A 54,175-nucleotide genomic window follows, 5' to 3' on the forward strand; every position below is an offset into this window, starting at 1 on the left:
TTTTCCTGAAGCAGGGCCCCACCGCCGCCCTTGATCAGGTTCAGGTCGCCGTCGAATTCATCGGCCCCGTCAATGGTCAGGTCCAGCCATTTCGCCTCATCCAGGGTGATAACCTCGATCCCGACCTCGCGGGCCAGCTCGGCGGTCCTGGTCGAGGTTGGGACGCCCCGAATTTTCAGCCCCTCGTCACGGACCATTTCCCCAAGGCAGCGCACCAGCCACGCGGCGGTACTGCCGGTGCCCAGTCCCACACGCATTCCGTCCTCGACGAAATCGGCAGCGCGTTTGGCAGCAACAAATTTGGCCTTATCGATGGGTGACAATTCCCCGGTCATGGCAGCTCTCCGTGAATGTTTCGGAACTTATAGGGAAAATCAGCTCTGACTGCGAGGGGTGAATCGTTTCAAATTTAGCCCCGGCGCGTTGTGGGACGTCAAATAAATTTGGCCTTCACGGGGAGTGCGCTGAAAATTGGAACCGAGCGTGTTCTGCACATCTTTGAAAGTGCACCTTGCAGGCCGGAAACAGGTCAGAAGCCGTCAAATCCTGAACCTGCGACCCCCTTTGGGTTTCCCCGACCTGGCCTTCTCCATGGCTCGGTGCGGATGGGAAGGGTCCGGACCATCACGCCGCCAGGCGCCGCGATGGTCCGATGGGTCCTAGAGTTCGAACCAGTCGGCCTCCACCGGCGTGGCGCCGATGATATCGATGGTGAAATCGGCGGCGCCGTCGCCATCGACATCGCCCTGAATCCGCTGCGTACCGCCGAGGTCGACGGCATGCAGTTCTCCGGCAGTACCGGTGAAACCGGCATAGCCGACAAACGTGAACGCATCGTCCTCTGCCGTCGTCACGTCGGAATCCATGCGACTCAACACGACAAGATCAAGGTCGGCGCGCGTGAAGTCGGTGATGGTGTCCACGCTAACGGAGTCTGCAACCTTGAAAACGAACTTGTCTGCGCCAAGCCCACCCGTCAGAAGGTCGTCGCCACGCCCGCCCTTCAGCAAGTCGTTGCCCGCACCTCCGTCCAGCGTGTCGGCGCCAAAACCGCCGAACAGCCGGTCGTTGCCGTCGTCTCCGTACAACGCGTCGGTCCCGCCGCCGCCGGACAACTTGTCGTTGCCGTCGCCGCCGAATAGCAGATCGTGACCGTGCCCGCGGAGCAGGGTATCGTCGCCAAGACCGCCATACATCTCGTCGTTGCCCGCCCCTCCTTCGAGCCAGTCATTGCCGAGATTGCCTCGCAGGACATCATCGCCGTCGCCGCCATCGATAATGTCGTCGCCTTGGTGGCCGATCACCAGATCATCGCCCCCCCAAGCGGCGATGTAGTCGGCAAAGGAGCTGCCTTCGATCACGTCGTCGGTGGCTGCCGGCTCATCAACCACAGTGGTGCCGATGTATTCGTGCAGCACGTAGATTGCCTCGCGGGCGTCCTCCACCGCCTGAGCCCAGTCATTGATGCCGGAGGCGGATCCTTCGGCCATCTCGAAACTCAGACCGTCTGCGGAGAGTTTCATGTACTCATCCACCCAGTCCACGCCGCTCCCGACATCATTCAGCCCGTCGCCGTTTCGGTCCTCGCCCCAGATCACGTCCAGCAAGTTGCGCTGCACGGCTTCGAGGTCGGACGCGTCTCCGTCCATGTCCTGGTACCACTGCACCCAGGTGTCGCCGTAGGTCGCTACGCGGTCGTAATCGAAGGTCTCGGTGGCCCCATCGGTGAAGCCGAAATAATCGATATTGAGCGTATCGCCCGAACCGGTAACCTCGTTAACGCCCATCAGCGTGTGCGAAGTTATGACGGCGTCGAGGCTGATAGGCTGGAACTTGGAAAAGACACCAGCGAGCAGCCCGGTCGGATCCCAGCCCGACGCGAGCAGATCGGTTATGGGCTGGGGCAGCACGGCAGCGGCGTTGGCCTGGGCTTCGGTCCAACTCGTGGCACCGCCGGCGGTCATGACCAGATTGTACAGCGCCAGGTTCTCGCGCGGGGAATCGATCAGCACGCCGTCGACCATGATGCGCCCCGAGGCATCGGCTTCGATCACGGTTCCGGCCGCGATCTTGGCGAGCGCCTCTTCGAGCGCAGACTCAACCACCGCGTCCGGGGACCGTATGATGTTTGCCCGCTCGAGCTCGACCTCCTGAACGTAGGGCAGCAGCGCAGGAGGGACTTCGTAATCGCCTTCTGCCCCCTCTACGAGGTAGATGGGAAAGGTTTCCCCGGTCGCCGGGTCATAGCCGATCGGGATAATCTGACCATTGGCATCCAGCACCGGTTCGCCGTTGCCTCCGCCATCGGTCGGGTCGAAATCCCGCACCAAAACCCACAAATCTCCATAGAGTTCACCAGCTCCACTGCCACCTGATCCTGATCCAGCCACCTTCTTCTCCCTTCAGTTGTAAGATACTTGCGGAACTACGCGGCACTCGTCTTCTGACCGGAGTTCAGAGTAGCGGAGCGGATTGACGGCGCATTGATCCGTATCAATAACGGAATATGTGTCGGCTGGACCTTCGCCTGCCCGAAGCGGGGCTGTTTTGATCTGCAGAATCGTCGTTTTCGGCGCGTCGCACCGGGCACGCGATGCTAAACTTGCCACTATGACCGCGCTCTACACCATTCATTATGCCCCGGACAACGCCTCGCTGATCGTGCGGCTGACGCTGGAGGAGATGCGCCTGCCCTATCGCACCGTTCTGGTCGATCGCGCGCAGCAGGCACAGAAATCCGCCCCGTTTCTTGCGCTTAATCCCAACGGGCTGATTCCGGTTCTGGAAACCGCCGACGGCGCGCTGTTTGAAACCGGCGCCATCCTGCTGTGGCTGGCCGACAGGCATGGTGCCATGGCCCCGCCTTCCGACGCGCCTGCGCGGGGCGATTTTCTGAAATGGCTGTTCTTCCTGTCCAACACCCTGCACCCGGAATTGCGGATGACCTTTTATCCGCACCAGTACGCAGGCTCAAAGACAGACGCACAACAAGCACTTAAACAGACGGTGCGCGGGCGCCTGTGCAATCACCTGCGCACCCTTGATGATCTGGCCGCGGGCGTCCCCGACTGGCTGCGTGCTGATGCACCATCGGTCCTGTGCTATTATCTGGCGTGCCTGATACGCTGGATGGCGCTCTATCCGACGGATGAGGATCTGGGGTGGTTCGATCTTGCAGGCTATCCACATCTGCACCATCTGATGTGCGACCTCGAAACCCGCCCCGCCGTCGCCCATGCCCGGCGCGCCGAAGGACTGGGCCCAGCCCCGTTCAGCGCGCCGATCCACGCCAGCCCACCCGAAGGAACCGCAACCTGATGTTTCTCTCCGTATTCGACATGTTCAAGGTAGGCGTCGGCCCGTCATCGTCGCACACGATGGGCCCCATGGTGGCCGCCGCACGGTTTCTGGACCAGATGCGCAAGGCCCCGTTCGAATTTTCCGGGGTGCGTGCCTCGCTTCATGGCTCATTGGCCTTTACGGGCGTCGGACATGCCACCGACCGCGCCACGATTCTAGGTTTGGCCGGGTTCCATCCCGAAACCTATGACGCCACCACCGCCGATGCTGCGCTGGCCGAAATCCGTGCCACACATATTGTCCAGCCCGAAGGCCTGGGCGATCTGCACCTTGATCCCGAGACCGATCTTGTCTTTGACTATGACCGTACCCTGCCCGGTCACGCCAACGGCATGATCCTGATGGCCACCGACGCGCAGGGCGACGTGATCCTCCAACAGGTCTTTTATTCCATCGGCGGTGGTTTCGTGATGACCGAAGAGGAACTGACCGCCGGTAAGGACACCGACGAAGGCCCGCCCGTTCCCTTTCCCTTCAAGTCGGCCGCCGAAATGCTGGACATGGCGAAGACATCCGGCAAATCCGTCGCCGCGATGAAGCGCGCCAACGAAGTATCGCGCAACGGCGCGGCCAATCTGGCCACCGGCACCGCCCGTATCTGGGAGGTGATGAACGCCTGTATCGACCGGGGCCTCAGCACCGATGGCATTCTGCCGGGCGGGTTGAACCTAAAACGCCGCGCCAAGTCGATTCACGACGCGCTTCAGGCTGAACGGGGGCTGAACCTGAATGCGCCGCACACGATCAATGACTGGATGTGCGCCTATGCCATGGCCGTGAACGAAGAGAACGCCGCCGGCGGTCAGGTCGTCACCGCGCCGACCAATGGCGCCTCGGGCGTGGTGCCCGCGACACTGCGCTACTACCTCGATCACGTGCCTGGCGCCTCGCCCGATCACGTCGAGGATTTCCTGCTGACCGCGGCGGCCATTGGCGGATTGGTGAAATACAACGCGTCGATTTCCGGCGCTGAAGCTGGCTGCCAGGCCGAGGTCGGCAGCGCCAGTGCGATGGCAGCCGCCGGGCTGTGCGCGGTTCTGGGCGGGACCCCCGAACAGGTGGAAAACGCAGCCGAAATCGCGCTGGAGCATCACCTTGGCATGACTTGCGACCCCGTAAAGGGTCTGGTGCAGGTGCCGTGCATCGAACGCAATGGCCTGGGTGCGATCAAGGCGGTCAGCGCCGCCTCATTGGCGTTGCGCGGGGATGGCACGCATCTGGTTCCGCTTGACGCCTGCATCGAAACCATGCGCCAGACCGGCGAAGACATGAGCGAGAAGTACAAGGAAACCTCACTGGGCGGGCTGGCCGTCAACGTTCCAAATTGCTGACCGTAAAAACCTGTTCAAAAGAAATGACGGTATTTCCCCAACGTCCAATGCAACCTTTGCTTGCATCGTGTCATTTCCTTTCATAGCCTGCGCGTCATGTCACATGATCGGCCCGTTCTGGGCATCCTGCTTATGCTTTGTTTCTGCATCATTGCCCCGATGGGGGATGCAGTGGCCAAGCTCCTGGGCGAATCCTTTTCCCTCGGTCAGATGGTTCTGATCCGATTTGCGATCCAGGCCATTCTTCTGGTGCCGCTGGTTTTTCTGACCCGGCGCCTGTGGCGGATGAACGCGCGGGTTTTCAAACTGGCCATCCTGCGCACGCTGCTGCATATCGTCGGCATTGCCGCGATGTTCACCGCGCTGCAATACCTGCCGCTGGCGGATGCGGTCGCCATCGCTTTCGTGATGCCGTTCATCATGCTTTTGCTGGGCAAGGTGGTTCTGGGGGAAGAGGTCGGCGTGCGCCGCCTGATGGCCTGTGTGGTCGGATTCATCGGCACCCTGCTGGTGGTTCAGCCCAGCTTTGCCGAGGTCGGGCTGCCCGCGCTGTTGCCCCTGGTGGTGGCGGTGACGTTCTCGTTCTTCATCCTGACCACGCGCCAGATCGCGAAGGAGACCGACCCGATCGGTTTGCAGGCTGTCAGCGGCATTCTGGCCACTATTGTCCTGCTGCCTCTGGTTCTGCTGGGCAACGTGCTGGACGTGCCAGTTTCAAACATCATCCGCCCCAACGGGTACGAATGGTCCCTTCTGATCGGCATCGGGTTCCTGGGCACCGGCGCACATCTGCTGATGACCTGGGCCTTGCGCTTCGCGCCCTCGGCCACGCTGGCCCCGATGCAATATCTGGAAATTCCCATTGCGACGTTGATTGGCTGGCTGATCTTCCGCGATCTGCCCAACACCACGGCAGCGATCGGGATCTGCATCACCATGTCAGCGGGGCTGTACATCATCCTGCGGGAAGGCGCGATTGCACGTGCCCGGTCGCGGCGGGACATGCAGATCGCTCGCAACGCGGCCCGCCGGGCCGAGCTGGACGATACGCAATTTCACCCGGACATTGTCACGCCGCGCCAGCCCGCTCAGGCATGAGCGTGCTGATCACCGACCCAAAGGCCGACCGCGGCACCAGCGCCAATAACCCGGGTCCATCCATTTCTAGCTGAATGGGCCCCCGCGCGCGGTTTGACGTTCCGACGCGACCGTTGGGTGACAGGTGCAGGTCGTCGATGGGCCACTCCAACCCTTTTGACCGTCCGCGAACTGGCGACATCGGAAACAATGACACGACATCCCCATCGCTGAGATTGAGCGAAAGACGCGCGGGAACGTGAAAGATCGCCTCATGCGGTCCCAGCATCACACAGGGGCGATCCTGTAACCGGACCAGAGCGTTGAAGGCCGCAAGCTGATGGTCCACCCGCGCGCCCAGGAACCCCACCGCCACAACCAGCGGCGCCGCGATATGGCGCAGCGCCTTGTCGAAATCGGTGCTGTCCTGTTCGTCGATCAGAAACAATCGCTCTTGCGGGATGCGCGCCCTGTCTCCGATGCTGAGCGAGTCGAAATCGCCGATCACCGCATCCGGCATGAGACCTGCGTCCAACACCGGCCCGGCCCCAGAATCAGCCGCCACAAGAGTCGGCGCATGCTGCAATGCGAGTGCAAGATCTTCGGATCCGACGATTCCGCCCCCAACCAGGGTTACAGGCGAATTTGAGCTAAGAATTATGTCCATGTTGCCCAAATTAATGGCATTTTTGGATATACACCACAATCTCGCCACAAAATGATACGTTCATTTGCACAGATTCGGGCCGAATTTGACGCTCTGAGCATGGTAAATATTGTGGATAACTATTCAGAGGACGAGCATCCAATGGTACAGAACAACAAGATTTTGACAGTCTCCTACGGGACGTTCTCGTGCACGTTGGAAGGGTTTGACGATTCTTTCGGCACCATGAAGGCGATTGCGGAATACTTCCGGGATCTCGCCGCAGACGACCGTTATTTTGGCGCGGAACCACCCCAACCCGATGCGGATATGCTGGCTCGTATCGCCCAGCGCGAAATCTCGCGTCAGGTCGAAGCACGCCAGGACACCGGCGGTGGCTTTGTACTGCGCGCCGCGGACGCCGCTGCCCCTGCCGCTTTGGCCACGGTCGCAACGGCAAGTGCAGCCGCAGCAACTGCAGCCCCCGCCGCCGAGGCGGTCGAGACACAGACCGAAGCCCGCGCGGAAGAGCCCGAAGCGGCCGACAGCCACGCCCTGATCAGCGATGTCGTCGACAAGACCCGTGTCAATACCGACGAGGCTGCCGATCAGCCCGCAGCACAGGACGACATTCCCGTCGCCGAACCGGTTGCCGAAGTTGGCACACCCGGCGACAGCATCGCCGCGAAACTGCAGCGCATCCGCGCCGTGGTATCGCGCAACGAAGCCCAGAAGGGTGCCGAATTCACCGAAGACGAACACGCCGACGCATTTGTCGCCGCTGCCGTCAGCGATCTGAACGATGCGCTGGACGCGGACGACCAGATGGCGATGGACGAAGCGCCCGAGACCGACATAGCAGCCGACCGCGAAATGGATGCGGCCTTTGACCGTTATGACGATGATGATGACAATTTCGAGGATGTCGTTGCCCAGGACGACCTGACCGAGGATCAAGACCTGGACGATGCCGACTTCGATGATGACGCCCACGACCTCGCCGGTCAGGTCGCTGAAATCGAAGAAGAGATCGAAGAAGACACCGAAGAAGACACTGAAGTCGCCGCCCAACCCGCAGACGTGCTGGCCGACGATGACTATGACGAAGATTATGAGGACGTTAATGGCCTCGCCGATCAGGAAGCCCCGGCCGAGTTCCAAGACGTCATCGAAGAAGCTCCGCAGGCCCTGGCCGACGAAGACTATGACGACGACGGTGATGACGCAGACCTGGGCAGTGCCCTGGCCGCCGTTGCCGAAGCGATGCACAGCGACGACGCCATCGAAGAAGACACCGTCGACGCGGAACCGGCCAGCAAAGCCCCTGGCATGGACCTGTCGCAATTCATGATCCGTGACGAGGACGATCTGGACGCCGCCGTCGAAGTCGAACAGGAAGTCGGCATTCTGACCAGACTGGACGACCAGGACCTGGACGACGACGACATTGATGTCTCCGACCTGTCCGGGGACGAACCCGAAGAAGCGCGCCTGCTGAAGATCAAGCGCGATGATTTCGACGTGGCCTTTGACGATGGCGCCGATGACGACCTGACCTCCGAGGACGAGGCCACGCTGATGCGTGAACTGGCCGGCATGGAAAACGATATTGCCGATGACTACTCGGACGAGGAAGTCGACGCAGCCGTCAGCGCCGTTGAGATGAGCGATGACGACGATTACGAAGACGAAATCGCCGACCACGCGCATGCCACCCTGCCTCCGGTCGCGGACGAGGCCGATGAAGACCTGTCGCGCCTGATGGCCGCAGCCGAGGCTAAGATGGACGCGCCCGAAAACTCGACCAGCCGCGAAACCTACAGCCATCTGCGCGCTGCCGTGGCCGCAGCCGAAGCGGAACGCGATGCTGGTGGTGACGTCGGTGACCACGCCGAGGATGACGCCTATCGCGAAGACCTGGCAAGCGTTGTGCGCCCGCGTCGCCCCGTGGCCAACGCCGCGGCACGCCCGCAGCGCCCGATGGCTGACACGCGTCCCGCGCCCCTGAAACTGGTCGCTGAACAGCGCGTCGATGCCGAAGCCGCGAAAGCATCCCATGGCCCGATCCGTCCGCGCCGTGTGTCCGCTGCCAAGATTGAAACCACCGAAGCCGATCTCGACGATGCCGGCGAAGGTGGCTTCAAGGCATTTGCCGCCGACATGGGCGCGACCGACCTGCCCGACCTTCTTGAGGCCGCTGCCGCCTATATGTCCTTTGTCGAAGGCCGCGATCAGTTTTCGCGCCCGCAGCTGATGAACAAGGTGCGTCAGGTCGAAACAAGCGATTTCAACCGCGAGGACGGTCTGCGCTCCTTCGGGCAGCTTCTGCGCGAAGGCAAGATCGAGAAAACCGGCGGTGGCCGCTTTACCGCATCGGGTGACATCGGGTTCCGTCCCGACGAACGCGCCGCAGGCTGAGCCCGCTCAAATAACACGAAAACGGCGGTCCCCCCGGGGCCGCCGCTTTTGATTCAGGCACTGGTTCATGCCGGTTCATCCGAACTCAGCAACGCGCGCAGGGCCAGCGTTTTGGTGGCCTGCACATATTGCTCCTGCGACCATCCGCAATCCTGCGTCAGATGTTCCCAGTTTCGCACCGACAACAGCATCCACAAGACATCGGTGGCTTCCCGCTCCGCAAAGGCCGGGGTCAACTGTTCGTCCCGTATCAGCGCCGCCACGGCAGCGGCACATCCTTCGCGCACCGCCTGCATCCGGTCATTCCATGCGGTTGCGGCTGCTTCGTCGGTGTCTTTCATCGCCAACAGGGCCCGCGCAACCCCGTGAATATGGGGAATATAGTTGGCCCAGGCCTCCACGAAGGCCTGCAACCGCCCGACCCCGGTGGTCGCGGCGCGGCTGACATCCATGCAGGCATCGATGTTCATGATCTCGTCCACATGCCGCGTGGCCGCGACCAGCAAATCGGCCCGCGTCGGGAAATGCAAATAGACGGCCTGCCGCGACACCCCCGCCCTTTTGGCGATGTCAGACATCCGCACCCCGGATCCGGGGGCGTTTTCCAAAAGGTCGAGCGCAGCGGTCAGAATGCGATGGCGGGTATCGGGTAAATCACTTGACATGACGTAAAGTACCCCTTACTTGACACCATGTCAATTTACACGGTGTCAAGTTGGAGGAATAAGACATGACCAAGCGAATTTTTGTCTGGGTGGCCCACCCAAAGGAAACCAGCCTGTGCAAGGCAATTGCCGATTCCTATCAATCCGGCGCCGTCCGCGCAGGGGCCGAGGTGCGCCGGATGGACCTTGCATCAATGCGTTTTGATATGGAGCCCGAGGGATATGACAAAACCGTCCCGTTGGAGCCTGATCTGATCGCATGGCAGGACAACATTCAGTGGGCCGACCACCTGATGGTGATTCACCCCTACTGGTGGGCCGCCATGCCGGCCAAGGCCAAGGCCGTGATTGACCGTGCACTCGCCCCGGGGTTCGGCTTCAAATATCACGCCAGGGGAATCGGCTGGGACAAATTGCTTACCGGTCGCACCGCCGATGCCTTTATCACCTCCGACACACCACCTTGGCTCGACACTTTGATCTATCGCCGCCCTGCCCGCCGGGTGATGCGCAATCAGGTGTTGGGGTTCTGCGGGATCAAGACACGAAAACAGATCCAGTTCGGACCGGTCAAGGTTTCCTCGCCCGCAAAAATTCAATCCTGGCTGACAAAGGCCGAAAAACTTGGCGCCAGCGCGGCTGCCTGACCCCTTACAAGAAAGGAAACTGACATGTCCCCCGATATCCTGATACCCCTGATTGCCGGTGCCGCCATTCTGAATGCCATCGTTGCCGGCGTATTCCTGACCTTTTCCGATTTCGTCATGAAGTCGCTGTCAGAGGCCCCGCCTGCTACGGGCATAGAAACCATGCAACTGATCAACAGGCGCGTCTACAGATCGGTCTTTCTGGTGCTGTTGCTGGGCATGGCCCCGGTTTCAGTCGCCATTGCCCTGCTCGGCCTGCCGACCTTGCCGCAAGCGGCAAGCCGCTGGCTGATTCTGGGAGCGACGCTGTATGTTATCGGCGTTCTGGCCGTCACGATGGTCTGCAACGTCCCGATGAACAAACGGCTGGATCGCATGATCAACGGATCACCAGATACCGACCGGTATTGGGCCACCTACCTGTTTCGCTGGACCCTGTGGAACCACCTGCGCACGGCAGCCTCGGGCGCCGCCGCCGCGTGTTTCGTGACGGGTGCCGTATTGGCCTGACCCGTTCATACCCCCCGGCGCAAATGCCGGGGGAATATTGCGAGATACGGATATTAATTACTTGTCATCGCTCTTGGACGCATCGGGATCGGCCTGACCAACGCCGCGAAAGATGAACTTGAACGGCAAGGCCCAGATCACGCCCAAGGCCACATAGACCAACAGTTCAACCAATATCGACGGGCGGTCGATCATGTTCACGACCGTCACCGCCGCGATGATATAGAGCGGCAGCCCGATCAAAAGGATGACCAAGGCCCATCTGCGGCGCGCTTTGTAAGACAGCGCCATCAGTCCGCGAACGGGTCAGTGACAAGAATGGTGTCTTCGCGTTCGGGCGAGGTCGACAGCAGAGCCACCGGGCATTCGATCAGTTCCTCGATGCGGCGCACATATTTGATGGCCGCCGCAGGAAGGTCCGCCCAGCTGCGTGCGCCCTCGGTCGACCCGCTCCAGCCTTCGATCTCTTCATAGACGGGGACGCAGCGGGCCTGCTCATCTGCAGCCGTGGGCAGGTAATCCAGCGTCTGGCCGTCCAATGTGTACCCGACACAGATTTTCAGTGTCTCGAACCCGTCCAGAACATCCAGCTTTGTCAATGAGATACCGGTGACGCCCGATGTCGCGCAGGTTTGACGGACAAGGGCGGCGTCGAACCAGCCGCAGCGGCGTTTTCGCCCGGTCACGGTGCCGAATTCATGGCCCCGCTCGCCCAGCCGCTGACCGTCCGCATCGTCCAGTTCGGTCGGGAACGGGCCTTCACCCACGCGGGTGGTATAGGCTTTTACGATGCCCAGAACGTAATCGATGGAGGTCGGCCCCAGCCCGACGCCAGTGGCTGCCTGACCGGCAATCACGTTTGAGGACGTCACAAACGGATAGGTGCCGAAATCAATGTCCAAAAGCGCGCCCTGCGCCCCTTCGAACAGGATCCGCTTGCCCGATTTTCTCTTTTCGTTCAGCACCTTCCAGACAGGTGCCGCATAGGGCAGGATATCTTGGGCGATCGCCTTGAGATCGGCAACCAGCTTGTCGCGATCAACGGGTTCGATCCCCAGCCCCCTGCGCAGCGGATCGTGATGCTGAAGCGCGCGGTCCACGCGGGCCTCGAGCGTCGCATCGTCTGCAAGATCGGCCACGCGCACAGACCGGCGGCCAACCTTGTCCTCATAGGCCGGGCCGATACCACGGCCCGTGGTGCCGATCTTGGTCCCTTTCGAAGCCGCCTCTTCCCGTGCGCGATCCAACTCACCATGGATCGGCAGGATCAGCGGCGTGTTTTCCGCGATCATCAGGGTTTCGGGTGAAATATCGACGCCCTGTTCGCGGATCTTGGCGATCTCGGCCACTAGGTGCCAGGGATCCAGCACAACGCCGTTGCCGATGACCGACAGTTTGCCGCCGCGGACAACACCGGACGGCAGCGCGTTCAGTTTGTAGACCTCACCATCGATGACCAGAGTGTGGCCCGCGTTGTGCCCGCCCTGAAAACGCGCGATGACATCGGCGCGTTCGCTGAGCCAGTCCACGATCTTGCCCTTACCTTCGTCACCCCACTGGGCGCCGACAACGACGACGTTGGCCATATCCGGTCCTTTACTGCGTTCTTATCAAACCCGCGCCCGTATACCGATGCGCGTGCAACAGTGAAACCGCAATTTCGACGCAGCGCCGCGAAAGGCTGGACAGTTTTGCCACCTTAGGCAAATCTGCCCGCAAAAATACAGGCGGACCTGACCATGGGCATCTTATTTCGTTGGCTTTTTGCGTTTCTGCTTCTGGCGCTGACCTATAACCCCACCGAATTCAATTTCCTCCGCTGGGCCAGGGTCAATTTCGAAAACTCGATGTCGGTGACCGTCCTGTTGGGGCTGCTTTTGCTGATCGGCTATATCATCTACCTGCGCGCCACGTTGCGTTCGATCGGCGGTTTCGGGATGTTCCTGGTGCTGGCCGTCGTCGCGGCCTTGCTGTGGGTGCTCTATGATTTCGGCATACTGACGCTGGACAACCGCGACATGAATGTCTGGCTGGGGCTGATTGCATTGTCTTTTGTTCTGGGCATCGGGCTGAGCTGGAGCCACGTGCGGCGCAAACTGTCGGGTCAGGCCGACATGGACGACGTCGACGAATAGACCCGCGGCTCAGGTTTTCAACTTTACCGGCTCGCCGTGCGGCGTGGTCAGATAAGCACGCTCCCACGCCGCGCGCATCTGCGCCGCCTCGTCCATACCTGCGCACCCCTCTTCAGCCAGCAGGTTTTCCAGCGTTTCAAGCCATGCGTTGAAATAATCATCCCCCCCGTCCAGATCGCGGTTCAGCCCGTGTTTGGCAAGCGTCGCGCCAAAGCGCGCGGCCCAGTCGGGCCAGGTGAACCGCCCGGATTCGTTCAGATGCACGGTCAGGGCAAAGACCTGGGCATGCCAGGGTTCGGCGAATACGGGGTCTGGTCGCGCTTCAGTCATGCCGGCGCAAGGTAGGATTGCCAAAGGTCGAGGATGACCTCGTCATCGGGGTGTTCGGGATGCGCCCACAGCTCGGATGCGGCAAAGGCCACCGCGTAAAGCGGTTCGGGCGCTTCGCCCAGACCATGGGCGTTGCTATCGGGCAGAACATGCGTTCCGTGATAGCGCAGGATGCGCCCCTTGGCACCGGTAGCATAGGACGGCAATCGCGTATGCCCGCCATCGACCAGCCGGTTTTCGGCCGGGCGGCACGTTTGCACCGTTTGACCGACGCAGAACACTGGCGCGACATTACTTTCGCGATCCGCCGGACCGCCGCGCGCCAGGACGGATTGGACCTGTGCCGCCTTCAAGGCGGCCTCCGACAGGGGCCCCGGATCAACCGAGTCGGGGTTTCGAAGCTCGTCCAGTGTGACCTGATCGGCAGTGACCAGCAGGTCGGCCAGCGCCGAGATCCATTTCTCGTAGTAGGAAAACCGGGAATAATCCTTGGGCGACAGGCATTCGCGCGCATGACGGGAGGTGTCGATGTTCCATTTTCCCAATCCGCCTGCCGCCAGGGTCACGGCCAGCGCGCGGGCATGCCAAGGTTCGGGAAACACCGGCGCGCCCTCACCTTCGGGCTGCACCGGGCCATCGCCGAACCGCCCGCCCATGTCATGCACGCGTGTCATGCGGGCACCCGGGCGAGGCCGGTTCCGATCATGCTGTCGCGGGTGACCAGATCGGTCAGCGCCGCAGCATCCATCCCATTGGTCCCGTCGGGGCGGCGCGGGATCACCAGATATCGCACCTCGGCGGTCGAATCCCAGACGCGCACGGCGGTGCTGTCGGGCAGCGTGACGCCGAAGTCGGCCAGAACCTTGCGCGGCTCCCGAACGACGCGGGCGCGGTAGGCATCGGATTTGTACCAGCCCGGCGGTATCCCCAAAAGCGACCATGGGTAACAGCTGCACAGGGTGCAGACGACCATGTTGTGAACCGAGTCGGTGTTTTCCACCGCCACGATATGTTCGCCCTGACGCCCGTAATATCCCAGGTCCTGCATCAGCGCCGTCGCGTCCTCCATCAACGCGGTGCGAAACCCCGCGTCGGTCCAGGCGCGGGCAACCACGTCCGCCCCGTTGCGCGGGCCGATCCGGTTTTCATAGGTGTCGATGATTTCATCCAGCGCGGCCGGATCGACCAGCCCCTTGCGGGTCAGAATCGTCTCAAGCGCCTTGACCCTGAGGGCAGGCTCGGGCGGCAACAGCGCATGGGGGTGATCGTCGTCGTGATGGTCATGTGGCATGGGCCAAGATTGCCCAGTGTCACACATGATTGTCCAGTCTCAACATCCTCCCTTGCCCCGGTCGGCATTCTTTCATACATACCCAGCGTTACACGCCACAGCCGCAGGTCTTCATGGAAAACGTCGTACTCATCATCCACCTGATCCTTTCTTTTGGACTGATCGGTATCGTTCTGCTTCAACGCTCCGAGGGCGGTGGGCTTGGTATGGGCGGTGGCGGAGGCGGCGCGATGAGCGGACGCTCGGCCGCGACCGCACTCAGCAAGCTGACATGGCTGTTGGCCGTGGCCTTTATCTGTACATCGCTGACGCTGACCGTTCTGGCCGCGCAAAAGGCGGCGGGCACTTCGGTGATCGACCGTCTGGGCGTTCCTGCCCCAGCCGCCGAAGAAAGCGCACCGGTGCCGATTCCGTCGGGCGACAGCCTGCTGCCGCCAGCCGAAGGCGACGACGCTCCGCTGGTTCCGAAAGCGGACTGACGGGACGACAATCCACAATACCTTGACCAAAGGGAATATTCCGCAACATCATGTTGCGGCTCCCTTGCCCTTGCTGCGCGAATCCTTTATTGATGGACTCCCGTGATGCTTCGGTTTTTTGCGAACCGTTGGGCAAAATAATTTCGACTTTTCACGGGGGCAGGCGACACCTATGGCGCGTTTCATTTTCATCACTGGCGGGGTTGTCTCCTCTCTCGGCAAAGGGCTGGCTTCGGCGGCTTTGGGCGCGCTGTTGCAGGCCCGTGGCTATTCCGTGCGGCTGCGCAAGCTGGACCCCTATCTGAACGTCGATCCCGGTACGATGAGCCCGTTTGAACATGGCGAAGTCTTCGTCACCGATGACGGGGCCGAAACCGATCTGGACCTTGGCCATTACGAACGGTTCACCGGCGTCGCGGCGCGCAAGACGGATTCGGTGAGTTCCGGGCGCATCTATTCCACCGTGTTGGAAAAGGAACGGCGTGGCGATTATCTGGGCAAAACCATTCAGGTGATCCCGCACGTCACCAACGAGATCAAGGATTTCATCAGCATCGGCGAGGATGAGGTCGATTTCATGCTGTGCGAAATCGGCGGCACCGTTGGCGATATCGAAGGCCTGCCGTTTTTCGAAGCCATTCGTCAGTTCAGCCAGGACAAGCCGCGCGGCCAGTGCATTTTCATGCATCTGACACTGCTGCCCTTTATCAAGGCCAGCGGCGAACTGAAAACCAAACCGACCCAGCACAGCGTCAAGGAATTGCGCAGCATCGGCATCGCGCCCGATATTCTGGTCTGCCGCTCCGAGGGGCCGATCCCCGACAAGGAACGCGAAAAGCTGGCCCTGTTCTGCAACGTGCGTCCGGATGCGGTGATCGCCGCGCAGGATCTGAAATCAATCTACGAAGCGCCGCTGGCCTATCACCGCGAAGGGATGGATCAGGCGGTTCTGGACGCATTTCAGATCGCCCCGGCGCCCAAACCCAATCTGGACCGCTGGGAAGACGTGGCCGACCGCATCTATAACCCCGAAGGCGAGATCAAGGTCGCCATCGTCGGCAAATATATTCAGCTCGAAGACGCCTATAAATCCATTGCCGAGGCGTTGACCCACGGCGGCATGGCCAACCGGGTCAAGGTCAAGGTCGAATGGGTCGATGCCGAGATTTTCGATACCGAGGATCCCGCGCCCTATCTCGAAGGGTTTCAGGCCATCCTGGTGCCGGGCGGGTTTGGCGAACGCGGAACCGAGGGCAAGATCAAGGCCGCGCAATTTGCCCGCGAACATAACGTGCCCTACCTCGGCATCTGTCTGGGCATGCAAATGGCCGTGATCGAAGCGGCCCGCAACGTGGCCGGCCTGAAAACCGCCGGGTCCGAAGAATTCGATCACGAGGCCGGCAAAAAACGGTTCGAGCCGGTGGTCTATCATCTCAAGGAATGGGTGCAGGGCAGTCACAAGGTCGAACGCAAGGTTGGCGACGACAAGGGCGGCACCATGCGGTTGGGCGCCTATAACGCATCGCTCAAGCCGGGGTCGCGGGTGGCTGAGATCTATGGCACGACCGAGATCGAAGAACGCCATCGCCATCGCTATGAGGTCGACATCAAGTATCGCGAAAAGCTTGAGGAAGTCGGGCTGACATTTTCCGGAATGTCCCCGGACGGGCGTCTGCCGGAAATCGTGGAATGGACGGATCATCCGTGGTTTATCGGGGTCCAGTTCCACCCCGAATTGAAATCCAAACCCTTTGATCCGCATCCCCTGTTCAAGGATTTTGTCCGCGCCGCCACGGAAACTTCGCGTCTGGTATGAGGATCGCCGCGGCAGTCCTTATGTCTCTGACCCTTGCCAGCGCGGCCGCCGCACAGGTTCAACAGGTTGATTACGATACGCTCGCCCAATCCTTGGGCGGGCGTATTTCGTTTGAGGACGTGCCCAGCCGAACCGAACCGGGCCTGAACCTTGACGGGCTCTATCGCATGGACGGGGCAACCGTGGGCGAGCGGCTTGCCGGTCAGGTGGTTGGTGCGCGCGACACCCATGATGATATCGCAATTGCCGACCTTGGGCGCCCACCCCGTGCCCTGCCGGGCGCGGCGGGGCGAAACCTGTCTGTCGCCTATCACCGTGGCTTTGGGTCGAACGCGCTGTTCCCACTGGGTCCAACAGGGTTTCCCGATATTTCAGCGCGGGGCGAAGGCGCGGTTTCCGTGGTCTTTGACACCGCTCAGGATGCTATTGCTCTGCGCATTCACGCCGATTACCCCGACCCGCTGGGCGTGCGGCCCCGCCCCGGTGCCGCGCGGATCACCTTTTATGCCCTCGACGGGTCCGTCTTGGACAGCCGGGACTTACCGCTGGGGCATGGAATCACCGATTTCGGGTTTCTGGCGAACGCACAAGGCCCGCGCATTTCCGCCCTGTCGATCACGAACACGGACCCGGGTGGGATTGCCATTGACGACATTCTGTTTCAGCGTAGGGCTCTCACAGGCTGAAAGGGATTTCCGATGGCAAAAGGATATTGGGTGGCGCATGTCGATGTCGACGATCTGGACACCTATAAGGAATACATCAAGGCGAACGCGGGCCCTTTCGCCGAATACGGGGCCCGATTCCTTGTGCGCGGCGGTCAAAAGCAGATCGCCGAGGGTCAATCCCGCGACCGGATCGTTGTTTTGGAGTTCGATAGCTATGAAACCGCGCTCGCCTGTTACAACAGCCCCGGCTATCAGGAAGCCAAGGCAATTCGCGATCCGGTTTCGACCGGGGACCTTGTGATTGTCGAAGGCTATGACGGGTAGAACAGGCTTGGCGAACCGCAATATCTGGGATATTCTGCCTAAATGTTGAGCAAGCTTTTCCAGGCGTTCCGCCCGAGCACACCACCGCCGCTGCCTGACCCCGATGCCGAACTGGCGCTGGGGGCATTGCTGGTGCGTGTGGCCAAGTCGGACCGCGACTATCAGCTGGAAGAGATCAGCCTGATCGATCGCATTCTGGCGCGGATGTACCAGCACAATGCGATCGAGGCCGCCAAGGTCCGCGCGACCTGCGAAAAACTGCACGCCGCCGCGCCGGACACCGACACGTTCGGCAAGCTGATCCGCGAAACCACCGGTCTGGAAGAACGCCTAGCCGCGCTTGACGCCCTGTGGGAGGTCGTTCTGGCCGACGGTGAACAGAAAAAGGGCGAATTGCGCATCGTCGAAGACGCGCGCAAGGCCATGGGCCTGTCCTTTGCCGACAGCGAGGCCGCGCGCGACCGGGCGTTGAACAAGCAATAAACCGGTTGGCGTCACCGCCGACACTTCTTATATCCCGATCATGTTTGGTGATTTCCTTCGGCGGTTGACCGCCCCCGCCCCCGCGCCCCTGAGCGATGACGACGCGCGCCTGGCGCTGACCGCACTGATGGTGCGCGTTGCCCGGTCCGACCATGACTATGCCGCGTCCGAAGTTGCCCTGATCGACCAGATCACCGCCGGGCGGTATGGCCTGACGCCGGATCAGGCGCAGGATTTGCGCAGCCGGGCCGAAACGCTGGAGAGCGAGGCCCCCGATACCGTGCGCTTTACCCGCGCGATCAAGGATGCCGTGCCCTACGAGGATCGCCGCGCCGTGGTCGAAAGCCTGTGGCAGGTGGTTCTGGCCGACGGGGAACGCGCCCACGAAGAAGATGCTTTGCTGCGGCTGGTGGCCAGCCTGTTGGGCGTCACCGATCGCGACAGTGCCCTGGCCCGCCAAAAGGCCGCGCGCGCGTGATTGCGGCCCTGGGCATGTATGACATGCCCGCGATCCAAGGCGCGAACGACAGGTTCTGGCAGGCAATTCAGGCGCGTCTGGGGTATGGCCCCGCACGTTTGACCCGCGCCGGCGATTTCTGGGAGATCTGGACATCGCGCGATCTGATTCTCGCCCAGACCTGTGGCCTGCCCTACCGCAGCCGCCTGCATGACCAGGTCACGCTGGTGGGCACTCCGGATTACGCCCTGCCCGGGTGTCCGCCCGGCTATTACAATTCGGTCCTCGTGGTTCGCAACGAGGCCGATGGCGATACCCCGGGTGCATTTGCGGGCGGAACGCTGGCTTATAACGAAAAGATGTCACAGTCGGGCTGGGCCGCGCCCACAGCCCACCTTTCGGCCCTCGGCATCGGGTTTGAACACCACCTGGAATCCGGTGCACATGCAGAGTCGGCCCGTGCTGTGGCGCAGGGCCGCGCGGACATGGCCGGCATCGACGCGTTGACCTGGCGATTGCTGTGCGCGCATGACCCGGTCGCGGGGCGGCTGCGGGTGATCGATGTGACCGCGCCAACCCCGGGACTGCCCCTGATCACCGCCGTTCAAAACGACCCTGCCCCGATCGCCGGTGCCGTGCGCGCCGCCATCGGCGATCTGGATCGCGCGGATCGTGACGCGCTGTACCTGAACGGACTGATCGACATTCCCGCGGCGGACTATCTGGCCCTGTCCAAGACGCCAACCGCTTAGGCAAATCAACTTGACCTACCGTCAATTTGGCGGTTTGGGTGCCGGAATTTCCTTTTTGGACGTTGCATTGGGCAATAATTTCATTCCTACTGCCGATCTGAAGCTGCTCAACAATACCGGACGCATCGTGCAAGATACGCCACCCGTTATCGAAATCAGAAACCTGCACAAAAGCTATGGACAGCTTGAGGTGCTGAAAGGCGTCGACATTACCGCGCGCCGTGGCGATGTGGTGTCGCTGATCGGATCGTCCGGGTCGGGCAAGTCCACCTTGCTGCGCTGTGCCAACCTGCTGGAAGACAGCCAGCAGGGCGACATCATTTTCAAGGGTGAACCGGTGTTGTGGAAAGGCACGGGCCACGCCCGCCGCCCGGCGGACCCCAAACAGGTTCTGCGCATCCGCACCAACCTCTCGATGGTGTTTCAGCAGTTCAACCTGTGGGCCCACATGACCATTCTGCAAAACGTGATGGAGGCGCCTCTGACCGTTTTGCGCCGCCCCCGCGACGAGGTCGAAAAAACCGCCCGTATGCATCTGGACAAGGTCGGGATAGGCGACAAATGCGATGTCTATCCCGCGCAGCTTTCCGGTGGCCAGCAACAGCGCGCCGCCATTGCGCGTGCCCTGTGCATGGAGCCCGAGGCGCTGTTGTTCGATGAACCGACTAGTGCGCTTGATCCCGAACTGGAACAGGAAGTCGTCAGGGTGATCAAGGATCTGGCCAACGAGGGACGCACGATGCTGATCGTGACCCATGACATGAAACTGGCCCATGATGTGAGCGACCATGTCGTGTTCCTGCATCAGGGCCTGATCGAAGAAGAAGGTCCGCCCCACACCCTGTTTGGCGCACCAAAATCAGAACGACTGCGCGGGTTCCTGTCTGCGACCCACGCGGCATAACAAAAAACCAAGGGAGTATACCTGATGAAAAAACTGATACTTGGCACGATGGCGCTGGCGCTCTCGGCAGGGGTTGCATTGGCCGCCGGTCACAGCAAAACAATCCGCATGGGCACCGAAGGTGCCTATCCTCCGTACAACTTCATCAACGACAAGGGCGAAGTTGACGGGTTCGAGCGCGAAGTCGGTGATGAGCTGTGCAAACGTGCCGAACTGACCTGTGAATGGGTCAAGAACGATTGGGATTCGATCATCCCCAACCTTGTATCCGGCAACTATGACACCATCATTGCCGGTATGAGCATCACCGCCGAACGCGATGAAGTGATCGACTTTACCCAGGATTATTTCCCGCCCACCGCCTCGGCCTATGTGGCCGCATCTGCGGATGTCGATGTGACGTCGGGAATCGTAGCCGCGCAGACGGCCACCATTCAGGCCGGCCACGTGGCCGAATCCGGCGCGACACTGGTTGAATTCGCAACCCCCGAAGAAACCATCGCCGCCGTACGCAACGGTGAGGCGGATGCCGTCTTGGCCGACCGCGATTACCTCGTCCCGCTGGTCGAGGAATCCAACGGCGAGTTGGTCTTTGTCGGTGACCCCGTCCCGCTGGGTGGTGGCGTTGGCATGGGCCTGCGCGAAAGCGATGGCGAGTTGCGCGACACGTTCGACGCTGCCATCACCTCGATGAAGGAAGATGGTACGCTGAACGAACTGCTGAAAAAGTGGTTCGGCGAAGAAACCACGACCTACTGAGTCATGTCGGAAGGCCCGCGCCTGCGTGGGCCTTTCCTGACCGACAAGCCCCCTGAATGTTTTCCTACTGCGCTGACCCCGAAACGCTTGGTTCTCTGTCATGGTTGTCCTGTTACCTGACAACCGGCGTCCATATGTCGTTTTACGTGGCCTTCCTGAAGGTTCTGTTGCTGTTGGCGATCACGGCACCGGTTGCGCTGGGCTTTGGGTTTCTGGGGGCCATGGCGGCGCGGTCGCTTGTTGCGCCGGTGCGCTGGATCGGCAAATCCTATATCGCGCTGGTGCGCGGCGTGCCGGACATCGCGTTTTTCCTGTTTTTCGTCATTGCGCTGGACCAGATGTTCGAATGGGTCCGCCACAAGGTGCTGTGCCCCGACTGGGACCAGCCCATTCGCCAGGGCAGCGATTTCATCGTTTGTCAGGCGGCCAAACTTCCGCAAGGCAGCGCTCCGCAGTGGATGCACGAGGCCTATGGGTTCTCGATTGCCGTGATTACCTTTGCCATCGTGTTCGGGGCCTTTGCCGCGAATGTCCTTTTTGGAGGCATGCGCGCCGTGCCCCGCGCCCAGCTGGAAACGGCCGAGGCCTATGGCATGTCCCCGCGCCAGACCTTCTGGCGTATCCTTGTGCCGCAGATGTGGGTCTATGCCCTGCCCGGCCTGTCGAACCTGTGGATGGTTCTGATCAAGGCGACGCCGCTTTTGTTTCTGCTCGGGATCGAAGACATCGTATATTGGGCACGCGAACTGGGCGGAACCAAGACACCGCGTTTCACCGATTATCCGCATGGTGACTGGCGGATGTGGTATTTCCTGTTCCTGCTTGTGTTCTACCTTGCCTTTACCCGGGTTTCCGAAATTGCCCTGGAACGACTGATGAAACGCCTCACCCACGGTCAGGCGACCGCCGGTGGCGAAGCACAGCGCAGGGCAGCCACAACATGAGTTGTCTTCAGACCCTTCAGGATTATGGGCTGCGTAGTCTCGGGATTGGCGAACGTTTACTTCCGCGCGAGGATTTTACCCTGTGCGACCAAGTCGTGCTGATCGGCTCGGGCATGATCTGGAACATCTATTTCGGGATCTTCGCCCTGATCTCCGGGTTCTTTCTGGCCACGGCCCTTGCGGTGGCCAAAGGTTCAGCCAACAGATGGGCCCGCAAGCCCGCGGAATGGTTCATCTTTGTCTTCCGCGGCTCGCCGTTGTTCATCCAGTTCTTTTTCGCCTATTTCTTCTTCCTCAGCCTGAAAAGCCAACACGCCTTTTTCGGCCCGTTCACCGCCGCCTGGCTTGGCGCACTGATCGTTCTGTTTCTGAATACGGCAGCCTATACAGGGGAAATCTATTATGGCGCGCTGCGGTCTATCCCCAAGGGTGATATCGAGGCGGCGGATGCCTATGGCATGACAGGCTGGCCCCGGTTTCGCCGGATCATCTGGCCGACAATGCTGCGGCTTGCCTGGCCGGCCTATACGAACGAGGCGATCTTTCTGTTTCACGCCACGACGCTTGTGTTTTTCTCGGGGTTTCCGGCCTGGCAGCAACGGGGCGACGCGCTGTATTATGCCAGCTATTTTGCCGACAAGACGTTCAACCCTTTTGTGCCCTATCCCATTCTGGCGGGGTATTTCATCCTGTTCACACTGGTGATCGTGGGGGTGTTCGGCCTGATCAACAAACGGCTGAACCGCCACCTGCCGCAGGACAAGCGCACGCGGCTGCGCGTGCGCCCCGTCTTGTTGCGCTGATCAGACCGACGGCGCCTGTGATTGCTGCGCCAGTCGTTCGAACGGGTCCTGAGCGAACTTTTCATCCGGGTCGACGTCTTCTTCGAACGTGGGAAGGTACAAACCTTGTGTCCAGCTTTCGGGCAGTTTGGCCACCAACCGCTCAAGACGCCGGGAAAAGTCGTGCGCCCAGACGCGCGTTGCCTCGGCTTTTTCGGGATTGTTTTCCTTGAGCGTTGCATACCGGTTCAACACGATCTCGGTAATGCGATCCGGCCCAAGGCTGAGATAGATAATCGCCAGCGTCATGATCGTGAACAACAACACCGTCGGCACAACCCAGACCGGCAGAAAAAAGATCACGGCAAACGCGATCAAAAACAGGTAAATCCGATCGGGTCTCTTCCTGCTGATGCTGGCGGCGTCGGCGGCTTGGGGGACTGCGTCATCATCTACCTTGGCGGGTTTACGAAACAAACCGCTCAGGCGCCTTTTGATTGCGGCAAACAAGGATGATCGGGGCGCCCCCGTCGCGCGGTTGAAAAACAGCATCTTGCGTTTGGAACCCGAGGCATTGCCTTCCGAAGCTTCGACAGTCTGGCGCACCAGAGCGAGCGTTTCCGCACTCAGTTGATCGCCGGTGTCCATGGCCACATCCTGCGCGTTCAGACCAAATGCCAAATCGGCGGTATTCGATGTCTTCATGTCTTGTCCTTTGCCAAGTCAGCTTCCTGCTCAAGCTGCCTCACTGCACGCTCTCACGGCGCTGAGTGTGTATTTGGCGACACCCCAGGGGGGGGGCGTCGTGCCGGGTACGACAACAATCGACCATAGTGTTAGAAAATAAGGATTTTTCGGGGCCGCAATGTGGCCAGAATTTGCAGACCGCTCGAGTTTTTGAACAAACTGGCTGTGTTCTCGGCAGTTGTTTCGCCATTCTAATGAATTTGATCAAATTCGCATGACAGTCCTGTGCACTTTGGATACACCTTTGGCAATGCACAAATCGCCACATGAAACAGGTGCTTTATGGAGCTTAGCTCATTCTCGACATTCCGTGTTGCCGCCTGTGATCTGAACGGCCAGATGCGGGGAAAACGCGTGCCCGGGTCCTATGCCGGAAAACTGGATCAAGGCACGGTACGCATGCCGCTTTCGGTTCTGAATGTGGACCTGTGGGGCAACGATATCGAGGGCAGCCCGCTGGTTTTCGACAGTGGCGATGCCGATGGGATCATGTTGCCGACGTCGCGGGGCGCGGTCCCGATGCCTTGGCTTGAAAGTGCCTCGGCGCTGGTGCCGATGACGATGTATACCGAACGCGGAGAGCCGTTCGTCGGTGACCCGCGCCATGCGCTGCAAGAGGTAGTCGATCGCTACACCGCGCGCAACTGGCAGGTGGTGGCCGCCACGGAAATGGAATTCACCCTGATCGACGACAGCGGCGCCCTGCCCCACGCGCCGACCAATCCGGTGACCGGTCGGCCCCTGAATGGCAACGCGGTTTTGTCGGTGCGCCAGCTGGATGCGTTCGATCGCTATTTCACCGCGCTTTACGAGGCCTGCGGGCAGATGGGCATCCCGGCCGACACCGTGATTTCCGAATCCGGGCTGGGCCAGTTCGAGGTGAACCTGATCCATCAGGATGCGATGCGCGCGGCCGATGATGCGTGGTTGTTCAAGGCCTTGGTGCGCGGCCTGGCCCGTCAGCACGGGTTCGCGGCGACCTTCATGGCCAAACCCTATCCCGATGACGCGGGCAACGGGATGCATGTGCATTTCTCGGTTCTGGACAAGGACGGCAACAATATCTTCAACGACGGCGGGCCAAAGGGCACAGATCTGTTGCGCCAAGCGGTGGCCGGATGTCTGGCTGCCATGCCGGCCAGCACGCTGATCTTTGCGCCGCATGGCAATTCCTATGATCGCCTGGTGCCTGGCGCGCATGCGCCTACCAATGCGGTCTGGGCCTATGAAAACCGCACGGCGGCGATCCGCATTCCCAGCGGCGGCCCCGAGGCGCGGCGCATCGAACACCGGGTCGCTGGCGGAGACATCAACCCCTACTTGGTATTGTCCGCCATTCTGGGGGCAGCCCTGATCGGGATCGAGGACAAGATGACCCCTCCCGATCCAATCACCGGAAACGCCTATGACATCACCGGCGTCCCGCAACTGACGCAGAGCTGGTCGGACGCCATCGACCTGATCGAGAGCGATACGCTGATCGCCCGGATCCTGCCGCCGAAACTGATCCGCTATTTGGTGATGACCAAACGGCAGGAACTTGCCGTGTTTTCCGATCTTCCCGCCGACAGCCACTGGATCAGTTACCTCGAGTCCGTGTGACCCCTCTTGCCCCGGTCAGATCGCTGGGATACCGTCGATTTGATCAAATCCCTCGTGTGACTTATGAAAATCGGCATCCTGCAAACCGGCCACGCACCCCAGGACCTGATGGGTGAGTCGGGCGACTATGACCAGATGTTTCGAACCTTGCTGTCAGGTCATGGGTTCGACTTTGAAACCTTCAGCGTTGTCGACATGGGTTTTCCGGCCGGACCGGAGGTTGCCGATGCCTGGCTGATTACCGGATCGCGCCATGGCGCCTATGAAGATCACCCCTGGATCCCGAAACTCGAAGCGTTGATCCGCGACATCCACGCGCTGCGCAAGCCGATGATCGGCGTCTGCTTTGGCCATCAGATCATCGCTCAGGCGCTTGGTGGGACCGTCGAGAAATTTGCCGGTGGCTGGGCGGTCGGGCGGACGGAATATGATATGGGTGGTCAGACACTGGCGCTGAACGCGTGGCATCAGGATCAGGTCACGCGCCGCCCCGAAGGTGCGCGGGTTCTGGCTAGCAACGCCTTTTGCGAAAATGCCATTCTGGCCTATGACGATACGATCTGGACGGTTCAGCCACACCCGGAATTCAACGCCGGTTTCGTGCATGGTCTGATCCAGACACGCGGGCGTGGCCTGGTGCCTGATGACATTTTGGAAGATGCCGAACAGCGGCTCGGGGGGCCGGTGTCCAGTGCTGATATCGCCGCCCGGATGGCCGCGTTTTTCAAGGAAAAGAGACCGTAATGAAAAACTGGACCGACAGTTTGCCCGCACCGGCCCGTGCGTATCTGGACGGCAAGCGTCTGGACGAGGTCGAATGCATCGTCTCGGACCTGCCCGGCATTGCGCGGGGCAAGGCCGTTCCGGCCAGCAAGTTCATGCGCCAGACGTCTTTCCACCTGCCTGACAGCATCTTTTACCAGACCATCACAGGTGACTGGGGCGAAGCGGCCGGTGAAGAAGGGTTCATCGAACGCGACATGATCCTGAAACCGGACATGACCACCGCCACCGCCGCCCCCTGGACGGCGGACTGGACGTTGCAGGTGATCCACGATGCATTCGACCGTGACGGCGTTCCCATCCCGTTCAGCCCGCGCAATGTGCTGAAACGGGTTGTGCAGCTTTATCACAAGAAAGGCTGGAAACCGATTGTCGCGCCGGAAATGGAATTCTTTCTGGTGGCGCGCAACATCGACCCGGCCAAGGCCATCGAACCGATGATGGGCCGGTCCGGCCGTCCCGCCGCCGCGCGCCAGGCCTATTCCATGACCGCAGTCGATGAATTCGGCCCGGTGATCGACGATATCTATGACTTTGCCGAGGCGCAGGGGTTCGAGATCGACGGCATCACACAGGAAGGCGGCGCTGGGCAGTTGGAAATCAACCTGCGCCATGGCGATCCCGTGAAACTGGCCGACGAGGTGTTCTATTTCAAACGCCTGATCCGCGAAGCCGCATTGCGCCACGATTGTTTTGCCACCTTCATGGCCAAACCGATCGAGGACGAACCCGGCAGCGCGATGCATATTCACCACTCGATCGTGGATACCGAAACTGGGCAGAACCTGTTTTCGGGGCCGCAAGGTGGCGAAACCGATGCGTTTTTCCACTTTATCGCCGGATTGCAGAACCACCTGCCCTCGGCCATCGCGGTACTTGCGCCTTATGTGAACAGTTACCGCCGCTATGTGAAGGATCACGCGGCCCCCATCAACCTCAGCTGGGGGCGGGACAACCGCACCACGGGCATTCGCGTGCCCCTGTCCGGCCCCGAGGCGCGTCGGGTTGAAAACCGTCTGGCCGGCATGGACTGTAACCCGTACCTGGGCATCGCGGCCAGCCTGGCCTGTGGGTATCTGGGGCTAACCGAAGAGCAGCGCCCCGACCGGCAGACCAAGGGGGATGCCTATGACAGTGCCGAGAGCATCCCGCGCGTTCTCGGACAGGCCTTGGACCTGTTTGACGAGGCAACCGACCTGCACGGCATCCTGGGCCCGGAATTCGCGCGGGTCTATGGCATCGTGAAGCGCGCGGAATACGAAGAATTCCTGCAGGTGATCTCTCCATGGGAGCGTGAGCATCTTTTGCTGAACGTCTGATGCGCATGCCGCGGTCAACCGGCGGATCGGAGGAGCCATGAACCTGCTGTTTTCCAACGACAAACGTGGTGAATACCCGCCCAGCTGGTATGCCGCCACGGCCGAACCCCTGCCACCCTTTCCCGAACTGCGGGGCGAGGTTCAGGCCGATGTTTGCGTCATCGGTGCCGGGTACACCGGCCTTTCGGCCGCGTTGCATCTGGCCGAGGCCGGGATGGACGTTGTTCTGGTTGATGCCCATCGCGTCGGGTTTGGCGCGTCGGGGCGCAACGGCGGGCAACTGGGCAGCGGTCAGCGGATGGAGCAGGACGCGCTTGAGGCGCTGATGGGCGAACCCGAAGCGGCAAAGCTGTGGGACATGGCCGAGGACGCCAAGGCGCTGGTCAAGGATCTGATCGCGCGGCACGACATTCCCTGTGACCTGAAACCGGGCGTTGCACATACCGGGTTTACCAAGGGCGAAGTGCGCGATCTGCATCGATATGCCGACCACCTGCACAGCAAGTATGGGTATGACCAGATCGAGGTTCTCGACCAGGCGGCCTGCCGGGCGCTGTGCCCCTCCCCCGCCTACAAAGGCGGCACGCTTGATATGGGGGCGGGCCATCTGCATCCGCTGGCCTATGCGCTTGGCCTGGCGCGCGCGGCCACAGCGGCAGGCGTGCGGATTTTCGAACGTACCCATGCGCACCACATCGAAGAGCGACAGCCTGCCCTCGTGCGCACCGACAAGGGCCGGATCAGGGCCGCGCATGTGGTTCTGGCCTGCAACGGGTATCAGGGCGGGCTGAGCCGCAAGGTAGCGGCGCGGGTTATGCCAATCAACAATTTCATCATCGCCACCAAACCGCTGGGGGATCAGGCCGCAGATGTTCTGACCCGCGACGTGGCCGTGGCCGACACCAAATTCGTGGTCAACTATTTCCGGCTGAGTGCGGACAAACGGCTGCTGTTCGGGGGCGGGGAAAGCTATGGCTATCGCTTTCCGCGCGACATCGCGGCGACCGTCTGCAAACCGATGGTCCAAATTTTCCCGCAACTGCGGGACGTGCAGATTGACTATGCTTGGGGCGGCACGCTCGCCATCACGATGAAACGGATGCCATTTCTGGCCCGGCTGGCCCCCAATATCCTGTCGGCCTCGGGCTATTCGGGCCATGGCGTGGGCACCGCGACACATGCGGGCAAGCTGATGGCGCTTGCACTTCAGGGCCAGTCTGACGGGTTCGACACACTCGCGCGCGTCCCCGCCCCGCCGTTCCCCGGCGGTCCGGCGCTGCGCAGCCCGCTGCTGGCAACCGCGATGACCTGGTACGCCCTGCGCGACCGATTGGGCATCTGAAAAGCGCAAACACCACGGTCAAACGACACCGCACGTCGGCGTATTCCGGCCGCCCGTCATAAAAACTTCGCGAAAAAATTCTAGTGCCACGTGCGCAATTGTTTTATATTTCTGAAAGAGTAGATTAAGGAAAACAAAATATGGCATCCGCACCAGACGTTCACGCCGCTGAACCGATCCCACAGGCCGCACGCGCTGCGATTGATGACTTGCTCCAATCCGGCGATCTCTTTCGCTACACCGCCCCGGAAGACGCGCCAGTTGCATTGCTTGAAACGGAATTCGCACAGATGCTGGGCTGCAAATACGCGTTGGCGGTATCGTCCTGTTCGGCGGCCCTGTTCCTGTCGCTCAAGGCGCTGGGATTGCCGCGTGACGCGCGGGTCCTGATCCCCGGGTTCACATTTGCCGCTGTGCCATCGTCTATCGTGCATGCCGATTGTGTGCCGGTCTTGTGCGAGGTTGGCGATAATTACCGCATCGACATGGCGGATTTCGAGGCCAAGCTGGACGACACCATTTCAGCGGTCATCATCAGCCATATGCGCGGCCACACGTCGGACATGGATGCGATCATGGCGCTGTGCAATGCGCGCGATATTCCGGTGATCGAGGATGCAGCCCATTCGCTGGGCACCACTTGGCATGGACAGAACATCGGCACGATCGGCAAGATCGGCTGTTTCTCGTTCCAGTCCTACAAGATGATCAACGCCGGCGAAGGCGGGATCATGATCACCGACGATGCCGACCTGATCGCCCGCGCCGTGATCATGTCGGGGGCGTATGAACACAACTGGAAGAAACACAAAGGGCCGCACGGCGAAAACTCCTCCGATCTGCAGGATGCCTTTGCCCGCTGGCAGAACCAGTTGCCGCTCTACAATCTGCGGATGGGAAACCTGTCTGCGGCGGTGATCCGTCCGCAACTGCCCGAACTGGCGCGCCGGGTGCGCGACGGGCGCAGCGGACATGACTATGTGGCCAGCCTTTTGAACGCGTCGCCCAATTTCCACGTGCCCGACAAACTGGGCCCGGAAGAGCGCGCGCCGGATTCCATCCAGTTCAACGTCGTCGGGCTGAGCGATGACCAGATTGGCGCCTTTTCCGACGCGGCCGCGACCAATGGGGTAAAGGTTCAGATTTTCGGGCGCAGTGAGGATAACGCGCGCGCCTTTTGGAATTGGCAGTTCCTGGGTGATGTACCCGACCTGCCCCAGACGCGTAACATGCTGATGCGGGCCTGCGACGTGCGCCTGCCCGTGCATCTGAGCCGCGCCGATCTGGATGCCGTTGTTGGGATTCTGCTGGACGCGATGGCCCAGGCGACACAGCCGGCACGCGCCTACGGCACCTGAGCCGCGCGCTTTGCGTCACGTGACAAAAAGAAAGGGCGGGTCCGACCCGCCCTTTTCTATTTCAGCTTGGACAGCTTGCTTTGCAAATCCGCCAACTGTTTCTTTATTTCTTCCAGGTCTTCCGAGGGCTCTTCCTTGGTTTCCTCTTTTTCCTCCGCATTGGTCCCCGTCCAACCGCCGGACAGGCCTCCGGTCATCGCCTTGAGAAAGGCTTCCTGCTGGGCCTGGATCGCTTCGAACCCGGGAATCTTGGCCATCGGGTTCATCGCGTTCATCTGTTCCATCATCTTTGACTGGTTGTTGCGCAGCATTTCGAACGAGGATTGCAGGAACTGTGGCATCATGCCCCCGCCCGGGATCATATAGCTGCGCACCAAATCGTTCAGCACGTTCACAGGAAGAACGTTCTCTCCCCGGCTTTCGTGTTCGGCAATGATTTGCAGCAGATACTGGCGGGTCAGATCGTCGCCCGATTTCAGATCGACAATCTGCACCTCGCGCCCTGCGCGGATGAACCCTGCGATATCTTCCAGGGTCACGTAATCACTGGTTTCCGTGTTATACAGACGACGGCTTGCATACCGTTTAATCAGCAAAGGTTTTTCCTGACCGGCCATGATGTACCTCCCCGTCATGATGCATTGCAGCAAACACTATGCCGACGCAGAAGAAAAGGAAAGTTTCGGGCGATGCGCGCAGTACGGGGACGAATTTCCGCGTTTCACATGGCAAAGGTGGAATATATTTGTGCAGGGGCAGAAAACAGCGGCGAGACCGGAGTTTTCGTCAAGGCCTGCATCGGCCTGCAGGCGGCAGACTGCACTGCGGGTGTCACACCATAAGGTAAAACGTCTGTGGCCAGAATGTCCGGATCGGTGAACTGCTCACACGACAGCATCACGCAAAAAGAAAGGGCAGGTCCAAGGACCTGCCCCCGCGATTGCATCGTTTGGGAGGATTGATGCAGATCTGCGTTCTTTGACTTACTTGGCAGCTGCTTTTTTCGCGGCTGCGGTCACGTCGTTGGTCGCTTTCTTGACGGCGGCGGTTGCATCTTCGGTGATGTCTTTGCCAGCTGCCATCATCAGCTCAACTGTGTCCATCTGGACTTTCTTCGCGATTTCGGCGAAAGCGGCCATGTTTTCGGCTGCGACTTCGGCCGATGCCGATGCGAAATCGGTCATTGCCTTGGCATAGTCAGCCGGGTCTGTTTTTGCTTTCGACATCTCGCCCAGTTTGGACAGGGTGTCTTTGGTCCACTTGCTCGAAATCTCGGCCGATTTCTCAGCAGCTTCCAGAGCAACGCCCGACAGCTTTTCGTTCATGGTTGCGGTTGTCTTAAATGCATCTTCCATGGCCGCAGTGTCCACGGGAAACGCACCCATCATGTCTTTCATGACAGCGGTGAAATCTTGCGTCTTTGCCATAGTCCTAAATCCTTTTGTGCTGCACGGGACCGTCCCGTGTCTTCTTCAGCTAAGGACAATATGCATGCTGCAGTGCGGCATTGCAAGTATTTTTTCTGCACTGCAGCAAAACGATTTTTTACTCAATGGAATCAATCGTTTGATTTCACGCGAACGTAGGTGCCGGGGGCAGGCGCAAGCGACGGATGGTTCGAATCGCCCGGTTTTCGCGCCGGAACCTGCTTGCCTGACCGCTTTTTCAGCCAAGCGCCCCACCGGGGCCACCAGGACCCTTCGTGGAACTCGGCTTCGGCCTGCCATGTGTCGGGATCCAGTGTCAGGTCGGGATTGGTATAATGGCCATACTTGTTCTTGCTGGGCGGGTTCACGATACCGGCGATGTGGCCCGACTGGGTCATGATAAAGGTCTTGTTCTTCGACCCCATCTGCTGAACGCCACGGTAACAATCCTTCCAGGCGGCGATATGGTCAGTCTCGCAGGCGATCGAACAGAGCGGCACGTCAACCTCGGACAGGTGAAGCTTATGCCCCATCAGGTCGAACCCGTCCTCGGCAAATTCGTTGCGCTGGCACAGCCCGCGCAGATATTGCACGGCCATCTTGCCCGGCAGGTTCGACCCATCCCCGTTCCAATAGAGCAGATCGAAGGCGGGCGGTGTTTCGCCCATCATGTAGCTGCGGATCGCGGGCGAATAGACCAGATCATTGGAGCGCAGATAGCTGAACGTGCGTGCCATGATATAGGACCGCAGATAGCCCTTGTTGGCGACCTCTGCCTCGATCCCGTCGATGAAATCATTCGTCAGGAACGGGGTGAATTCGCCCTGCTCCGAGAAGTCGGTCAGTGCTGTAAAGAAGGTTGCGGATTTGACGGACTTGTCGCCGCGCTGTTTCAGCAGGGACAATACCAACGACAACGTGGTGCCGGCGATACAGTACCCGATGGCGTTCAATTGCTCGACACCGCAGATATCCTTGATCTCGCGGAAGGCGGCCAGATACCCATCTTCGATGTAATCTTCCATTCCGACATCGGCATAGGCCGCGTCCGGGTTGATCCAGCTGACCACAAACAGGGTATAGCCCTGATCGGTAATCCATTTGATCAGGCTGTTCTGTTCCTTGAGATCCAGAATGTAGAATTTGTTGATCCAGGGCGGAAAGATCACCAACGGGATTTCGTGCACGGTTTTGGTGGTCGGTTTGTACTGGATCAACTCCATCATCCGGTTGCGGTACACGACCTCGCCCGGGGTAGTGGCAATGTTGACGCCCAGTTCAAAAGCCGTCTCATCCGCCAGCCGCACGACAAGCTCACCGTCATTCGCCTCAAGATCGGCAACGAGGTTTTCCAACCCTTTCACCAAGGACTGGCCGTCGGTTTCCAGCGCCTTTTCCAATGCATCCGGATTGGTGCCCAGGAAATTGGTCGGGGCCAGCATGTCGATGATCTGCTGCGAGAAATACCCCAGGCGCTTGCGCTCTACCTCATCCAGGTCGGTGACCGACTCCACCGCATCGCGAATGGCGGCGGCATTGATAAGGTATTGCTGTTTGACAAAGCTGAAATAGGGGTGGGTTTCCCAGAGCGGATTGCTGAACCGCTTGTCCGACGGGCTGGGCAGGTCCGGCGCCTTGAATTTGCCGCTGGTCAGCGCCTGCTGGGCCTCGGCGTAATGGGTTACGGTCTTGCCCCAATATTCGACCTGCTGGGCCAAAAGCCGCGCGGGGTTCTGCATGACGGTGGTCCAGTAGGCAGATGCAGCCGCAGAAAATAACTGGTGATTCGGGGCATCCAGCGACGGGTGATGCGTGACTTTGTGGGAAATCGCGTCCGCCAGACGTTTGGACAATGCCTCCACTTTACCCAGATTTTCGGCCAGCCGCTCGTAATGATCGCTCGATTTTGTCGCGTCTTTGTTGTCAACAGTTGTCATTTAAATATTTCCCACCTAGTCTTGCTGCTGTGCAGAATAACGTCGCCGCTTTCGGGAGGCAAAGCGACGAATAGTCCGACACGTCGGTTAAAAAATCAAGGAGCCCGATATGCGTTACATGATGACATACGACCTGATGGAAACGGTGAGGAACACCAATCAGTGGATGGGGGCATCTGCAAAGGCGATGGCATCATACCCGATTTTCAGCTTGGTTCCGAACCCGGCCATCAGTTGGATGGCGGCCTGGGGCGAAGTTACGGAACGCACGTTTGAGCGGATGATCGTGAAACCCGACTGGGGCATCCGAAGCGTCACCTGCGAAGACGGTCGCGATCACCTGGTCGAAACGCAGACCATCGTGGAACGTCCGTTCGGCGACCTGATCCATTTCGAAGTGGCGGGCCGCGAACCCCGCAAGCGCAAAGTACTTCTTGTTGCGCCGATGTCGGGACACTATGCGACGCTGCTGCGCTCGACCGTCCTCAGCCTGCTCACGGACTGCGAAGTTTATATTACAGACTGGCACAATGCGCGTGACATCCCCGTCAGCGCCGGCAAGTTCGATGTCGAGGATTACACGCTTTACCTGGTCGATTTCATGCGCGAACTGGGTCCTGACACCCATGTGATCGCCATCTGCCAGCCCGCACCGCTGACCCTGGCCGCAACGGCCTATCTGGCCGAACAGGACCCCGACGCACAGCCGCGGTCGCTCACCCTGATTGGTGGGCCTGTCGATCCGGATGCGACACCGACCGATGTGACCGATTTCGGCGCGCGGGTCACCATGGGCCAGCTTGAGGAAACCATGATCCAACGGGTCGGGTTCAAATATCCGGGCGTTGGCCGTATGGTTTACCCGGGCCTGTTGCAGTTGGCCTCGTTCATGTCTATGAACGGCGAACGTCACGGCAAGGCATTCACCGATCAGATCGGTCGCGCCGCCCGCGGCGAAGCGTCCGACCACGACGCCCACAACCGGTTCTACGACGAATACCTCGCCGTCATGGACATGACCGCGGAATTCTACCTCAGCACAGTCGAACGCATTTTCAAGAATGGCGAAATCGCCAAGAACGAATTCGTCGTCGATGGGCACAAGGTCGACATGGGCAAGATCACCAGCGTTGCGGTCAAGACCGTCGAAGGTGCGAATGACGACATTTCGGCCCCCGGCCAGTGCATTGCCGCATTGGCCCTGTGCACCGGTCTGCCCGAGTCGAAAAAAGCCAGCCACGTCGAACCCGGCGCAGGACATTACGGTATCTTTGCCGGCAAGGCATGGCGCAACAACATCCGCCCACTGGTTCTGGATTTCATCGACGCCAACAGCGAGGCGCCGAAAAAGGCAGCGACCCAAAAGCCGGCCAAGAAACCCGCCAACAAGAACGCGGCGGCCTGAGCAGGATATGAGCATTGGCGAACTCATCGCAAGCTGAGTTCGCCTATTCCTGCGGTCAGGTTTGAGGGCACATTGCCCCCGCCACGCCAGTCTCGGGCACCCACATCGTCTGTTATTGTGCCGATTGCCGCGCGGCGGAAATTGCACTGGGCCAACCCGATCCGTCGCCGGATGGCGTTGCGATTTTCCAGACCAGCCCCGACACCATTACCCTGACCGGGGGTCAGACGCTATTGGGCCTCATGCCGCTTGGCCCCAAGGGACTGTTGCGCTGGCATGCAACCTGTTGCAACGCCCCCATGTTCAACACCCTGTCGCGCCCGACCCTGCCGTTTTGCGGCGTGATCGTGAAACGGCTGACCGCGCCGGACATCATCGGACCGGTGCGCGTGCTCAGCTTTGTCCCCTCGCCCGGCGGAGGGGCGCGCAAACATCAGGGCGCGACGCTGATGGTGTGGCGGTTCGTCACCCGGATGGGGGCGGCTCGCCTGTCCGGTCGCTGGCGGAAAACGCCGTTTTTCAATGTGGAAACCGGCGAACCGGTGGTCGCGCCCCGTGTTCTCACGAAAGAGCAGCGGGCCGCTGCCACGCGCTGAGCCTCAGCGCAGGACCATTGGTTGTGCCAGCCAACTGCGTAGGATCTCGGTCATGTGATCGGGCTGTTCAAGCGGCGGGAAATGACCTGCATCGGGTATCACGTAAAGCCCGGCGTCATGCATGAGCCCGGCCATGAACTCGTGCCGCTTGATCGGCGTGAGCGTGTCGTGTTCGCCGCACAGGACAAGCGTCGGAACCTTGGCCCGGCGCAGTGTCCCTTGTTGATCTGACCGCCGCTGCATCGCCCGGTTCTGACGCACAAAGACATCCAGCCCAAGGTCATAGCCCATTTGATGCACCTGTTCGACGGTCTGATCCCGGTTCGCAGTGGGTGCGAAATAGTCCGGTTTCATCACCTCGCCCAGCATCTCGGTCAGGCGTCCGGCCTGCGCGCGCACGATCAGCGGCTCGCGCGCGGCGGCCATGTCAGGCGTATCGGGCAAGGGGCTCGTTCCCATCAGACAGAGCCGGTCAATCCGGTCAGGAACCTGACGCAGGATTTCCATGGCCACGCTGCCCCCCATACCCATTCCGAACAGGGCAAACCGGGTGGGAAGTTTGTTCAGCAATCCACGGGCAATGGCCTCGATCCGCGATTCCTGCGTAACGGGGGCGACCATCACCGTGTGATCACGCGACAACGCATTGATCTGGGCCGAAAAGAGGCGCGCATCGCACATCATTTCCGGCAACAGAACCAGCGGTAAAGTCATTTGGGAGAGCCCCCGATTATTGCCTGTATTTATTGGGCTTCTACCGCGCGCGGCGCGTGGTGAGGCCATTTGATGCAGACAGTCCTAGGCATGGCCGATGAAGTCAACGTGCGAAACCGCAAACCGGGGCAAGTGGCATGATTTTTCTGATCCGGGATGTCCGGGCGACCCGGGTTGCGGTTCAGTCGGTGACGATATCGCGCAGCCATCTGGTCATTTTGCGAACGGCAATTTCGGTCTGATCCGGCGCCAGGGCATCGCCCGTGACCACATGGGCGTTTGAGGGTCCCATAGCGCCGTGCTCCACCTTGTGGATCGTCGCCGGGCCGCCCCACCGCTGCGCAATCAGGTCGGTGATATCCGGGCGTACGACCCGATCGTGATCGGAATACCAGAACAGGGTCGGCAATTTGATCTGCCCCACATCCAGCCCCGCCACGCGCTTGACCAGGGCGGCCATCGGCAGGACAGCCACAGAAGCATAGCGCGTGGTCCAATACCTGGCTTGCATGTCGTTGGCAGGTTCAAAGCTGCGCTCGTGCCCTGCCAGCAACGGCAGCCAATAACGCGCGCCGGGCCACGTCAACAGCGGCGCCATCGGGTTGTTGATGCCGAAATTGGGCGACACAAGGATCATGCCTGCGACATCACGCGCCATGTCCCTGTCCTTTGCCGCCCCGACGGCAAGCGTTGCGCCGGTCGAAGTTGCCATGATGACCACCTTGCCCCCCGCCCTGCGCGCAGCGGTCAGCCCCTCGGCCACATCCCGCATCCAATCGGCCACCGTGGCCTCGGCCATCGCGGAACTGCCGCGCCCGTGGCCGCGCAGCCGGGTATAGATCAGATTTGCCCCCAGCTGGGCGGCGATCCGGTCCGGCACAGGGCGGATTTCCTCGGACGTGGCCGAGAACCCATGGATGTAAAGGATGGATGTCGGCGTGCGCTGCCCCGGTTCTCCGGCCCAGATCACCCGCTTTTCGACGCCCGGAACGATATCGTCGAACCGCGCTTCGACGCGGGAGAAATAGGCATCCAGATCGTCGCCCATGGTTGCGGGGTTGAACCGCGCGGTCAAATCAGATGGCTCGTGCGGGCCAAAAACGATCACCCCGACAATCAGCACCCCAATGAGGGCCAGACCCCGCGCCGCGATCCGGGCCAGCCGTCGCATCAGGCCGGCCCTTGCAGAATGTCGATGATGGCCTCTTCGATCAGGCCCAGGCACGGGCCATCCGAGAACCGATGGTCCGCATCCTTGACCAGTGTCAGGCGCATGTCCGGGCACTCCGCATGTTCCAGCAGCCGCAACGCGGTTTGCGTGGTCACCGCCGTGTCGGCCGTTCCTTGCAGGCAGCGCACCGGAAACGGCAGCGCCAGCGTGTCACGCAGGACCAGCCGGGTGCGCCCGTCCTTGATCATGCGGCGGGTGACGACATAGGGCTCCATATAGTCGGACGGCAATTCAACATGCCCGACGGTGTCCAATGCCCGTTTCTGCGTTTGCGTGAAACTGGCCCAATAGCCGTCTTCGGTAAAATCCGGCGCGGCGGCGATGGTGACCATGCCAGCGATCCGTTCGGGCAGTGCACGCCCCAACAGCAGGGCCTGCCATCCGCCCATGGAGGAGCCCACCGGCAGGATCGGACCATCGGTCAGCCCGGTCACGGCGGCAAGCGTGTCGTCGTGCCAGTCGCCGATACAGCCCTCTTCGAACGTGCCCGAACTTTCGCCATGCCCGGAGTAGTCAAAGCGCAGGTACGCCTGCCCGCGCGCCTTGGCCCATTCCTCCAGATGGATGGCCTTGGTCCCTTGCATGTCGGATTTCAGCCCGCCCAGGAAAACGACGCACGGGCCTTTGCCCCTGGTCAGATGATAGGCGATGCGCCGGCCCTGCGCGGTGTCCAGATAGGCGGGTGTGTCCATCGGTGTCTCCCTTTTGCGCCGGATCTTGCATGGGACAGGCGCGGGTGCAAATGCAGATTGGCGATACAGCTCAGCCCTGTTCAACCTCGTGCAGGCCCAGCGCGACAATGGCCGCCCCAATAGCCATCGCCGCGAACCCGCACAAGGTTGCGGAGGCGCCAAGAAACGACAGGATGCCGCCCGCTGCCCCCGCGATCAGCAGCAGAACGCCAATCACCGTGTTGGCCACGGCCGCATAGGCCGATCGCTGCCCCTCGTCCGCCATGTCCACCAGATAGGTCGACCGCCCTTGCCGCACGCCGTGATAGGCGATCATCAAAACGAACAAGGCGCCCGGCATGGCCCACAGGGATTGCGCCAGACCGGTCACGGACATCCCAACCGCCGCCAGCATGGCCGCCGCCCCCAGCACGCCGCTTCGCATAAGGACCTTGCGGCTGGACCGGTCTGCCAGCCGGCCCCAGATATAGGAACTCACGAAGGAGGCCGCCGCCGAGGCCAGAACCAGCGTTCCCAATGTCTGCAATGCGGCCAGCCCGGCATCTGCCGCCAGCAGAACCAGATAGGGCGGCGCCAACGCCGTCGAGACCAGAAGGCCGCGCACGGTGATGAAACGCCAGAGTTGCGGATTGTCTCTCAGCAGGTCAAAGGACACCGCCGCCGCGTCGCCCTCGATGTCGGACGGTTCTTCCTTGAGTTGGGAGAACAGCAGCGCCGCCCCGATCCAAAGTGCGGCCGCCAACGCGATGGCGCCCAGAACGATGCCCTTGTTCTGAAACACCCCCGTAACCAGCAAACCAGCAAAAAGCAGAACCCCAAGCGCCGAGACCGACCCGGCAATGCCGGTGATCGCGCCGCGCCGGGATTTGGCAACCGTCTTGCCCAGAATGTCCTTGAACGAAACCGAGCAGGACGCGCGGAACAGCGCCAATGCAAACAGGGCCGCACAGATCGCGGCCCCTGCCAGCGCGCCGTTCAGCGTCAGCGCCGACAGTACGATCAGCGCCGCGCTTGCCCCCTGCCCCAGGCTCCCCACGACCCAGGCCCATTTGCGATGCGACATGCGCTGGACCCAACCGGCCAGGAATATCTGCGGCAACAGCGCGCCCGCCTCCCTTATAGGCACCAGTGCGCCCACCATAAAAGCCGGGGCGCCCAGCGCGTTCAGCAGCCAGGATAGGACCAGTTTCGGGTCAATCAGGCCATCGGCCACCTTGGTCATCGAAAGCGACACGGAATGGCGCAGGCCATTTGCAGGCTCGTGTTCGGCGGCTTTACCGTTCAGATCGCCGTTGTCGCCATCATAATCCGTCAGCGTTTCAAACGCCTTGTCGACCAATCTGTCACTCATGCCCCGAACCTTTCCGCCCATCTTGACTTGCGCCCGACCTGAGGCCACATAGGGCGAAACACATAACCCGCAACCGGGCGTTCAGTGGGCGCCAAACCGACGAGGAGGCCCAGATGGCCCAAATCTCTCTCACCTTACCCGATGGCAATGCACGTTCGTACCCCGCAGGCATCACTGCGGCCGAAGTTGCGGCGGATATTTCCTCCTCGCTTGCCAAAAAGGCAATCAGCGCGACCGTGAACGGCGCGCATTTCGATCTGGCATGGCCGATCGAAAAGGATGCCGACATCGCCATTCACACCATGAAGGACGAGGCACAGGCCAACGAACTGGTCCGCCACGACCTGGCCCATATCATGGCCCGCGCGGTGCAGGAAATCTGGCCCGACACCAAGGTCACCATCGGCCCGGTGATCGAAAACGGCTGGTATTACGACTTTGACCGCGCCGAACCGTTCACCCCCGAGGACCTGGGGCAGATCGAAAAGAAGATGAAAGAGATCATCAACAAACGCGACCCCGTCACCACCGAGGTGTGGGATCGCGAACGGGCGGTCAAATTCTATGAGGCCAATAACGAACCCTACAAGGTCGAGTTGATCGACGCGATCCCGGGTGATGAGCCGCTGCGCATGTACTGGCACGGGCACTGGCAGGATCTGTGCCGCGGTCCGCACCTGCAGCACACCGGCCAGGTGCCGGGTGACGCGTTCAAGCTGATGAGCATCGCGGGCGCCTATTGGCGTGGGGATTCCAACCGCGCCATGCTGCAGCGTATTTACGGCGTGGCCTTCACCAACAAGGAAAAGCTCAAGGCCTATCTTCACATGCTGGAAGAGGCCGCCAAGCGCGACCATCGCAAGCTGGGCCGCGAAATGGACCTGTTCCACATGCAGGAAGAGGCACCAGGGCAGATTTTCTGGCATCCGAACGGCTGGACCATCTATACCCAATTGCAGGACTACATGCGCCGCCGCCAGCGCGAAGGTGGCTATGTCGAGGTGAACACCCCGCAAGTCGTGGATCGCAAGCTGTGGGAGGCCTCGGGCCACTGGGAGAAATACCAGGAGCACATGTTTATCGTCGAAGTCGACGAGGAACACGCCCGAGAGAAATCGGTCAACGCGCTGAAACCGATGAACTGCCCCTGCCACGTTCAGATCTTTAACCAAGGTTTGAAATCCTACCGTGACCTGCCGCTGCGCATGGCCGAATTCGGATCGTGCAACCGGTACGAACCCTCGGGGGCGCTGCACGGGATCATGCGGGTGCGCGGATTTACCCAGGATGACGGGCACATCTTTTGCCGCGAGGACCAGATCGAAAGCGAAACCGCAGAGTTCATTCAATTCCTGTCCAAGGTCTATAAAGACCTCGGGTTTGAATCCTTCAGCGTGAAATTTTCTGACCGGCCCGAAATGCGCGCCGGATCGGACGAGGTGTGGGACAAGGCCGAAGAGGCGCTGTTGTCCGCGACCCGCGCCGCCGGGATCGAGCCGGAACTGAACCCCGGTGAGGGCGCATTTTACGGTCCCAAGCTGGAATTCGTACTGACCGACGCGATCGGACGTGACTGGCAATGCGGCACCCACCAGGTCGATTTCGTCCTGCCCGAACGGCTGGATGCCACCTATATCGGTGCGGACGGAGGAAAACACCGCCCCGTCATGCTGCACCGGGCCACTCTGGGCAGTTTTGAGCGGTTCATCGGCATCCTGATCGAGGAACATGCCGGTAAACTACCGTTCTGGCTGGCCCCGCGTCAGGTTGTGGTCGCCTCGATCACCTCCGAGGCGGATGATTACGTGGCTGAAGTTGTCGAAACCCTGCGCGCCGCCGGCGTTCGGGCCGAAGCGGACATTCGCAACGAAAAAATCAACTACAAGGTCCGCGAGCATTCGGTTGGCAAGGTTCCGATCATTCTGGCTGTCGGAGGACGAGAGGTTGAAGAAAAGACCGTCTCGGTGCGTCGTCTGGGTGAAAAACAAACCAGTGTTCAGGCGCTGGTCGATGTAACAAATGACCTTGCGCGCGCGGCGACCCCGCCCGATCTGCTGTAACATTATCGGTTTCTGCACCGTTTTTCTCTGCCCCACGGCGATGGGGCAGAGACCCGATTTCCCCAAAAAACATTTGGTTTAGTTTAATTTCGCAGGCGTGTAGCCTGTAACAAGTTCTGACGCGCGTGTGACGCACAGGTTCGTGAATTCCACGAAAGCCGCGGCTCGCCTAAGTTTTAGTCATCGCAATCGAACTGTTGTTTCAACTGAAAAAGGATCGTTTCATGTCCACGACTGTCAAAACCCTCACAATCGCCGGCGCCGTTGCCGCCGCTTTGACCGCGCACACCACCAGCGTCAGCGCCCAGTCCAAAGAGAAATGCTATGGCGTATCGCTGGCGGGTCAGAATGACTGTGCCGCCGGTCCCGGCACCACCTGCGCCGGCACATCGGTCGTAGATTATCAGGGCAACGCGTGGACGCTGGTCGATGCCGGCACATGCGAAAGCATCGAACTGCCCGACATGGCCGACGGCAGCGAGCGCAACGGGTCGCTCGAAGCGCTTGAGCGTGATCTTCCCGCATAAGATTGCCTTGCGGGGCGGGCCGCGCGCCGGGCCGCCCCTGCCTTCCTGATGTCCCCAACACCGCAGGTCTGTCATGCTGGATGCTTCTTTGCGTTCTTGCCAATTGCCGCCCGCACCGGGCGTTGGGTACAAACCTCAGCATTTCGCCCAAATCATCGACGATGCCGCCCCGGTGCAATGGCTTGAGATCCACGCCGAAAATTACATGGGTGATGGGGGCCGCCCGCTTGCGCAGCTGCGCGCACTGTCTGAAAAATTCCCGATTTCGGTTCATGGCGTCGGCCTGAGCATCGGTGGTGAAGCACCGCTGGATACCGCCCACCTTGCCCGGCTGAAACACCTGATCGGCTGGCTGAACCCGGCCAGTTTTTCCGAACACCTGGCATGGTCCACCCATGACAGCGCCTTCCTGAACGACCTGCTTCCCCTGCCCTATACCAACGACACACTGACGCGGGTCGCCTCGCACATCGATCAAGTCCAGGATGTCCTTGGCCGCAAGATGCTGCTGGAGAACCCGTCCAGCTATCTGGCCTTTGACGAAAGCACCTGGTCGGAAACCGAATTTCTGAGCGAGCTTGTACAGCGCACCGGCTGTGGTCTTTTACTGGATGTGAACAACGTCTTCGTGTCGGCCACCAACCTGGGGTTTTCACCGCACGCCTATATCGACGCCTTTCCGCTGGCCCAGGTGGGCGAAATACATCTTGGCGGGCATGATACCGATGCCGACGATCATGTCGCCCCGCTGTTGATTGACAGCCATGGCCGCGAGGTGGACGAACCGGTCTGGGCCCTGCTGGACTACACCCTGGCAAAAACCGGGCCCAAACCGCTGTTGATCGAATGGGACACCGATGTTCCGGACTGGTCCGTTCTGCACGCCGAAACGCTGCGGGCCGACCGGGCGCTGAGCATGGTGGCGGCATGACTACGTCGCAGACAGAATTCACCCTGTCCCTGTTGGACCCCAAGCGGCCCGTCCCCGAAGGCCTGAGCGATGGGGCCGCCCACCCGGCCGGACGCCGGTTCAACGTCTATCGCAACAATGTGGCCGTCTCCCTGACCGAGGCGCTGGAAACCGGGTTTCCGGTCATCACGCGCCTGTTGGGGGCCGAGAACATGAAGGGGCTGGCAGGCCTGTTCCTGCGGGCCCATCCCCCGAAATCACCGCTGATGATGCATTACGGCGATGCTTTTCCCGATTTTCTGGCCGGGTTGGAGCAGCTTTCGCATCTTGGATATCTGGCCGATGTGGCACGGCTGGAACTGGCGTTGCGTCGGTCCTATCACGCCGCGGATGCCACACCGGTTGATCCCGATGCCCTCGGCGCGCTGTCGCCCGAAGAATTGATCAATTGCCAGGTCGAACTGGCGCCATCGGTCGAACTGCTCTGTTCGGATTGGCCGGTGCATGCGATTTGGCTTTTCAACCGGCAGGACGGTGTACCGAAGCCCCAGCCGGGCGGTCAGGACGTTCTGATCACACGGGCCGAATTTGATCCCGAACCACAGCTGTTACCGCCGGGCGGTGCAACATGGATTTCTGCGTTGTCGCGCGGAGCAACCATCGGCGAGGCACTGGACGCCGCGCTGGAGCACACCCCCGATTTCGACATGGGGGTACCCTTGACGCTTCTGTTGCAGGGCAAGGCCCTGGTGTCCCTGACCAAGAAAGACTGACCCCATGAATTTTCTCATCTCTCTTTATGCCCGCATCATTCATACGCTGGAATACGGAGTGGGGCCGATTGTCATGCCCGCGCTGGCGCGGTTCCTCTTTGCCGCGCTGTTCATAGTCTATTACTGGAATTCAGCCGTTACAAAGCTGGGCGGCAGCCTGTCGGGGTTGATCAATCCCAGTTTCAACGCCTTTGCCCAGATTTTCCCCAAGGCGGCCGAGGCGGCGAGTTACGATGTGACCCAGGCCACGTCGTTTCAAAAGCTGGTGATCCTTGGCGGAACATGGGCCGAATTCATACTGCCCGCGCTGATCATCATCGGGCTGCTGACGCGTCCGGCGGCCTTTGGCATGATCGGGTTCGTGATCGTGCAGTCGCTGACCGATCTGTTCGGGCACGGGGCCATCAACGATGGCAAAACGCTGGGCGCGTGGTTCGACGGCGCGCCCGACAGTATCATTCTGGACCAGCGCGCACTGTGGGTGATTTTGCTGCTTGTGCTGGTGTTCCGGGGGGCGGGGCCGCTTTCGCTTGACCGGCTGGTGGCTCGACGGTTCGGCCTAGTCTGAGCTGTGACGGGGCAGCGCACCGCCCCAGCTTCAAGACACCCGATCAGAAATGGGCCTTTTCCTCGTCCGGTTTTCCCGCGGCGACGGCCAGAATGCCGGCCAGCGCGGCAAACGCGATCGGGAACATGGTGAATACGTTGAAGCCAAAGGCATAATACATGCCCCCCGCCGACAGCAGCATCAGGATGCCTCCCCACAATGCCCGGGCGCGGGCCATCGCGCCCCCGGCGATCGCCAACATGGGCGACAAAAGGGACGCCGTGCGGATCAGACCAACATTTTCCACCTGTTTGGCCAGACCTTCGATTTCGCCGTATTGCTCGACAGCAACCGTGTACCCATACCCAAAAAAACCAACGATCATACCGACAATGCCGGCGATCAATCCTAAAACCAGTGCTGCGTTTCGCATTCAGCTTCTCCTGCTCTGACCCAATGACATAATCATGTTGTCATTCCACGCCAAGGGCTTGGCGCGTTTGCGCGGTCCACCCAAGATGCATTTGGTCCTCATCCACGATCAGAGGGCGTTTCATCAGCGTCGGATGCGCCGCGAGCAACTCCAGCGGCGGGTGCTGGCGCTCTGACTCGGTCAGTTCACGCCAGGTGGTCGAACGCGTATTCACCAAAGCATCGCCAAAATGCGCAAATGCCTGTTCAAGGACGTCGCCGGGCATGCCATCGGCGCGCACATCAATGAACTGCGCTTGCGGCAACAATTTCAAAGCCTTGCGGCATGTATCGCAGGTTTTCAATCCATACAGTTTCATATCGCCCTCCGTTTCCTGCGCGCAAATATCCGGCATTTGGAAACAATTCACCTCCTTTTTCTTGATTTTTGATGCCACCGTGCGATTTTAAATTTGGGGATTTTGTTCGAATTGCTGAACAATCGCCCTGAAATGGGCCCCGGAATTTTGGACTTGGGGCATAGTAAGAAGGAGACACGGAATATGCCGAGCGGCACCGTGAAGTGGTTCAATACAACCAAAGGGTACGGGTTTATCGCACCCGACGAAGGCGGCAAGGATGTGTTTGTGCATATCTCGGCTGTGGAACGATCGGGCCTGACCGGGCTCGCCGACAATCAGAAGGTGGAATACGATTTGCAGGATGGACGCGATGGCCGTCAGATGGCCGCGGATTTGAAGCTGAAATAATTCCCCCAAACCGAGGCGCCGGTATAATCAAGGCGCTTGATGAATTTGCCAACCCTCTCGCCCCGTTTGGGGCGGGACATATAGGTTTGATTGCGAAAAGCACAGCTGACTAACTTGCCCAGTTTCGCATCCAGCTGCCCCCATTTAAGTGCAGCGACAATTGCAGATGTCTGAAGCCATTACATCCCAGCATTCAGGCCCCGGAATTCAAATGACCGACGAAACTGGCGACCCGCAGAACGCCGCGCGGGGCCGAACGGTCATCACCGCACGGCCCTGTCCGTCATGTCACGCAAGTGCTTCCTGAAACTCGCGCCATTCGCGTTTGGACATGCCACAGTTGTCTTCCGTGACGTCTTCACCCTTCAGCATGCGCTGCATGCAGTCCACCATCTGCGCCGAAAACGTCACCGCGCCCATGCGGTAATCTTCGAACGCGCGAAAGGCGAAGGGCACCCAGTCGGCGACCATTTCACAGATCGCATCGGCATAGACCCGGATTTCATACTGCGCGTGGGAATCCGCCCGCAGCCGCAGGAAATGGAACAGGTTGTGCAGGTCCACCTTCCAATACCATTGCGTGTAAATGTTCGCTGGCAGGTTCATCCGCGCCAGTTCCCGGGCCAGCCCCTGCTGACCGTCCTCCGAAATCATCTGTTCATAATGATCATAGGCACGGGTGCTGTCCGCCTTCAGGATGTCCAGAACCCGCGCGGCCTCTTCACCCTCCAGCACCGCGCCGCGGCCCTGATTGTTGACCGCCGATTGCGCATTCACATGTTCCGGCGCCGGAATATAGAATTCGCGGTCCAGGATCGAATAGCGCGCGGAATATTCGTTCACGTTCGCCGTGCGGTGGCGGATCCACTGGCGCGCCACAAAGACCGGCAGCTTCACATGCAGTTTAATCTCGCACATTTCGAACGGGGTCGAATGCCAGTGCCGCATCAGGTAACGGATCAGCCCTTCGTCGTTCTGAACTGATTTGGTCCCCTTGCCATAAGACACGCGGGCGGCCTGACAGATCGCGGCATCATCGCCCATATAGTCAATGACGCGGACGAACCCGTGATCCAGAACCGGACGGGCATGATAGAGATGCTTTTCGATCCCCGGCGCAACTGCCCGCAGGGTTTGCGCAGGGTTGCTGCGCTGTTCGTCAATCTCGGCCTGTTGTTCTGGCGACAAGGGCATGGGTCTGGTCCTTTCGGCGACGAATCTGTTAGAGGCTTCACTATATATGGGGCGCAACGCGCAGTGAACCGCAATATCAAGGTCACCGATTAGCAACGAGAAGAAAAATCGAAACCCGAAAACATTGACTTTTTGCCGCATTCGCCCGAATTTGCGCCAAAGACCTGATTATAAAAAACATAGGTTGAGGCAAATGAAGCGGTTCTGGCTAAGTTTTGCGGCATTTGCCGCTTTGTCGGCGTGTAGCGGTGGCAATCCCTTTGAAGCGACAACAACGAACACGGACGATCCCGAAACCGGCATCCCGACAGAAGTTGCGGGAAATCTTACGTCGGTCACCTACAACCCCGTTGCCCAAACCCTGACTGTCAAAGGCATCGCTTTTGACAATACGCCAATCGATGCTGTTTATACCAAGGCTCCCGCCTCGATGGACGTCGGCGATTATGAGGCTTACATCTATCAGGACGGCTCCCTCGACCGACATACGACGGTTTATGTCAAGGACATCGGCGGCACGCGCGCGGCTGTCGCCGTAACCGGGGGACAGTTTGAATCCTATTTCGGCGGCGTCACCTATGGGCGCGCGGGTGCCTACAATCCGCCGGCTACCAATACTTCCAATTCGGGACTGGTGACCTATGCCGGCGACTACGTCGGGTTGCTGAACGGCCCGGGTGATGGGGGCAGCTTGCTGCCCATTACCCCGGATAATGGAAATACTGATCCCTTCCCGGTGGAAGCCGGCGAAGTGACAGGTCGCGTGGTCATCAATGCGGACTTTGCCCAGAACACCGTGGCCGGTCTTGTCTATGATCGTGAATATGTGGATGGCGCAGCCATTGGCGTTGGCCCTCCCATCGACAACCTGGCCCTTGACCCGGCGGCTATTGATCCGGCAACCGGCACCTTCCAGGGGCAGGTGTCTCAGCTGAACCAGAGCCGGGGTGTCTATGGCGGCATCTTTGGTGGAACCGATGCCTCTGCCATTGCTGGCGGCCTTTTCGCGAAAGACCACATCGCCAACGTTACCGGCGAAGAAGAGTATGGCATTTTCGTGCTGACGCAATGTGGCCAGCCAGGTGCAGATGCGCTGTGTAACCAGCCCGTTCCGTAGGGTCCTTTTCGCCACGGCCCTGTGTCTGGGGACGGCGGGTGCGGTTGTTGCGCAAGCAGAACCTGACGCCGTGTCCCTGACCCTGCCGCAGGCCCGGGACCTTGCCATAAACGCCCTGAACAATGATCAACCCGGCCTGGCCCTTCAATTGGCCGCCGGGTTGTTGCGTGCCAACCCCAGGGATGCCTTTGCCCATTTTCTGATTGCCTCGGCACACGCGAAAACCGGCAATTACAACGCCGGACACAAGGCCGCCGCGCGCGCCTATCGCTATTCCACATCCCAGCCGGACAAGCTCCGCTCGGCCGAACTGACCGCGAAACTGGCCTTCGCCGACAATCGACCCACCCTGGCGCAAATCTGGCTGCGTCGCACGTCGATCCACGTGGAAAGCGACGCAGATGAAAAGAGGATCGCCAAGGATTACCAGACCCTGCGTCGGCTGAACCCCTGGTCGTTTTCCCTGCGCACCGGTCTGCGCCCGTCCAACAATGTCAACAACGGCGCGGATTCGGCGGCAAATGTCATCGACGGCGTGCCGGACGGGGGCGTGATTCCGGCCAGTGCGGTGGCTTTGTCCGGGCTGATCGGGACCGTGGACCTGCAACTCGGGTATCGGCTTCGCCAATCCGCAACAAGCAAGACAACCCTGAAAGGGCGCCTGTTCGTCCAGCGTGTTTCCCTTTCGGATGGGGCAAAGGACAAATCCCCGAACAGCACAAATTCGGATTTTGGATCGACCTATGCGGAACTGGGGCTGCGCCATGACTTTGCGGTGGGCCCCAAGGCCGACAAAGGATCGGCCGCTGTCGAGTTCACCCTGGGCGAAAGCTGGTATCGCAACCGCCGCAATTATCAGTTGGCGCGCCTCAGCGGGGAACGGAACTGGCGGTTTGCCGACGGGGTGCAGGTGCAGCTGAACATGATGGGCGAGCGGCGTTTCAATGCGCGCTATCTGTCCAACGATGCGCACATTTTTGGGATCGGTGCCGTGTTCGGTCAGAAACTGGAAAACGAAGACAGCTATTCGATCTCGGTCTTGCTGCGCACAGCCGAGTCACCGGACATCAACGGCGATTATCAGTCTGCAACCCTGCGCGCCGGGTATACCTTTGGCCGCGCGGTCGGCCCCGCGCAACTGAGCACGGGGCTGACAATCGGCTATACACAATACGACAAGTACAAGTTCAGCTTTCTTGCCCTCCCGACCCAGCGCACTGACAAATCGGTCTATGCTGATCTTTCCGCCTTTTTTGCAGAGTATGACTATGCCGGGTTTGCCCCGACCCTGCGTCTGCGCGTCGGGCGAAACAAATCGAACTTCAGCGCCTTTTCGACCCGCGAAGTGTCCCTTTCCGTCGGGATCGGCTCAAAATTCTGAGCGCAAACCCGGTGCTTTCTCTGGTTCTGGCGGTTCAACACGCTAATGTTGGCAGCAGCAACGGAGGACCGGCATGACCATCAGATATCTTCACACAATGGTCCGGGTGAAAGACCTGGAAAAAACCCAAGCGTTCTTTGAACTGCTCGGCCTGAAAAAGACCCGCCAGTATGACAGCGAACAGGGGCGGTTCAGCCTGATTTTCATGGCGCCCGAGGGGCAGGAGGAATGCCCCGTCGAACTGACCTATAACTGGGACGGCGATAACGGCCTGCCCAGCGACAGCCGCCATTTCGGTCATCTCGCCTATAGCGTCGATAATATCTATGAGATGTGCCAGCACCTGATGGACAATGGCGTCACCATCAACCGTCCACCGCGCGACGGGCGCATGGCCTTTGTCCGCTCGCCCGACAACATCTCGATCGAACTGCTGCAAGACGGCGAATCTCTCGCCCCTGCGGAACCCTGGGCCAGCATGGAAAACACCGGGCACTGGTGATGTTGCGCGCCCTCTGCGTGATGACGGGGATTGTGGCAGGGTCCAACGCGATGGCGGCTGACTGTCGCCTCGCACTGCTCTTGGCCATTGATGTTTCCTCGTCCGTTGATGCGGGCGAGGATGCCTTGCAACGCAGTGGCCTTGCGGCCGCGTTGATCGCCCCCGAGGTTCAAAGGGCCATCTTTGCCGCGCCGCAGCCCGTTGCCCTTGCGGCCTATGAATGGAGCGGGCGATACAATCAGGAAGTGCTTGTGGACTGGCGTATGATCGACGGGCCCGGCGCCCTGTTGGAGGTGGCCGAAACCATCGGCCGCTCAAAACGCAGTTACAATGATTTCCCGACCGCGATGGGCTATGCCCTGGGCTATGGCGCGCAGCTTTTGACGCGGGCGCCTGATTGTCTGTTCAAGACCATCGACATGGCCGGGGACGGCGAAAACAACGAAGGGTTCTTGCCCGCCCAGGCCTATGCCGAATTCCCGTTTGACGGGGTCACGGTCAACGGTCTGGTGGTCAATGCCGCCGATTACGAGGCCGAGGTGTCGCTGATCGAGTTTTACCAGACCCAGGTTTTGCGCGGTCCGGGCGCCTTTCTCGAAGTCGCGCAGGGGTTTGCCGATTATGAACGCGCCATGCGCCGCAAGTTGGAGCGCGAGTTGGCGCCCGGGGCGATCGGCGCACTGACGCCATCGATCCGGAAGCAACCGGGCTAGGACGTATGGGGGGCGTGTTGCGCATTCTGGCCTTGTTTTTGGCGATCGGTCTGAACAGCGGAGCGCTGGCTCAGTGCCGCCAGGCCCTGGCGCTGGGGCTGGATGTGTCCGGATCGGTCGATGCCACCGAATACCATCTGCAAATGCGCGGGCTGGCAAATGCACTGCGCCATCCGGATGTGTCGGCTGCCCTTTTGGCCGCGCCGAACACGCCGGTCTATCTGGCGGTGTTTGAATGGAGCGGCGCCGATTATCAGCGCATCGTGCTGGGCTGGACCCCAATTCTGGATGCGGAAACTCTGCGGTCTGTCGCCGCGCGCCTGGAAAGCTCCAAACGAGGCCCTGCCCCGCCTGTGACGGCCCTGGGACGCGCGATGCTGTTTGGCAAAACGCTGTTGGATCAGAGACCCGAGTGCTGGAAGCGAACACTCGATATCTCGGGGGATGGAAAAAGCAATGCGGGCCCTCGCCCGCAGGATGTTCAGGGCGCGTTGGACACCACTGCAATGACACTGAACGCCTTGGTGATCGGCAGCGACGAGATGCGCGGCAATGACCGGCGCGAGGTTCAGATTGCCGAGCTCTCTGCCTATTTCGGGGCGCGTGTCATCCACGGACCGGACGCCTTTGTCGAAACGGCGCAGGGCTTTCGGGATTACGAAGCGGCCATGGTGCGCAAACTCAAGCGCGAGATTGACGGGCTGGCGGTATCGTCCCTGTCCAGCCCTGGCCAAACCCGCTGACGATACGGCCCCGCAGGGGGCCGCATCCCGGGCTTTAGTAGATGTACCTGATCTGATCCGTCCAATAGCGCTCGACCCGTTTCAGAGCACTAGTGATATCTTCTATCCCCTCGGGACCGATCACACCGCGGCTTTCCAGTCCTTCGGCGTGCCGGCCAAACAGGTCGGCCACGACATCGCGAATTTCACGGCCCTGCTGGGTCAGGCGCACCCGTACGGAACGCCGATCGATCTGACACCGCTGATGGTGCATATAGCCCATTTCGACCAGCTTCTTCAGGTTGTAGCTGACGTTGCTCCCCTGATAGTAGCCGCGGCTTTTCAACTCGCCTGCTGTGACCTCGTTATCGCCGATGTTGAACAGTAACAGCGCCTGCACCGCGTTGATCTGCAACACGCCGACACGTTCAAATTCATCCTTGATCACATCCAACAACAGGCGGTGGAGACGTTCCACCAGCGCCAGGGCCTCTAGGTACCCGGTCATGAACCCCTTATGGGCCACCGGGCTCAGCTGCATTTCAATACTCATCCGCTTCTCCGACTCGAACTGCCTGCCCTTAAGGTGGCGCCAAAAGCCGAATAATCGGTTAAGCGGTTTTATTCTTATTTCTGAAATATTTGCGCGACATCTGCGATCAGGTCGGCATGCGCCTCGGGCGGCGCGACCTGCCCTGTGACCCACTGATAAAGATCCTGATCGTTCTCCGACAGCAGCGCGTCATAGCGGTCCAGCTGCTCTGTCGACATGGTGGTCAGATGCGCATCGGCATAGGCGCTCAGGATGATGTCCATCTCCTTGATCCCACGCCGCATGGAGCGCATTCTCAACCGCTTGATCCGGTGTTCGCGCAGCTCGCTCATGCGTCACCCGACGTTTGCAGCATCTGGCGCAGCCGTTTTTCCAGCCGCGCGGCACGCTCGGCGTTGGACCGCATCGTGTCCCGGATTTCGCGCAACTCTGCAAGGACCCCGCTCATTTCGGGAGTGCCGGCTTCCTCTTCCGTTGGGCTGATTGTGCCTTCGCCTTCGCCGGTCAACAACCACATGATCGACACGTTCAGCAACCCCGCCATCATCGACAACTTGTTGGCGCGCGGTTCCGAAAGATCGTCTTCCCAGGCGGCCAGGGTCGATTTCTTGACCCCCAGACGGCGCGACAGCTGAGCCTGGCTCATCCCGGCGGCCTCGCGCGCGGCAAGAACCCGATCTCCGAATGTCGCCGCATCCGGTCCGTACCAGTCGCCATCGTTTTCGGTCATTTTAACGCCTTTCCGAGCACTGTTGTCGCTTGCTTGGTCATCGGGCGCACCCTATGACAGTCACGCCCAACTTACAAACCGAGGCCACCATGAGTTTCCTGTCCAAGACACTTTCGCGCGTAAAACCGTCCCCCACCATCGCCGTGACGACCATGGCGGCCGAGCTTAAGGCCGCCGGACGTGATGTGATCGGGCTGGGCGCCGGTGAGCCGGATTTCGACACACCGCAGAACATCAAGGACGCGGCGATTGCGGCGATCAACGCAGGCAAAACGAAATACACCGCGCCCGATGGCATGCCCGAGTTGAAGCAGGCCGCTTGCGACAAGTTTCTGCGCGAAAACGGGTTGACCTATACGCCCAAGCAGATCAGCGTCGGCACGGGCGGGAAACAGAATCTCTATAACGCGCTGATGGCGACGCTGAACCCGGGCGACGAAGTGATCATTCCGGCGCCCTATTGGGTCAGCTACCCCGATATGGTTCTGCTTGCCGGCGGTGAACCCGTCGCCATCGAAGCGACGTTGGAAAATTCGTTCCGCATCACCCCCGAACAGCTCGAAGCGGCGATCACGCCCAAGACCAAATGGTTCATCTTCAACTCACCCTCGAACCCGACGGGTGCGGGATATTCCCGCGAGGTTCTCAAACGGCTGACGGATGTCCTGATGCGCCACCCGCATGTCTGGGTGATGACCGACGACATGTACGAGCATCTGACTTATGACGGGTTCGAATTCTGCACCCCGGCGCAGGTGGAACCGGGTCTTTATGACCGGACGCTCACCTGCAATGGCGTGTCCAAGGCCTATGCCATGACCGGCTGGCGGATCGGCTATGCCGCCGGGCCCGAGCATCTGATCACCGCCATGCGTAAGGTACAAAGCCAGTCCACGTCGAACCCCTGTTCGATCAGCCAGTGGGCGGCGGTCGAGGCGCTGAACGGCACACAGGAATTCCTGGCCCCCAACAACGAAATCTTCAAACGCCGCCGCGATCTGGTCGTTTCGATGCTGTCCGAGATCGAGGGCATGACCTGCCCCACGCCTGATGGCGCCTTTTACGTCTATCCCTCGATTGCAGGTCTTATCGGCAAGACCAGCAAGGCCGGCACCAAGATCACCAATGACGAGACGTTCGCCACCGCGCTGCTGGAGGAAACCGGCGTCGCGGTCGTCTTTGGTGCGGCCTTCGGGCTTTCGCCGAACTTCCGGGTTAGTTACGCTACATCCGACGAAGCCCTGGAGAAGGCCTGCGGGCGCATTCAGGAGTTCTGCAAGGGGCTGACATGACGTCGGCCCCGACGGTTCACCCAGGCACGTGGCGAAAATGAGGACAAGGGAATGAGTGGGGACCTGCCGGATTACTATTTCAGGGTGCGCGACAACGGCGCATTTGTCTTTCGTGTGGACACCGAAAACCGACAGCGCCGGATCGAAATGGACCAGATCGCCATGGTCAATATCCGCAACGGGGAAATCAAACCCCATGGCGACCGCGCCCTGAGCGAAACCGATCTGGCCCATATCAAGGACTGGATGACCGATCGGATGGCCCTGCTGGCCCGGCGCGACATTGACGATATTCACCGGGCCGTCGATTACCTGAACACCACGACCCAATGGGTCCAGTCCAAAGCCAGCGACGAACAGCTCGAAGAGGTTACCGACACCTTGCTGCTGGCGATGCATGACCTGCGCAGCGTGCTGACGCGGAAAAAGGCCGACCGGCTGATGAAAAGGACCTGACGGGTCGGATCAAGCGCCGGCGCCAACCTTGGCGATAGCCCGCCGCCAGAACCGAAACATCAAAAGCGCCCCGGCGCAGGTCAACCCGCACACCAGCCCGGCCCAGACTCCGGCCCCGCCATAGCCCAGCACAAAGCCGAACAGGTAGGATAACGGGATACCCACAACCCAATAGGACAAGGCCGCCATCACCATCGGTACGGCCGTGTCCTGTACCCCGCGCAACAGACCCAGC

Annotated in this window: 62 protein-coding genes (2 of these 62 only partly in view); 38 read left to right on the top strand and 24 right to left on the bottom strand. The window is 60.4% G+C overall.

All coding sequences use genetic code 11. From position 1 onward, the window contains the following. Together rpiA and ACXYMO_RS05655 are read right to left on the bottom strand one after the other, a co-directional pair. Positions 1-335, bottom strand: partial view of a ribose-5-phosphate isomerase RpiA gene (gene rpiA, locus ACXYMO_RS05650; RefSeq protein WP_458877676.1) — the beginning only. The gene continues 454 nt to the left of window position 1, outside the view; only the first 335 of its 789 coding nucleotides appear in the window; it begins with the start codon at positions 333-335; the stop codon falls past the left edge of the window. Between the two features lie 324 nt (positions 336-659). Then, positions 660-2,327 (bottom strand): calcium-binding protein, encoded by a 1,668-nt coding sequence (locus ACXYMO_RS05655; protein WP_458877677.1) that lies wholly within the window; start codon positions 2,325-2,327, stop codon positions 660-662. A 283-nt stretch (positions 2,328-2,610) separates the two neighbouring features. Here ACXYMO_RS05655 and ACXYMO_RS05660 point away from each other — a divergent pair, with 283 nt between their 5' ends. From ACXYMO_RS05660 to ACXYMO_RS05670, 3 genes are all read left to right on the top strand, one after another. Continuing rightward, positions 2,611-3,318: a glutathione S-transferase family protein gene (locus ACXYMO_RS05660; protein ID WP_458877678.1), complete on the top strand. Its 708-nt coding sequence runs from the start codon at positions 2,611-2,613 to the stop codon at positions 3,316-3,318. Beyond that, entirely contained in the window at positions 3,318-4,691 is a 1,374-nt protein-coding gene (locus ACXYMO_RS05665; protein ID WP_458877679.1) for an L-serine ammonia-lyase, read from the top strand. Before ACXYMO_RS05660 ends, ACXYMO_RS05665 begins: the two co-directional genes overlap by 1 nt. 96 nt (positions 4,692-4,787) lie before the next feature. Beyond that, positions 4,788-5,789: a DMT family transporter gene (locus ACXYMO_RS05670; RefSeq protein WP_458877680.1), complete on the top strand. Its 1,002-nt coding sequence runs from the start codon at positions 4,788-4,790 to the stop codon at positions 5,787-5,789. Here the strand turns inward: ACXYMO_RS05670 and ACXYMO_RS05675 are convergent. Next, a complete protein-coding gene (locus tag ACXYMO_RS05675) occupies positions 5,761-6,435 on the bottom strand; it encodes a thiamine diphosphokinase (protein ID WP_458877681.1) in 675 nt (224 codons plus the stop codon). The genes ACXYMO_RS05670 and ACXYMO_RS05675 overlap by 29 nt on opposite strands. Positions 6,436-6,534: 99 nt before the next feature. On the opposite strand from ACXYMO_RS05675, the gene ACXYMO_RS05680 reads away from it, so the two are divergent. Beyond that, positions 6,535-8,832: a chemotaxis protein CheA gene (locus ACXYMO_RS05680; protein ID WP_458877682.1), complete on the top strand. Its 2,298-nt coding sequence runs from the start codon at positions 6,535-6,537 to the stop codon at positions 8,830-8,832. 65 nt (positions 8,833-8,897) lie between these two features. Here ACXYMO_RS05680 and ACXYMO_RS05685 read toward each other — a convergent pair whose 3' ends face one another. Beyond that, entirely contained in the window at positions 8,898-9,497 is a 600-nt protein-coding gene (locus ACXYMO_RS05685) for a TetR/AcrR family transcriptional regulator (RefSeq protein ID WP_458877683.1), read from the bottom strand. A 65-nt stretch (positions 9,498-9,562) separates the two neighbouring features. On the opposite strand from ACXYMO_RS05685, the gene ACXYMO_RS05690 reads away from it, so the two are divergent. Beyond that, a complete protein-coding gene (locus ACXYMO_RS05690) occupies positions 9,563-10,144 on the top strand; it encodes an NAD(P)H-dependent oxidoreductase (RefSeq protein ID WP_458877684.1) in 582 nt (193 codons plus the stop codon). Between the two features lie 24 nt (positions 10,145-10,168). Next, positions 10,169-10,654 carry an anthrone oxygenase family protein gene (locus ACXYMO_RS05695; protein ID WP_458877685.1) on the top strand — a complete coding sequence of 162 codons (486 nt, stop codon included), beginning with the start codon at positions 10,169-10,171 and terminating at the stop codon, positions 10,652-10,654. Between the two features lie 57 nt (positions 10,655-10,711). Here the strand turns inward: ACXYMO_RS05695 and ACXYMO_RS05700 are convergent, their stop codons facing one another. Both ACXYMO_RS05700 and ACXYMO_RS05705 read right to left on the bottom strand, forming a co-directional pair. After that, a complete protein-coding gene (locus tag ACXYMO_RS05700) occupies positions 10,712-10,945 on the bottom strand; it encodes a DUF2842 domain-containing protein (protein ID WP_458877686.1) in 234 nt (77 codons plus the stop codon). Further along, a complete protein-coding gene (locus ACXYMO_RS05705; RefSeq protein ID WP_458877687.1) occupies positions 10,945-12,240 on the bottom strand; it encodes an adenylosuccinate synthase in 1,296 nt (431 codons plus the stop codon). Before ACXYMO_RS05705 ends, ACXYMO_RS05700 begins: the two co-directional genes overlap by 1 nt. Before the next feature lie 153 nt (positions 12,241-12,393). On the opposite strand from ACXYMO_RS05705, the gene ACXYMO_RS05710 reads away from it, so the two are divergent. Next, on the top strand, positions 12,394-12,789 hold the full coding sequence (locus tag ACXYMO_RS05710; protein ID WP_458877688.1) for a DUF6524 family protein: 396 nt from the start codon (positions 12,394-12,396) through the stop codon (positions 12,787-12,789). A gap of 9 nt (positions 12,790-12,798) precedes the next feature. Here the strand turns inward: ACXYMO_RS05710 and ACXYMO_RS05715 are convergent, their stop codons facing one another. The 3 genes from ACXYMO_RS05715 to nthA are packed head-to-tail and all read right to left on the bottom strand — an operon-like array spanning position 12,799 to position 14,410. Next, positions 12,799-13,119 carry a nitrile hydratase accessory protein gene (locus ACXYMO_RS05715; protein WP_458877689.1) on the bottom strand — a complete coding sequence of 107 codons (321 nt, stop codon included), beginning with the start codon at positions 13,117-13,119 and terminating at the stop codon, positions 12,799-12,801. Then, positions 13,116-13,793: a nitrile hydratase subunit beta gene (gene nthB / locus ACXYMO_RS05720; protein ID WP_458877690.1), complete on the bottom strand. Its 678-nt coding sequence runs from the start codon at positions 13,791-13,793 to the stop codon at positions 13,116-13,118. The genes ACXYMO_RS05715 and nthB overlap by 4 nt, the downstream gene beginning before the upstream one ends. Then, positions 13,790-14,410, bottom strand: a complete 621-nt coding sequence (gene nthA, locus ACXYMO_RS05725) for a nitrile hydratase subunit alpha (protein WP_458877691.1) — start codon at positions 14,408-14,410, stop codon at positions 13,790-13,792. Before nthA ends, nthB begins: the two co-directional genes overlap by 4 nt. A 113-nt stretch (positions 14,411-14,523) precedes the next feature. Here nthA and secG point away from each other — a divergent pair, with 113 nt between their 5' ends. The 11 genes from secG to ACXYMO_RS05780 all read left to right on the top strand — a co-directional run bounded on the left by secG (position 14,524) and on the right by ACXYMO_RS05780 (position 22,799). Further along, positions 14,524-14,889: a preprotein translocase subunit SecG gene (secG, locus tag ACXYMO_RS05730; RefSeq protein ID WP_458877692.1), complete on the top strand. Its 366-nt coding sequence runs from the start codon at positions 14,524-14,526 to the stop codon at positions 14,887-14,889. A gap of 172 nt (positions 14,890-15,061) precedes the next feature. Continuing rightward, complete coding sequence (locus ACXYMO_RS05735) at positions 15,062-16,705, top strand: CTP synthase (protein ID WP_458877693.1); 1,644 nt, start codon at positions 15,062-15,064, stop codon at positions 16,703-16,705. A 20-nt stretch (positions 16,706-16,725) separates the two neighbouring features. Beyond that, on the top strand, positions 16,726-17,391 hold the full coding sequence (locus tag ACXYMO_RS05740; protein ID WP_458877694.1) for a hypothetical protein: 666 nt from the start codon (positions 16,726-16,728) through the stop codon (positions 17,389-17,391). A 12-nt stretch (positions 17,392-17,403) separates the two neighbouring features. Continuing rightward, positions 17,404-17,697: a DUF1330 domain-containing protein gene (locus ACXYMO_RS05745; protein ID WP_458877695.1), complete on the top strand. Its 294-nt coding sequence runs from the start codon at positions 17,404-17,406 to the stop codon at positions 17,695-17,697. A 42-nt stretch (positions 17,698-17,739) separates the two neighbouring features. Continuing rightward, positions 17,740-18,180, top strand: coding sequence for a tellurite resistance TerB family protein (locus tag ACXYMO_RS05750; RefSeq protein WP_458877696.1), 441 nt, complete (start codon positions 17,740-17,742; stop codon positions 18,178-18,180). Positions 18,181-18,220: 40 nt separating this feature from the next. After that, positions 18,221-18,658 carry a tellurite resistance TerB family protein gene (locus ACXYMO_RS05755; protein ID WP_458877697.1) on the top strand — a complete coding sequence of 146 codons (438 nt, stop codon included), beginning with the start codon at positions 18,221-18,223 and terminating at the stop codon, positions 18,656-18,658. Next, positions 18,655-19,389, top strand: a complete 735-nt coding sequence (locus tag ACXYMO_RS05760; RefSeq protein WP_458877698.1) for a phosphate/phosphite/phosphonate ABC transporter substrate-binding protein — start codon at positions 18,655-18,657, stop codon at positions 19,387-19,389. Before ACXYMO_RS05755 ends, ACXYMO_RS05760 begins: the two co-directional genes overlap by 4 nt. Positions 19,390-19,516: 127 nt before the next feature. After that, the gene (locus ACXYMO_RS05765; protein WP_458877896.1) at positions 19,517-20,293 is read left to right on the top strand and encodes an ABC transporter ATP-binding protein; all 777 of its coding nucleotides are present in this window, start codon (positions 19,517-19,519) and stop codon (positions 20,291-20,293) included. A gap of 24 nt (positions 20,294-20,317) precedes the next feature. After that, positions 20,318-21,052 (top strand): transporter substrate-binding domain-containing protein, encoded by a 735-nt coding sequence (locus tag ACXYMO_RS05770; protein ID WP_458877699.1) that lies wholly within the window; start codon positions 20,318-20,320, stop codon positions 21,050-21,052. A gap of 56 nt (positions 21,053-21,108) precedes the next feature. After that, complete coding sequence (locus ACXYMO_RS05775; protein ID WP_458877700.1) at positions 21,109-21,996, top strand: ABC transporter permease; 888 nt, start codon at positions 21,109-21,111, stop codon at positions 21,994-21,996. Further along, a complete protein-coding gene (locus ACXYMO_RS05780; RefSeq protein ID WP_458877701.1) occupies positions 21,993-22,799 on the top strand; it encodes an ABC transporter permease in 807 nt (268 codons plus the stop codon). The genes ACXYMO_RS05775 and ACXYMO_RS05780 overlap by 4 nt, the downstream gene beginning before the upstream one ends. On the opposite strand, the gene ACXYMO_RS05785 is transcribed toward ACXYMO_RS05780, so the two are convergent. Next, positions 22,800-23,483, bottom strand: a complete 684-nt coding sequence (locus tag ACXYMO_RS05785) for a hypothetical protein (protein ID WP_458877702.1) — start codon at positions 23,481-23,483, stop codon at positions 22,800-22,802. Positions 23,484-23,807: 324 nt separating this feature from the next. On the opposite strand from ACXYMO_RS05785, the gene ACXYMO_RS05790 reads away from it, so the two are divergent. The 5 genes from ACXYMO_RS05790 to ACXYMO_RS05810 all read left to right on the top strand — a co-directional run bounded on the left by ACXYMO_RS05790 (position 23,808) and on the right by ACXYMO_RS05810 (position 29,929). Then, the gene (locus tag ACXYMO_RS05790; RefSeq protein WP_458877703.1) at positions 23,808-25,127 is read left to right on the top strand and encodes a glutamine synthetase family protein; all 1,320 of its coding nucleotides are present in this window, start codon (positions 23,808-23,810) and stop codon (positions 25,125-25,127) included. 63 nt (positions 25,128-25,190) lie between these two features. Then, a complete protein-coding gene (locus ACXYMO_RS05795) occupies positions 25,191-25,871 on the top strand; it encodes a type 1 glutamine amidotransferase (RefSeq protein ID WP_458877704.1) in 681 nt (226 codons plus the stop codon). Further along, entirely contained in the window at positions 25,871-27,229 is a 1,359-nt protein-coding gene (locus ACXYMO_RS05800) for a glutamine synthetase family protein (protein ID WP_458877705.1), read from the top strand. The genes ACXYMO_RS05795 and ACXYMO_RS05800 overlap by 1 nt, the downstream gene beginning before the upstream one ends. Positions 27,230-27,266: 37 nt before the next feature. Next, entirely contained in the window at positions 27,267-28,571 is a 1,305-nt protein-coding gene (locus ACXYMO_RS05805) for an NAD(P)/FAD-dependent oxidoreductase (protein ID WP_458877706.1), read from the top strand. A gap of 140 nt (positions 28,572-28,711) precedes the next feature. Beyond that, on the top strand, positions 28,712-29,929 hold the full coding sequence (locus ACXYMO_RS05810) for a DegT/DnrJ/EryC1/StrS family aminotransferase (protein WP_458877707.1): 1,218 nt from the start codon (positions 28,712-28,714) through the stop codon (positions 29,927-29,929). 56 nt (positions 29,930-29,985) lie between these two features. Here ACXYMO_RS05810 and phaR read toward each other — a convergent pair whose 3' ends face one another. From phaR to phaC, 3 genes are all read right to left on the bottom strand, one after another. Next, positions 29,986-30,546: a polyhydroxyalkanoate synthesis repressor PhaR gene (gene phaR, locus ACXYMO_RS05815; RefSeq protein WP_458877708.1), complete on the bottom strand. Its 561-nt coding sequence runs from the start codon at positions 30,544-30,546 to the stop codon at positions 29,986-29,988. A gap of 366 nt (positions 30,547-30,912) precedes the next feature. Next, on the bottom strand, positions 30,913-31,356 hold the full coding sequence (locus tag ACXYMO_RS05820; RefSeq protein WP_458877709.1) for a phasin family protein: 444 nt from the start codon (positions 31,354-31,356) through the stop codon (positions 30,913-30,915). Positions 31,357-31,487: 131 nt separating this feature from the next. After that, positions 31,488-33,293 carry a class I poly(R)-hydroxyalkanoic acid synthase gene (phaC, locus tag ACXYMO_RS05825; protein ID WP_458877710.1) on the bottom strand — a complete coding sequence of 602 codons (1,806 nt, stop codon included), beginning with the start codon at positions 33,291-33,293 and terminating at the stop codon, positions 31,488-31,490. Positions 33,294-33,402: 109 nt separating this feature from the next. Here phaC and phaZ point away from each other — a divergent pair, with 109 nt between their 5' ends. Together phaZ and ACXYMO_RS05835 are read left to right on the top strand one after the other, a co-directional pair. Further along, positions 33,403-34,698, top strand: coding sequence for a polyhydroxyalkanoate depolymerase (gene phaZ, locus ACXYMO_RS05830; protein WP_458877711.1), 1,296 nt, complete (start codon positions 33,403-33,405; stop codon positions 34,696-34,698). 104 nt (positions 34,699-34,802) lie between these two features. Continuing rightward, positions 34,803-35,294 carry a DUF6151 family protein gene (locus ACXYMO_RS05835; protein WP_458877897.1) on the top strand — a complete coding sequence of 164 codons (492 nt, stop codon included), beginning with the start codon at positions 34,803-34,805 and terminating at the stop codon, positions 35,292-35,294. A gap of 3 nt (positions 35,295-35,297) precedes the next feature. Here ACXYMO_RS05835 and ACXYMO_RS05840 read toward each other — a convergent pair whose 3' ends face one another. From ACXYMO_RS05840 to ACXYMO_RS05855, 4 genes are all read right to left on the bottom strand, one after another. Further along, complete coding sequence (locus tag ACXYMO_RS05840; protein WP_458877712.1) at positions 35,298-36,008, bottom strand: alpha/beta fold hydrolase; 711 nt, start codon at positions 36,006-36,008, stop codon at positions 35,298-35,300. A gap of 181 nt (positions 36,009-36,189) precedes the next feature. Continuing rightward, entirely contained in the window at positions 36,190-37,179 is a 990-nt protein-coding gene (locus ACXYMO_RS05845) for an alpha/beta hydrolase (RefSeq protein WP_458877713.1), read from the bottom strand. Further along, positions 37,179-37,931 (bottom strand): alpha/beta fold hydrolase, encoded by a 753-nt coding sequence (locus ACXYMO_RS05850; protein WP_458877714.1) that lies wholly within the window; start codon positions 37,929-37,931, stop codon positions 37,179-37,181. The genes ACXYMO_RS05845 and ACXYMO_RS05850 overlap by 1 nt, the downstream gene beginning before the upstream one ends. A 70-nt stretch (positions 37,932-38,001) precedes the next feature. Beyond that, complete coding sequence (locus ACXYMO_RS05855) at positions 38,002-39,282, bottom strand: MFS transporter (protein WP_458877715.1); 1,281 nt, start codon at positions 39,280-39,282, stop codon at positions 38,002-38,004. A 113-nt stretch (positions 39,283-39,395) separates the two neighbouring features. On the opposite strand from ACXYMO_RS05855, the gene thrS reads away from it, so the two are divergent. The 5 genes from thrS to ACXYMO_RS05880 all read left to right on the top strand — a co-directional run bounded on the left by thrS (position 39,396) and on the right by ACXYMO_RS05880 (position 44,120). Next, entirely contained in the window at positions 39,396-41,342 is a 1,947-nt protein-coding gene (gene thrS, locus ACXYMO_RS05860; protein WP_458877717.1) for a threonine--tRNA ligase, read from the top strand. A gap of 224 nt (positions 41,343-41,566) precedes the next feature. After that, entirely contained in the window at positions 41,567-41,869 is a 303-nt protein-coding gene (locus tag ACXYMO_RS05865) for a BufA1 family periplasmic bufferin-type metallophore (RefSeq protein ID WP_458877718.1), read from the top strand. Positions 41,870-41,942: 73 nt separating this feature from the next. Beyond that, positions 41,943-42,800, top strand: coding sequence for an MNIO family bufferin maturase (bufB, locus tag ACXYMO_RS05870; protein ID WP_458877719.1), 858 nt, complete (start codon positions 41,943-41,945; stop codon positions 42,798-42,800). Then, entirely contained in the window at positions 42,797-43,552 is a 756-nt protein-coding gene (locus ACXYMO_RS05875) for an HvfC/BufC N-terminal domain-containing protein (RefSeq protein ID WP_458877720.1), read from the top strand. Before bufB ends, ACXYMO_RS05875 begins: the two co-directional genes overlap by 4 nt. 4 nt (positions 43,553-43,556) lie before the next feature. Continuing rightward, positions 43,557-44,120, top strand: coding sequence for a DoxX family protein (locus ACXYMO_RS05880; protein ID WP_458877721.1), 564 nt, complete (start codon positions 43,557-43,559; stop codon positions 44,118-44,120). A 43-nt stretch (positions 44,121-44,163) separates the two neighbouring features. Here ACXYMO_RS05880 and ACXYMO_RS05885 read toward each other — a convergent pair whose 3' ends face one another. After that, positions 44,164-44,532: a hypothetical protein gene (locus tag ACXYMO_RS05885; protein WP_458877722.1), complete on the bottom strand. Its 369-nt coding sequence runs from the start codon at positions 44,530-44,532 to the stop codon at positions 44,164-44,166. 40 nt (positions 44,533-44,572) lie between these two features. Further along, on the bottom strand, positions 44,573-44,890 hold the full coding sequence (locus tag ACXYMO_RS05890; protein ID WP_458877723.1) for an arsenate reductase family protein: 318 nt from the start codon (positions 44,888-44,890) through the stop codon (positions 44,573-44,575). Between the two features lie 183 nt (positions 44,891-45,073). Here ACXYMO_RS05890 and ACXYMO_RS05895 point away from each other — a divergent pair, with 183 nt between their 5' ends. Continuing rightward, on the top strand, positions 45,074-45,280 hold the full coding sequence (locus tag ACXYMO_RS05895; RefSeq protein ID WP_458877724.1) for a cold-shock protein: 207 nt from the start codon (positions 45,074-45,076) through the stop codon (positions 45,278-45,280). A gap of 288 nt (positions 45,281-45,568) precedes the next feature. Here the strand turns inward: ACXYMO_RS05895 and thyX are convergent, their stop codons facing one another. After that, positions 45,569-46,474 (bottom strand): FAD-dependent thymidylate synthase, encoded by a 906-nt coding sequence (gene thyX / locus ACXYMO_RS05900; protein WP_458877725.1) that lies wholly within the window; start codon positions 46,472-46,474, stop codon positions 45,569-45,571. A gap of 193 nt (positions 46,475-46,667) precedes the next feature. Between thyX and ACXYMO_RS05905 the strand changes: the two genes are divergently transcribed. From ACXYMO_RS05905 to ACXYMO_RS05925, 5 genes are all read left to right on the top strand, one after another. Continuing rightward, positions 46,668-47,591, top strand: a complete 924-nt coding sequence (locus ACXYMO_RS05905; RefSeq protein ID WP_458877726.1) for a thymidylate synthase — start codon at positions 46,668-46,670, stop codon at positions 47,589-47,591. After that, a complete protein-coding gene (locus ACXYMO_RS05910; RefSeq protein WP_458877727.1) occupies positions 47,563-48,972 on the top strand; it encodes a surface lipoprotein assembly modifier in 1,410 nt (469 codons plus the stop codon). Before ACXYMO_RS05905 ends, ACXYMO_RS05910 begins: the two co-directional genes overlap by 29 nt. A 73-nt stretch (positions 48,973-49,045) precedes the next feature. Continuing rightward, positions 49,046-49,474, top strand: a complete 429-nt coding sequence (locus ACXYMO_RS05915; protein WP_458877728.1) for a VOC family protein — start codon at positions 49,046-49,048, stop codon at positions 49,472-49,474. Next, positions 49,474-50,187 (top strand): DUF1194 domain-containing protein, encoded by a 714-nt coding sequence (locus tag ACXYMO_RS05920; protein WP_458877729.1) that lies wholly within the window; start codon positions 49,474-49,476, stop codon positions 50,185-50,187. Before ACXYMO_RS05915 ends, ACXYMO_RS05920 begins: the two co-directional genes overlap by 1 nt. 5 nt (positions 50,188-50,192) lie before the next feature. After that, positions 50,193-50,930 carry a DUF1194 domain-containing protein gene (locus ACXYMO_RS05925; protein ID WP_458877730.1) on the top strand — a complete coding sequence of 246 codons (738 nt, stop codon included), beginning with the start codon at positions 50,193-50,195 and terminating at the stop codon, positions 50,928-50,930. 34 nt (positions 50,931-50,964) lie between these two features. On the opposite strand, the gene ACXYMO_RS05930 is transcribed toward ACXYMO_RS05925, so the two are convergent. From ACXYMO_RS05930 to ACXYMO_RS05940, 3 genes are all read right to left on the bottom strand, one after another. Next, the gene (locus ACXYMO_RS05930) at positions 50,965-51,462 is read right to left on the bottom strand and encodes a MarR family winged helix-turn-helix transcriptional regulator (protein ID WP_458877731.1); all 498 of its coding nucleotides are present in this window, start codon (positions 51,460-51,462) and stop codon (positions 50,965-50,967) included. Positions 51,463-51,536: 74 nt separating this feature from the next. Next, positions 51,537-51,794: a succinate dehydrogenase assembly factor 2 gene (locus tag ACXYMO_RS05935; protein ID WP_458877732.1), complete on the bottom strand. Its 258-nt coding sequence runs from the start codon at positions 51,792-51,794 to the stop codon at positions 51,537-51,539. Next, a complete protein-coding gene (locus tag ACXYMO_RS05940) occupies positions 51,791-52,192 on the bottom strand; it encodes a helix-turn-helix domain-containing protein (RefSeq protein ID WP_458877733.1) in 402 nt (133 codons plus the stop codon). Before ACXYMO_RS05940 ends, ACXYMO_RS05935 begins: the two co-directional genes overlap by 4 nt. Before the next feature lie 89 nt (positions 52,193-52,281). Between ACXYMO_RS05940 and ACXYMO_RS05945 the strand changes: the two genes are divergently transcribed. Further along, on the top strand, positions 52,282-53,484 hold the full coding sequence (locus tag ACXYMO_RS05945) for a pyridoxal phosphate-dependent aminotransferase (protein WP_458877734.1): 1,203 nt from the start codon (positions 52,282-52,284) through the stop codon (positions 53,482-53,484). A 51-nt stretch (positions 53,485-53,535) separates the two neighbouring features. Then, positions 53,536-53,940 (top strand): hypothetical protein, encoded by a 405-nt coding sequence (locus tag ACXYMO_RS05950; RefSeq protein WP_458877735.1) that lies wholly within the window; start codon positions 53,536-53,538, stop codon positions 53,938-53,940. Positions 53,941-53,949: 9 nt separating this feature from the next. Here the strand turns inward: ACXYMO_RS05950 and ACXYMO_RS05955 are convergent, their stop codons facing one another. Then, a protein-coding gene (locus tag ACXYMO_RS05955) for an MATE family efflux transporter (RefSeq protein ID WP_458877898.1) crosses the window boundary here: on the bottom strand, positions 53,950-54,175 show its end. The gene runs 1,124 nt beyond the window's last position; 226 of the gene's 1,350 nt are visible here — the last part of the coding sequence; its start codon lies beyond the right edge, outside the window; its stop codon occupies positions 53,950-53,952.

It is taken from the genome of Arenibacterium sp. CAU 1754, from assembly GCF_054482635.1.

Coding starts and splice junctions, on each gene's coding strand:
- ACXYMO_RS05660 (WP_458877678.1), top strand. CDS start 2,611: ATGACCGCGCTCTACACCATTCATTATGCCCCGGACAACGCCTCGCTG.
- ACXYMO_RS05665 (WP_458877679.1), top strand. CDS start 3,318: ATGTTTCTCTCCGTATTCGACATGTTCAAGGTAGGCGTCGGCCCGTCA.
- ACXYMO_RS05670 (WP_458877680.1), top strand. CDS start 4,788: ATGTCACATGATCGGCCCGTTCTGGGCATCCTGCTTATGCTTTGTTTC.
- ACXYMO_RS05675 (WP_458877681.1), bottom strand. CDS start 6,435: ATGGACATAATTCTTAGCTCAAATTCGCCTGTAACCCTGGTTGGGGGC.
- ACXYMO_RS05680 (WP_458877682.1), top strand. CDS start 6,535: ATGGTAAATATTGTGGATAACTATTCAGAGGACGAGCATCCAATGGTA.
- ACXYMO_RS05685 (WP_458877683.1), bottom strand. CDS start 9,497: ATGTCAAGTGATTTACCCGATACCCGCCATCGCATTCTGACCGCTGCG.
- ACXYMO_RS05690 (WP_458877684.1), top strand. CDS start 9,563: ATGACCAAGCGAATTTTTGTCTGGGTGGCCCACCCAAAGGAAACCAGC.
- ACXYMO_RS05695 (WP_458877685.1), top strand. CDS start 10,169: ATGTCCCCCGATATCCTGATACCCCTGATTGCCGGTGCCGCCATTCTG.
- ACXYMO_RS05700 (WP_458877686.1), bottom strand. CDS start 10,945: ATGGCGCTGTCTTACAAAGCGCGCCGCAGATGGGCCTTGGTCATCCTT.
- ACXYMO_RS05705 (WP_458877687.1), bottom strand. CDS start 12,240: ATGGCCAACGTCGTCGTTGTCGGCGCCCAGTGGGGTGACGAAGGTAAG.
- ACXYMO_RS05710 (WP_458877688.1), top strand. CDS start 12,394: ATGGGCATCTTATTTCGTTGGCTTTTTGCGTTTCTGCTTCTGGCGCTG.
- ACXYMO_RS05715 (WP_458877689.1), bottom strand. CDS start 13,119: ATGACTGAAGCGCGACCAGACCCCGTATTCGCCGAACCCTGGCATGCC.
- nthB (WP_458877690.1), bottom strand. CDS start 13,793: ATGACACGCGTGCATGACATGGGCGGGCGGTTCGGCGATGGCCCGGTG.
- nthA (WP_458877691.1), bottom strand. CDS start 14,410: ATGCCACATGACCATCACGACGACGATCACCCCCATGCGCTGTTGCCG.
- secG (WP_458877692.1), top strand. CDS start 14,524: ATGGAAAACGTCGTACTCATCATCCACCTGATCCTTTCTTTTGGACTG.
- ACXYMO_RS05735 (WP_458877693.1), top strand. CDS start 15,062: ATGGCGCGTTTCATTTTCATCACTGGCGGGGTTGTCTCCTCTCTCGGC.
- ACXYMO_RS05740 (WP_458877694.1), top strand. CDS start 16,726: ATGTCTCTGACCCTTGCCAGCGCGGCCGCCGCACAGGTTCAACAGGTT.
- ACXYMO_RS05745 (WP_458877695.1), top strand. CDS start 17,404: ATGGCAAAAGGATATTGGGTGGCGCATGTCGATGTCGACGATCTGGAC.
- ACXYMO_RS05750 (WP_458877696.1), top strand. CDS start 17,740: ATGTTGAGCAAGCTTTTCCAGGCGTTCCGCCCGAGCACACCACCGCCG.
- ACXYMO_RS05755 (WP_458877697.1), top strand. CDS start 18,221: ATGTTTGGTGATTTCCTTCGGCGGTTGACCGCCCCCGCCCCCGCGCCC.
- ACXYMO_RS05770 (WP_458877699.1), top strand. CDS start 20,318: ATGAAAAAACTGATACTTGGCACGATGGCGCTGGCGCTCTCGGCAGGG.
- ACXYMO_RS05775 (WP_458877700.1), top strand. CDS start 21,109: ATGTTTTCCTACTGCGCTGACCCCGAAACGCTTGGTTCTCTGTCATGG.
- ACXYMO_RS05780 (WP_458877701.1), top strand. CDS start 21,993: ATGAGTTGTCTTCAGACCCTTCAGGATTATGGGCTGCGTAGTCTCGGG.
- ACXYMO_RS05785 (WP_458877702.1), bottom strand. CDS start 23,483: ATGAAGACATCGAATACCGCCGATTTGGCATTTGGTCTGAACGCGCAG.
- ACXYMO_RS05790 (WP_458877703.1), top strand. CDS start 23,808: ATGGAGCTTAGCTCATTCTCGACATTCCGTGTTGCCGCCTGTGATCTG.
- ACXYMO_RS05795 (WP_458877704.1), top strand. CDS start 25,191: ATGAAAATCGGCATCCTGCAAACCGGCCACGCACCCCAGGACCTGATG.
- ACXYMO_RS05800 (WP_458877705.1), top strand. CDS start 25,871: ATGAAAAACTGGACCGACAGTTTGCCCGCACCGGCCCGTGCGTATCTG.
- ACXYMO_RS05805 (WP_458877706.1), top strand. CDS start 27,267: ATGAACCTGCTGTTTTCCAACGACAAACGTGGTGAATACCCGCCCAGC.
- ACXYMO_RS05810 (WP_458877707.1), top strand. CDS start 28,712: ATGGCATCCGCACCAGACGTTCACGCCGCTGAACCGATCCCACAGGCC.
- phaR (WP_458877708.1), bottom strand. CDS start 30,546: ATGGCCGGTCAGGAAAAACCTTTGCTGATTAAACGGTATGCAAGCCGT.
- ACXYMO_RS05820 (WP_458877709.1), bottom strand. CDS start 31,356: ATGGCAAAGACGCAAGATTTCACCGCTGTCATGAAAGACATGATGGGT.
- phaC (WP_458877710.1), bottom strand. CDS start 33,293: ATGACAACTGTTGACAACAAAGACGCGACAAAATCGAGCGATCATTAC.
- phaZ (WP_458877711.1), top strand. CDS start 33,403: ATGCGTTACATGATGACATACGACCTGATGGAAACGGTGAGGAACACC.
- ACXYMO_RS05840 (WP_458877712.1), bottom strand. CDS start 36,008: ATGACTTTACCGCTGGTTCTGTTGCCGGAAATGATGTGCGATGCGCGC.
- ACXYMO_RS05845 (WP_458877713.1), bottom strand. CDS start 37,179: ATGCGACGGCTGGCCCGGATCGCGGCGCGGGGTCTGGCCCTCATTGGG.
- ACXYMO_RS05850 (WP_458877714.1), bottom strand. CDS start 37,931: ATGGACACACCCGCCTATCTGGACACCGCGCAGGGCCGGCGCATCGCC.
- ACXYMO_RS05855 (WP_458877715.1), bottom strand. CDS start 39,282: ATGAGTGACAGATTGGTCGACAAGGCGTTTGAAACGCTGACGGATTAT.
- thrS (WP_458877717.1), top strand. CDS start 39,396: ATGGCCCAAATCTCTCTCACCTTACCCGATGGCAATGCACGTTCGTAC.
- ACXYMO_RS05865 (WP_458877718.1), top strand. CDS start 41,567: ATGTCCACGACTGTCAAAACCCTCACAATCGCCGGCGCCGTTGCCGCC.
- bufB (WP_458877719.1), top strand. CDS start 41,943: ATGCTGGATGCTTCTTTGCGTTCTTGCCAATTGCCGCCCGCACCGGGC.
- ACXYMO_RS05875 (WP_458877720.1), top strand. CDS start 42,797: ATGACTACGTCGCAGACAGAATTCACCCTGTCCCTGTTGGACCCCAAG.
- ACXYMO_RS05880 (WP_458877721.1), top strand. CDS start 43,557: ATGAATTTTCTCATCTCTCTTTATGCCCGCATCATTCATACGCTGGAA.
- ACXYMO_RS05885 (WP_458877722.1), bottom strand. CDS start 44,532: ATGCGAAACGCAGCACTGGTTTTAGGATTGATCGCCGGCATTGTCGGT.
- ACXYMO_RS05890 (WP_458877723.1), bottom strand. CDS start 44,890: ATGAAACTGTATGGATTGAAAACCTGCGATACATGCCGCAAGGCTTTG.
- ACXYMO_RS05895 (WP_458877724.1), top strand. CDS start 45,074: ATGCCGAGCGGCACCGTGAAGTGGTTCAATACAACCAAAGGGTACGGG.
- thyX (WP_458877725.1), bottom strand. CDS start 46,474: ATGCCCTTGTCGCCAGAACAACAGGCCGAGATTGACGAACAGCGCAGC.
- ACXYMO_RS05905 (WP_458877726.1), top strand. CDS start 46,668: ATGAAGCGGTTCTGGCTAAGTTTTGCGGCATTTGCCGCTTTGTCGGCG.
- ACXYMO_RS05910 (WP_458877727.1), top strand. CDS start 47,563: ATGCGCTGTGTAACCAGCCCGTTCCGTAGGGTCCTTTTCGCCACGGCC.
- ACXYMO_RS05915 (WP_458877728.1), top strand. CDS start 49,046: ATGACCATCAGATATCTTCACACAATGGTCCGGGTGAAAGACCTGGAA.
- ACXYMO_RS05920 (WP_458877729.1), top strand. CDS start 49,474: ATGTTGCGCGCCCTCTGCGTGATGACGGGGATTGTGGCAGGGTCCAAC.
- ACXYMO_RS05925 (WP_458877730.1), top strand. CDS start 50,193: ATGGGGGGCGTGTTGCGCATTCTGGCCTTGTTTTTGGCGATCGGTCTG.
- ACXYMO_RS05930 (WP_458877731.1), bottom strand. CDS start 51,462: ATGAGTATTGAAATGCAGCTGAGCCCGGTGGCCCATAAGGGGTTCATG.
- ACXYMO_RS05935 (WP_458877732.1), bottom strand. CDS start 51,794: ATGAGCGAGCTGCGCGAACACCGGATCAAGCGGTTGAGAATGCGCTCC.
- ACXYMO_RS05940 (WP_458877733.1), bottom strand. CDS start 52,192: ATGACCGAAAACGATGGCGACTGGTACGGACCGGATGCGGCGACATTC.
- ACXYMO_RS05945 (WP_458877734.1), top strand. CDS start 52,282: ATGAGTTTCCTGTCCAAGACACTTTCGCGCGTAAAACCGTCCCCCACC.
- ACXYMO_RS05950 (WP_458877735.1), top strand. CDS start 53,536: ATGAGTGGGGACCTGCCGGATTACTATTTCAGGGTGCGCGACAACGGC.